The 57,671-nt window shown below is 60.5% G+C and carries 46 protein-coding genes (2 of these 46 only partly in view); 26 read left to right on the plus strand and 20 right to left on the minus strand.

What is annotated here, in order from left to right; genetic code table 11:
- From clpX to MF6394_RS18395, 4 genes are all read left to right on the plus strand, one after another.
- A protein-coding gene (clpX, locus tag MF6394_RS18380) for an ATP-dependent Clp protease ATP-binding subunit ClpX (protein ID WP_078467226.1) crosses the window boundary here: on the plus strand, positions 1-1,181 show its 3' portion. The gene continues 103 nt to the left of window position 1, outside the view; the window shows 1,181 of its 1,284 coding nt (coding positions 104-1,284); its start codon lies off the left edge, out of view; its stop codon occupies positions 1,179-1,181.
- 188 nt (positions 1,182-1,369) lie between these two features.
- The gene (gene lon / locus MF6394_RS18385) at positions 1,370-3,766 is read left to right on the plus strand and encodes an endopeptidase La (protein WP_003192252.1); all 2,397 of its coding nucleotides are present in this window, start codon (positions 1,370-1,372) and stop codon (positions 3,764-3,766) included.
- A gap of 148 nt (positions 3,767-3,914) precedes the next feature.
- Positions 3,915-4,187, plus strand: coding sequence for an HU family DNA-binding protein (locus MF6394_RS18390; RefSeq protein WP_003174819.1), 273 nt, complete (start codon positions 3,915-3,917; stop codon positions 4,185-4,187).
- Positions 4,188-4,415: 228 nt separating this feature from the next.
- Entirely contained in the window at positions 4,416-6,290 is a 1,875-nt protein-coding gene (locus tag MF6394_RS18395) for a SurA N-terminal domain-containing protein (protein WP_044274626.1), read from the plus strand.
- A gap of 81 nt (positions 6,291-6,371) precedes the next feature.
- On the opposite strand, the gene nhaA is transcribed toward MF6394_RS18395, so the two are convergent.
- Positions 6,372-7,715 (minus strand): Na+/H+ antiporter NhaA, encoded by a 1,344-nt coding sequence (gene nhaA, locus MF6394_RS18400; protein ID WP_069558216.1) that lies wholly within the window; start codon positions 7,713-7,715, stop codon positions 6,372-6,374.
- A gap of 283 nt (positions 7,716-7,998) precedes the next feature.
- Between nhaA and MF6394_RS18405 the strand changes: the two genes are divergently transcribed.
- Entirely contained in the window at positions 7,999-8,790 is a 792-nt protein-coding gene (locus MF6394_RS18405) for a DUF2242 domain-containing protein (protein ID WP_078467227.1), read from the plus strand.
- Positions 8,791-9,728: 938 nt separating this feature from the next.
- Here MF6394_RS18405 and MF6394_RS18415 read toward each other — a convergent pair.
- The gene (locus MF6394_RS18415; protein WP_078467229.1) at positions 9,729-10,763 is read right to left on the minus strand and encodes an AraC family transcriptional regulator; all 1,035 of its coding nucleotides are present in this window, start codon (positions 10,761-10,763) and stop codon (positions 9,729-9,731) included.
- Between the two features lie 4 nt (positions 10,764-10,767).
- On the minus strand, positions 10,768-11,898 hold the full coding sequence (locus tag MF6394_RS18420) for a carbon-nitrogen hydrolase family protein (RefSeq protein WP_047711200.1): 1,131 nt from the start codon (positions 11,896-11,898) through the stop codon (positions 10,768-10,770).
- A 211-nt stretch (positions 11,899-12,109) separates the two neighbouring features.
- On the opposite strand from MF6394_RS18420, the gene MF6394_RS18425 reads away from it, so the two are divergent.
- Together MF6394_RS18425 and MF6394_RS18430 are read left to right on the plus strand one after the other, a co-directional pair.
- Positions 12,110-14,149: an NADPH-dependent 2,4-dienoyl-CoA reductase gene (locus tag MF6394_RS18425; RefSeq protein WP_044274621.1), complete on the plus strand. Its 2,040-nt coding sequence runs from the start codon at positions 12,110-12,112 to the stop codon at positions 14,147-14,149.
- A gap of 56 nt (positions 14,150-14,205) precedes the next feature.
- Entirely contained in the window at positions 14,206-15,093 is an 888-nt protein-coding gene (locus MF6394_RS18430; RefSeq protein ID WP_078467230.1) for a 1-aminocyclopropane-1-carboxylate deaminase/D-cysteine desulfhydrase, read from the plus strand.
- A gap of 107 nt (positions 15,094-15,200) precedes the next feature.
- On the opposite strand, the gene MF6394_RS18435 is transcribed toward MF6394_RS18430, so the two are convergent.
- The 3 genes from MF6394_RS18435 to MF6394_RS18445 all read right to left on the minus strand — a co-directional run bounded on the left by MF6394_RS18435 (position 15,201) and on the right by MF6394_RS18445 (position 17,929).
- A complete protein-coding gene (locus tag MF6394_RS18435; protein WP_078467231.1) occupies positions 15,201-15,761 on the minus strand; it encodes a cytochrome b in 561 nt (186 codons plus the stop codon).
- Between the two features lie 114 nt (positions 15,762-15,875).
- Complete coding sequence (gene phnX / locus MF6394_RS18440; protein WP_078467232.1) at positions 15,876-16,703, minus strand: phosphonoacetaldehyde hydrolase; 828 nt, start codon at positions 16,701-16,703, stop codon at positions 15,876-15,878.
- 101 nt (positions 16,704-16,804) lie between these two features.
- Complete coding sequence (locus tag MF6394_RS18445; protein ID WP_078467233.1) at positions 16,805-17,929, minus strand: 2-aminoethylphosphonate--pyruvate transaminase; 1,125 nt, start codon at positions 17,927-17,929, stop codon at positions 16,805-16,807.
- Positions 17,930-18,041: 112 nt separating this feature from the next.
- Between MF6394_RS18445 and MF6394_RS18450 the strand changes: the two genes are divergently transcribed.
- Positions 18,042-18,896 carry a LysR substrate-binding domain-containing protein gene (locus tag MF6394_RS18450; RefSeq protein WP_047711196.1) on the plus strand — a complete coding sequence of 285 codons (855 nt, stop codon included), beginning with the start codon at positions 18,042-18,044 and terminating at the stop codon, positions 18,894-18,896.
- Here the strand turns inward: MF6394_RS18450 and MF6394_RS18455 are convergent.
- On the minus strand, positions 18,872-19,762 hold the full coding sequence (locus tag MF6394_RS18455) for a LysR substrate-binding domain-containing protein (RefSeq protein WP_032896540.1): 891 nt from the start codon (positions 19,760-19,762) through the stop codon (positions 18,872-18,874). The two genes, MF6394_RS18450 and MF6394_RS18455, sit on opposite strands and share 25 nt — an antisense overlap.
- A gap of 258 nt (positions 19,763-20,020) precedes the next feature.
- On the opposite strand from MF6394_RS18455, the gene MF6394_RS18460 reads away from it, so the two are divergent.
- Positions 20,021-21,346: an MFS transporter gene (locus tag MF6394_RS18460; protein WP_078467234.1), complete on the plus strand. Its 1,326-nt coding sequence runs from the start codon at positions 20,021-20,023 to the stop codon at positions 21,344-21,346.
- Between the two features lie 109 nt (positions 21,347-21,455).
- Positions 21,456-22,160: a YebC/PmpR family DNA-binding transcriptional regulator gene (locus MF6394_RS18465; protein ID WP_044274673.1), complete on the plus strand. Its 705-nt coding sequence runs from the start codon at positions 21,456-21,458 to the stop codon at positions 22,158-22,160.
- Positions 22,161-22,284: 124 nt separating this feature from the next.
- Here MF6394_RS18465 and MF6394_RS18470 read toward each other — a convergent pair whose 3' ends face one another.
- Together MF6394_RS18470 and zapE are read right to left on the minus strand one after the other, a co-directional pair.
- On the minus strand, positions 22,285-23,583 hold the full coding sequence (locus tag MF6394_RS18470) for a protein kinase (protein WP_078467252.1): 1,299 nt from the start codon (positions 23,581-23,583) through the stop codon (positions 22,285-22,287).
- A 38-nt stretch (positions 23,584-23,621) separates the two neighbouring features.
- Positions 23,622-24,716 (minus strand): cell division protein ZapE, encoded by a 1,095-nt coding sequence (zapE, locus tag MF6394_RS18475; protein WP_078467235.1) that lies wholly within the window; start codon positions 24,714-24,716, stop codon positions 23,622-23,624.
- A gap of 181 nt (positions 24,717-24,897) precedes the next feature.
- On the opposite strand from zapE, the gene MF6394_RS18480 reads away from it, so the two are divergent.
- The 7 genes from MF6394_RS18480 to MF6394_RS18510 all read left to right on the plus strand — a co-directional run bounded on the left by MF6394_RS18480 (position 24,898) and on the right by MF6394_RS18510 (position 31,223).
- Positions 24,898-25,398: a Csu type fimbrial protein gene (locus MF6394_RS18480; protein WP_443217264.1), complete on the plus strand. Its 501-nt coding sequence runs from the start codon at positions 24,898-24,900 to the stop codon at positions 25,396-25,398.
- On the plus strand, positions 25,392-25,937 hold the full coding sequence (locus MF6394_RS18485; protein ID WP_047711192.1) for a spore coat protein U domain-containing protein: 546 nt from the start codon (positions 25,392-25,394) through the stop codon (positions 25,935-25,937). The genes MF6394_RS18480 and MF6394_RS18485 overlap by 7 nt, the downstream gene beginning before the upstream one ends.
- Positions 25,938-25,955: 18 nt before the next feature.
- On the plus strand, positions 25,956-26,498 hold the full coding sequence (locus tag MF6394_RS18490) for a Csu type fimbrial protein (RefSeq protein WP_078467253.1): 543 nt from the start codon (positions 25,956-25,958) through the stop codon (positions 26,496-26,498).
- A gap of 2 nt (positions 26,499-26,500) precedes the next feature.
- Positions 26,501-26,989 (plus strand): Csu type fimbrial protein, encoded by a 489-nt coding sequence (locus MF6394_RS18495; protein ID WP_032896551.1) that lies wholly within the window; start codon positions 26,501-26,503, stop codon positions 26,987-26,989.
- Between the two features lie 26 nt (positions 26,990-27,015).
- Positions 27,016-27,804, plus strand: a complete 789-nt coding sequence (locus tag MF6394_RS18500) for a fimbrial biogenesis chaperone (protein ID WP_032896553.1) — start codon at positions 27,016-27,018, stop codon at positions 27,802-27,804.
- Positions 27,805-27,876: 72 nt separating this feature from the next.
- Complete coding sequence (locus MF6394_RS18505) at positions 27,877-30,225, plus strand: fimbria/pilus outer membrane usher protein (protein ID WP_078467254.1); 2,349 nt, start codon at positions 27,877-27,879, stop codon at positions 30,223-30,225.
- Positions 30,226-30,302: 77 nt separating this feature from the next.
- A complete protein-coding gene (locus MF6394_RS18510) occupies positions 30,303-31,223 on the plus strand; it encodes a Csu type fimbrial protein (RefSeq protein WP_078467237.1) in 921 nt (306 codons plus the stop codon).
- Here MF6394_RS18510 and MF6394_RS18515 read toward each other — a convergent pair.
- Positions 31,220-31,957, minus strand: coding sequence for an anti-sigma factor family protein (locus tag MF6394_RS18515; RefSeq protein ID WP_044274668.1), 738 nt, complete (start codon positions 31,955-31,957; stop codon positions 31,220-31,222). The genes MF6394_RS18510 and MF6394_RS18515 overlap by 4 nt on opposite strands.
- Positions 31,954-32,460, minus strand: coding sequence for a sigma-70 family RNA polymerase sigma factor (locus MF6394_RS18520; RefSeq protein WP_073526687.1), 507 nt, complete (start codon positions 32,458-32,460; stop codon positions 31,954-31,956). The genes MF6394_RS18515 and MF6394_RS18520 overlap by 4 nt, the downstream gene beginning before the upstream one ends.
- 196 nt (positions 32,461-32,656) lie before the next feature.
- On the opposite strand from MF6394_RS18520, the gene MF6394_RS18525 reads away from it, so the two are divergent.
- The 5 genes from MF6394_RS18525 to MF6394_RS18545 all read left to right on the plus strand — a co-directional run bounded on the left by MF6394_RS18525 (position 32,657) and on the right by MF6394_RS18545 (position 38,093).
- Positions 32,657-34,264 (plus strand): amino acid adenylation domain-containing protein, encoded by a 1,608-nt coding sequence (locus tag MF6394_RS18525; protein WP_078467238.1) that lies wholly within the window; start codon positions 32,657-32,659, stop codon positions 34,262-34,264.
- A complete protein-coding gene (locus MF6394_RS18530; protein WP_069557964.1) occupies positions 34,257-35,543 on the plus strand; it encodes a hypothetical protein in 1,287 nt (428 codons plus the stop codon). The genes MF6394_RS18525 and MF6394_RS18530 overlap by 8 nt, the downstream gene beginning before the upstream one ends.
- A 47-nt stretch (positions 35,544-35,590) precedes the next feature.
- Positions 35,591-36,355 (plus strand): enoyl-CoA hydratase-related protein, encoded by a 765-nt coding sequence (locus MF6394_RS18535; RefSeq protein WP_047711187.1) that lies wholly within the window; start codon positions 35,591-35,593, stop codon positions 36,353-36,355.
- Between the two features lie 119 nt (positions 36,356-36,474).
- Positions 36,475-37,557, plus strand: a complete 1,083-nt coding sequence (locus MF6394_RS18540; RefSeq protein ID WP_078467239.1) for a catalase family peroxidase — start codon at positions 36,475-36,477, stop codon at positions 37,555-37,557.
- Positions 37,554-38,093, plus strand: coding sequence for a cytochrome b (locus tag MF6394_RS18545; protein ID WP_032896571.1), 540 nt, complete (start codon positions 37,554-37,556; stop codon positions 38,091-38,093). Before MF6394_RS18540 ends, MF6394_RS18545 begins: the two co-directional genes overlap by 4 nt.
- A gap of 52 nt (positions 38,094-38,145) precedes the next feature.
- Here the strand turns inward: MF6394_RS18545 and MF6394_RS18550 are convergent, their stop codons facing one another.
- Complete coding sequence (locus MF6394_RS18550; RefSeq protein WP_069557963.1) at positions 38,146-39,297, minus strand: M14 family metallopeptidase; 1,152 nt, start codon at positions 39,295-39,297, stop codon at positions 38,146-38,148.
- Between the two features lie 465 nt (positions 39,298-39,762).
- Entirely contained in the window at positions 39,763-40,056 is a 294-nt protein-coding gene (locus MF6394_RS18555; protein WP_044274680.1) for a DUF6124 family protein, read from the minus strand.
- Between the two features lie 187 nt (positions 40,057-40,243).
- Here MF6394_RS18555 and MF6394_RS18560 point away from each other — a divergent pair, with 187 nt between their 5' ends.
- Positions 40,244-40,879 (plus strand): LexA family protein, encoded by a 636-nt coding sequence (locus tag MF6394_RS18560; protein ID WP_044274660.1) that lies wholly within the window; start codon positions 40,244-40,246, stop codon positions 40,877-40,879.
- Here MF6394_RS18560 and MF6394_RS18565 read toward each other — a convergent pair.
- From MF6394_RS18565 to MF6394_RS18580, 4 genes are all read right to left on the minus strand, one after another.
- Positions 40,876-42,801, minus strand: a complete 1,926-nt coding sequence (locus MF6394_RS18565; protein WP_078467240.1) for an acetyl/propionyl/methylcrotonyl-CoA carboxylase subunit alpha — start codon at positions 42,799-42,801, stop codon at positions 40,876-40,878. The genes MF6394_RS18560 and MF6394_RS18565 overlap by 4 nt on opposite strands.
- Positions 42,798-43,604, minus strand: a complete 807-nt coding sequence (locus tag MF6394_RS18570) for a gamma-carboxygeranoyl-CoA hydratase (protein WP_044274658.1) — start codon at positions 43,602-43,604, stop codon at positions 42,798-42,800. The genes MF6394_RS18565 and MF6394_RS18570 overlap by 4 nt, the downstream gene beginning before the upstream one ends.
- A 133-nt stretch (positions 43,605-43,737) precedes the next feature.
- Entirely contained in the window at positions 43,738-45,345 is a 1,608-nt protein-coding gene (locus tag MF6394_RS18575; protein ID WP_078467241.1) for a carboxyl transferase domain-containing protein, read from the minus strand.
- An 11-nt stretch (positions 45,346-45,356) separates the two neighbouring features.
- Positions 45,357-46,520 (minus strand): isovaleryl-CoA dehydrogenase, encoded by a 1,164-nt coding sequence (locus MF6394_RS18580; RefSeq protein WP_032896578.1) that lies wholly within the window; start codon positions 46,518-46,520, stop codon positions 45,357-45,359.
- A gap of 150 nt (positions 46,521-46,670) precedes the next feature.
- Between MF6394_RS18580 and MF6394_RS18585 the strand changes: the two genes are divergently transcribed.
- Together MF6394_RS18585 and MF6394_RS18590 are read left to right on the plus strand one after the other, a co-directional pair.
- Complete coding sequence (locus tag MF6394_RS18585) at positions 46,671-48,308, plus strand: AMP-binding protein (RefSeq protein WP_078467242.1); 1,638 nt, start codon at positions 46,671-46,673, stop codon at positions 48,306-48,308.
- A gap of 98 nt (positions 48,309-48,406) precedes the next feature.
- Positions 48,407-53,113, plus strand: coding sequence for an NEL-type E3 ubiquitin ligase domain-containing protein (locus tag MF6394_RS18590; RefSeq protein WP_238597303.1), 4,707 nt, complete (start codon positions 48,407-48,409; stop codon positions 53,111-53,113).
- A gap of 549 nt (positions 53,114-53,662) precedes the next feature.
- Here MF6394_RS18590 and MF6394_RS18595 read toward each other — a convergent pair.
- The 3 genes from MF6394_RS18595 to MF6394_RS18605 all read right to left on the minus strand — a co-directional run bounded on the left by MF6394_RS18595 (position 53,663) and on the right by MF6394_RS18605 (position 56,629).
- Positions 53,663-54,562, minus strand: coding sequence for a hydroxymethylglutaryl-CoA lyase (locus MF6394_RS18595; RefSeq protein ID WP_044274655.1), 900 nt, complete (start codon positions 54,560-54,562; stop codon positions 53,663-53,665).
- Between the two features lie 16 nt (positions 54,563-54,578).
- Complete coding sequence (locus MF6394_RS18600) at positions 54,579-54,971, minus strand: MerR family transcriptional regulator (protein ID WP_032896584.1); 393 nt, start codon at positions 54,969-54,971, stop codon at positions 54,579-54,581.
- Between the two features lie 722 nt (positions 54,972-55,693).
- On the minus strand, positions 55,694-56,629 hold the full coding sequence (locus tag MF6394_RS18605; protein ID WP_032896586.1) for a LysR family transcriptional regulator: 936 nt from the start codon (positions 56,627-56,629) through the stop codon (positions 55,694-55,696).
- Positions 56,630-56,780: 151 nt separating this feature from the next.
- Between MF6394_RS18605 and MF6394_RS18610 the strand changes: the two genes are divergently transcribed.
- Positions 56,781-57,671, plus strand: partial view of an acyl-CoA dehydrogenase gene (locus MF6394_RS18610; RefSeq protein ID WP_078467243.1) — the 5' portion only. The gene runs 339 nt beyond the window's last position; the window shows 891 of its 1,230 coding nt (coding positions 1-891); the start codon lies at positions 56,781-56,783; its stop codon lies off the right edge, out of view.

The following is a 57,671-nucleotide window of genomic DNA, read 5'->3' on the forward strand; positions in this document are numbered from 1 at the left end:
TGTTTATCTGCGACGAATGCGTCGACCTGTGCAATGACATCATCCGTGAGGAGGTGCAGGAAGCCCAGGCCGAGAGCAGTGCGCATAAATTACCTTCGCCTAAAGAAATCAGCGGCATCCTTGACCAATACGTCATTGGTCAAGAGCGTGCAAAAAAGGTTCTGGCCGTAGCGGTGTACAACCACTACAAGCGCCTGAACCAGCGTGACAAGAAAGGTGACGAGGTTGAACTGGGCAAGAGCAACATCTTGCTGATCGGTCCTACAGGCTCGGGTAAAACCCTGCTTGCAGAAACCCTCGCTCGCCTGCTGAACGTTCCGTTCACCATCGCCGACGCCACCACCCTCACCGAGGCTGGCTACGTGGGTGAAGATGTCGAGAACATCATTCAGAAACTGCTGCAGAAGTGCGACTACGACGTAGAGAAAGCCCAGATGGGTATTGTCTACATCGACGAGATCGACAAGATCTCGCGCAAGTCGGACAACCCGTCGATCACTCGGGACGTTTCCGGTGAAGGCGTGCAGCAGGCCCTGTTGAAACTGATCGAAGGCACGGTTGCGTCCGTACCGCCGCAAGGTGGTCGCAAGCACCCGCAGCAGGAATTCCTTCAGGTTGATACGCGCAACATCCTGTTCATTTGTGGCGGTGCGTTCTCGGGTCTCGAGAAGGTGATTCAGCAGCGTTCCACCCGTGGCGGCATTGGTTTCAGTGCGGAAGTGCGTAGCAAGGAAGAAGGCAAGAAGGTGGGCGAGTCCCTGCGTGAAGTCGAGCCTGACGATTTGGTCAAGTTCGGTCTGATCCCGGAATTCGTTGGCCGTCTGCCGGTCCTGGCCACGTTGGACGAGTTGGATGAGGCGGCTTTGATCCAGATCCTCACCGAGCCGAAAAACGCCCTGACCAAGCAATACGGCAAATTGTTCGAGATGGAAGGTGTAGACCTGGAGTTCCGTACCGACGCGCTGAAATCGGTGGCCAGGCGGGCACTGGAGCGCAAGACCGGTGCACGTGGCCTGCGTTCTATCCTCGAAGGCGTGTTGCTCGACACCATGTACGAAATCCCCTCGCAGTCCGAGGTGAGTAAAGTGGTGATCGACGAAAGCGTTATCGAAGGCAAGTCCAAGCCACTGTATATCTATGAAAACAGTGAGCCGGCTGCCAAGGCTGCACCCGACGCGTAAGCGTTCAGCAGTTGCGGTACAAGCAAGGGGCCTCTAGGGGCCCCTTGTTTTTTGGGGCGTTTTTTCGAGACGGTGGTTAAATTCGCGTGTATTCATGCGTTTAACTGCTGGCATTGAGCTTGTTTTTTTTGCATGCAACCCCCATCTTGGTTTCAAGCTTATTTTTGAACTGTCATAGAGGCGAAATCATGAAGACAACCATCGAATTGCCTCTCCTGCCGTTGCGTGATGTCGTCGTCTATCCGCACATGGTTATCCCGCTGTTCGTGGGGCGCGAGAAGTCTATCGAAGCCCTCGAGGCCGCGATGACGGGCGACAAGCAAATCCTGCTGTTGGCCCAGAAGAATCCTGCTGATGATGATCCGGGCGAAGATGCCCTGTATCGCGTCGGCACCATTGCCACTGTCCTGCAATTGCTCAAGCTGCCCGATGGCACCGTCAAGGTGCTGGTCGAAGGCGAGCAGCGCGGTGCCGTAGAGCGCTTCATGGAGGTGGACGGCCACCTGCGCGCGGAAGTGGCGCTGATCGAAGAAGTCGAAGCCCCGGAGCGTGAATCCGAGGTGTTCGTACGCAGCCTGCTGTCGCAGTTCGAGCAGTATGTGCAGTTGGGCAAGAAAGTCCCGGCTGAAGTCCTGTCGTCCCTCAACAGCATTGATGAGCCAAGCCGCCTGGTCGACACCATGGCCGCGCACATGGCGCTGAAGATCGAGCAGAAGCAAGACATCCTCGAAATCATCGACCTGTCGGCGCGTGTCGAACACGTATTGGCGATGCTGGATGGCGAAATCGACCTGTTGCAGGTTGAAAAACGCATCCGTGGCCGCGTGAAGAAGCAGATGGAGCGCAGTCAGCGCGAGTACTACCTGAATGAGCAGATGAAGGCCATTCAGAAGGAACTCGGCGACGGCGAGGAAGGCCACAACGAAATCGAAGAGCTGAAAAAGCGTATCGATGCCGCTGGCCTGCCCAAAGACGCCCTGACCAAGGCCACCGCCGAGCTGAACAAGCTCAAGCAGATGTCGCCGATGTCGGCTGAAGCCACCGTGGTGCGCTCGTATATCGACTGGCTGGTGCAAGTGCCGTGGAAGGCCCAGACCAAGGTGCGCCTGGACCTGGCTCGTGCTGAAGAGATTCTCGACGCTGACCATTACGGCCTGGAAGAGGTCAAGGAGCGCATCCTTGAGTACCTCGCTGTACAAAAACGCGTGAAGAAAATCCGCGGCCCGGTGTTGTGCCTGGTCGGGCCTCCGGGTGTGGGTAAAACCTCCCTGGCGGAATCGATTGCCAGCGCGACCAACCGCAAATTCGTGCGCATGGCCTTGGGTGGCGTGCGTGACGAAGCGGAAATTCGCGGTCATCGCCGTACCTACATCGGTTCGATGCCGGGAAGATTGATTCAAAAGATGACAAAAGTGGGTGTACGCAACCCGCTGTTCCTGCTCGATGAAATCGACAAAATGGGCAGCGACATGCGTGGCGACCCGGCGTCGGCCTTGCTCGAAGTGCTGGACCCTGAGCAGAACCATAATTTCAACGACCATTACCTGGAAGTCGACTACGACTTGTCTGACGTAATGTTCCTGTGCACCTCCAACTCCATGAACATTCCGCCAGCCTTGCTGGACCGGATGGAGGTGATTCGTCTGCCGGGCTACACCGAAGACGAGAAGATCAACATCGCGGTCAAGTACCTGGCGCCCAAGCAGATTTCGGCCAACGGCCTGAAGAAGGGCGAGATCGAGTTCGAGGTCGAGGCGATCCGCGACATCGTGCGCTACTACACTCGCGAGGCCGGTGTGCGGGGCCTTGAGCGCCAGATCGCGAAGATCTGCCGCAAAGCGGTGAAGGAACACGCGCTGGAAAAACGCTTCTCGGTGAAAGTGGTTGCCGACTCCCTGGAACACTTCCTGGGCGTGAAGAAATTCCGCTACGGCCTGGCCGAGCAACAGGACCAGGTCGGCCAGGTGACTGGTTTGGCGTGGACCCAGGTGGGTGGCGAATTGCTCACCATCGAAGCTGCGGTGATTCCGGGCAAAGGTCAATTGATCAAGACCGGCTCCCTGGGTGACGTGATGGTCGAATCCATTACCGCCGCGCAGACGGTAGTGCGCAGCCGCGCCCGCAGCCTGGGCATCCCGCTGGACTTCCACGAGAAGCACGACACCCATATCCACATGCCGGAAGGGGCGACCCCCAAAGACGGCCCTAGCGCTGGCGTAGGCATGTGCACGGCCCTGGTATCGGCCTTGACCGGCATTCCTGTGCGCGCCGATGTGGCGATGACCGGGGAAATCACCCTGCGTGGCCAGGTATTGGCGATCGGTGGTCTGAAAGAGAAATTGCTCGCCGCCCACCGGGGTGGAATCAAGACCGTGATCATTCCTGAAGAGAATGTTCGCGACTTGAAGGAAATTCCTGACAACATCAAGCAGGATCTTCAGATTAAACCGGTTAAATGGATTGACGAGGTCCTGCAAATTGCGCTGCAATACGCGCCGGAGCCCTTGCCGGATGTGGCCCCGGAGATTGTCGCGAAGGACGAAAAACGCGAGTCCGATTCCAAGGAAAGAATTAGCACGCATTAATGTGTTGGAGCCTGGGGGCTTCCTTGACAGCTTTTTAGAGCCCTTGTTATAAAGCGGCTCTTAAGTGTCTGTAGGCCATTCAGCACTGGTTTTGCTTTTTACCAAAAAACTTAGAATCATACTCAATAGATATATAAGGGGACTTAGAGTGAACAAGTCGGAACTGATTGATGCTATCGCTGCATCCGCTGATATCCCGAAAGCTGCTGCTGGCCGTGCGCTGGACGCAGTAATCGAATCCGTCACTGGCGCTCTGAAGGCCGGCGACTCCGTGGTACTGGTAGGCTTCGGTACTTTTTCTGTGACTGACCGCCCAGCTCGCACTGGCCGTAACCCACAGACCGGCAAAGCACTGCAAATCGCTGCTGCCAAGAAACCAGGTTTCAAAGCCGGTAAAGCCCTGAAAGAAGCTGTTAACTAAGCTTCGTTCAAGCCTTTGCTTACCCGGGTCGGACGCAGGTCTGGCCTGGCAGCGGAGCGGTAGCTGACCCACGTATCGGGTCGCCACGCCGGGGGTGCAGATTCGAACCCCCGTCCGCTCCGCCAGTTACGAGAAGGCGCATCCTCGGATGCGCCTTTCTTCTATCCGGACTCTACCCACGCTCCACGGTTGCCTAATTTTTGAAGTTCAACCGTTTCTGGGGGACGCATGCTGCAAAATATCAGGGACAATTCACAAGGCTGGATTGCCAAGACCATCATCGGGATCATCGTCGCTTTGATGGCGTTCACCGGTATCGAAGCCATTTTCCAGGCTTCGGGTAATAACAAGCAGGACGTGGCCAAGGTCAACGGTGAAGAAATCACCCAGACCGAGCTGAGCCAGGCTGTCGACATGCAACGGCGCCAGCTGATGCAACAGCTGGGCAAGGATTTCGACGCTTCCCTGCTGGACGAAAAGCTGCTGCGCGATGCTGCCCTCAAGGGCCTGATCGACCGTAAGCTGCTGCTGCAAGGCGCTGCTGATTCCAAGTTTGGCTTCTCGGAAGCTGCGCTGGACCAGGTGATCCTGCAGACGCCGGAATTCCAAGTAGACGGCAAGTTCAACGCCGAACGCTTTGACCAGGTGGTCCGTCAGTTGGGCTACAGCCGCATGCAATTCCGTCAGATGCTGACCCAGGAAATGCTGATCGGCCAGGTTCGCGCAGGCATCGCTGGCAGTGGTTTCGTGACTGACGCCGAGGTGCTGGCATTCGCCCGCCTGGAAAAACAGACCCGCGATTTTGCCACCGTCAACATCAAGGCTGACCCTGCGGCGGTGAAACTCACCGACGACGAGGTCAAGGCCTACTACGACCAGCACGCCAAAGAGTTCATGACCCCGGACCAGGTGGTCATCGACTATCTGGAATTGAAGAAGTCGTCCTTCTTCGACCAGGTTACGGTCAAGGACGATGAGCTGCAGGCTGCCTACGAGAAGGAAACCGCCAACCTCGCTGAACAGCGTCGTGCCGCGCACATCCTGATTGAAGTCAACGACAAGGTCACCGAGGCGCAAGCCAAGGCCAAGATCGAAGACATCCAGGCGCGCCTGGCCAAGGGTGAGAAGTTCGAAGCCCTGGCCAAGGAGTTCTCCCAGGATCCAGGTTCGGCCAACAATGGCGGCGACCTCGGTTTTGCCGGCCCTGGTGTTTACGACCCGGACTTCGAAACCGCGCTGTACGGCTTGAAGCAAGACCAGGTGTCGACGCCGGTGCGTACTACCTTCGGTTGGCACCTGATCAAGTTGCTGGGCGTTGAAGCGCCTGAGGTGCCATCGTTCGCCAGCCTGAAAGACAAGCTGACCCGCGAGCTCAAGGCCCAGCAGGTTGAACAGCGTTTTGTCGAAGCGACCAAGCAATTGGAAGATGCGGCATTCGAAGCCTCTGACCTGGCCCAGCCAGCGTCTGACTTGAAGCTGACCGTCCACACCTCCGCGCCGTTTGGCCGTGAAGGTGGCGAAGGTGTTGCGGCCAACCGTGCCGTGGTCACTGCAGCCTTCAGCCCGGAAGTGCTGGATGAAGGCGCCAACAGCAGCGCCATCGAGCTGGACCCGGAAACCATCATCGTGCTGCGTGCCAAAGAGCATCTCAAGCCGGCCCAATTGCCGCTGGAGAACGTCGCTGCGGCCATTCGCACCCAGATGACCAAGGAGCGCGCGAGCGCTGCCGCCAAAGCCCGTGCCGACGAGTTGATCGCCAGCCTGCGTGATGGCAAGACCGCGCTGGACCAGCCGGTTGACGGCCAGGCCTGGAAGGTGACTGAGGCGGCTACCCGTGGTCAGGAGTCTATCGACCCGGCCGTGCTGCAAGCCTTGTTCCGCATGCCCAAACCTGCGGCCAAGGACAAGCCGACCTTCACCACCGTGACCCTGCGCGATGGCAGCCTGATGATCGTGCGCTTGAACGGCGTGAACGAAGCGGCGGCCCCTACGGACGAAGAAAAGGCGCAATACCGCCGCTTCCTCGCTTCCCGTATTGGCCAGCAGGACTTCGCGGCCTACCGCAAGCAGCTGGAAACCCAGGCAGACATCAAGAAGTACTGATGCCGGCCTGAATAAAAAGACCCCGACCTGAAAAGGCCGGGGTCTTTTTTTGCCTTTGATAAAGTGAGTGCTGAATGCGCTTTAGGCGTTCTTACCTGCAAACTTGAGCTTGCCCCACGTCAACCCGATCACTGCCGCCAGGGTTGAAGCCGCCAATACGCTCAGCTTGGCAGCCGACAGCAGAGCAGGGTCTGAAAATGCCAGGGACGAGATAAAGATCGACATGGTGAAACCGATCCCCGCCAACAGACCGACCAGGCCAACGCCCGTCCACGTCACACCGTCCGGCAGCTTGCAGATGTTTAGCTTGACCAGCGCGAGGCTCGCCAGCATCACGCCCAGAGGCTTGCCGAGCACCAGGGCGAAGATGACGCCCATGAACACACCGTGGGCCAGCGGGTCATCCAGATTGAAACCGTCCAGGCTCACGCCGGCGTTGGCCAAGGCAAACAGCGGCATCACGCCGAAGGCTACCCAGGGGTGCAGCGCTGATTGAACCCGCTGCACCGGCGGGAGTATTTCCCGCTGGGCTTCGCGCAATTGCTTGAGGGGCGTGGCGACTTGCTGGGCTCCTTCGGCTGGCTGCGAGAACCGGTCCATCAGTTCGTTGAAGGTGCGTTCGATAGTCTCCAGCGGGCGTTCCCGGGTGGGCTTGGAATTGACCGGGGTCATCAAGCCAAGGATCACCCCGGCGAGCGTTGGGTGCACGCCGGTCTTGAGCAGGCCAAACCATACGATAGCGCCAGGCAGCAGGTAGATCGCCGCCTTGCTGATACCCATGCGTTGGAACACCAGCACCAGGGCCAGCCCGCCTGCAGCAATCACCAAGCCCATGTAGTCGAGGCTGGCGGTGAAAAAGATCGCGATGATCAGGATCGCCACAATGTCATCGATGATCGCCAGGGCCAGCAGCAGGATACGCACGCCACTGGGGATCGACTTGCCCAGCAGCGCGAGCACGCCCACGGCAAAGGCAATGTCGGTCGCGGTGGGCACCGCCCAGCCACTCGCGGCGGCGGTACCGTGGTTGAGCAGGGTGTAGATGAGTGCCGGCATCAGCACGCCGCCCAACGCCGCGCCTAACGGCAGCGTGGCCAGCTTCAGGTTGGCGAGGGCACCGTCTTTGATTTCCTGGCGGATCTCGGCACCGACCACCAGGAAGAAGATGGTCATCAGCCCGTCATTGACCAGAAAATGCAGGGAGCGCGACACGCTGTAGTCGCCCAGCCCGAGGGTGATGGGCGTGTTCCAGAAATGCTCGTAGGTCGCGGCGGCGGGGCTGTTGGCCCACACCAGCGCGACGATGGCGGCCAGCAGCAGCACGATACCGCTGACGGCTTCGATATGTGAAAAGCGCTCGAGGGCGGACAGCGCGCCCTCAGTCAAACGCTGGGGGCGGGGGATGGCGGGGTGTTTATCAGGCACGACAACTCTCCATTGGCGGCCCGACCAATGCTTGGCTTTTAACCTGCGCCGTACTTTATGCAGCAACGCACCCAGGGGCGATGATAGAAAGGTGAGGAATAAGTTGTAAACAAACTTGTCATAGAACCGCGCACATTACGGCTCTTTATCGATCCTATGTGCGCCAGGCTTTTTCCTACTGACGCTGCTGTCTTAGCCTGAGATGTTTTACCGACAGGAATCGCGCTTCAGTGTCGTGTTCTGTTGCACAATACCGTCCGGACCGTTTTCTTCAGGATTTTCAATGTCGACATCATTTCACTTGCGCACTCTCGGGTTGGCGCTGGTGCTGGCGGGCGCTGCGGGCTGCTCGTCACCCAAGACCGCTATCTACGAACATGAGAATTTCGACGACTCCGGTACGTTTTCCCGCGATTACCCGGTCAGCGATGTGGCGGCCTGTGAAGCGGCGCGCCGTGCCCTGCTGAGTCAGGGCTACATCATTACCAGTAGCGATCCGAAGTTGGTGGCCGGCAACAAGAGCTTCCAGCAGACCGGCGAGACTCACCTGCAGATCAGTTTCAATGTGGTGTGCGCCGCTGATGGCAAGGGCAGCAATCACTCGACGATGTTTGCCAACGCCTTGCAGGACCGCTATGCGCTGAAGAAGGTCAACAACTCCGCGAGCCTCGGCGTGGGCGTGCTGGGCTCGGTGTCGATGCCGATTGGCTCCACCGACGACTCGATGGTGAAAGTGGCCAGCGAGACCGTCTCGGCACCCAAGTTCTACGAGCGTTACTTCGCGCTGGTGGACGTGTTCTTGCCGCAGGAAGTGAAGCAGGCCGAGCATATCCCCGAGCAGCCCAAGGCCGACCTGGGCGTGCCCGAGCCCAAGGCCGCTCCGGCAGCCGAGAAGGTCGAGGCGCCGAAGGAGGTGCCTGTTGCGCCCGCCGCTGCAGAGCCGCTCGCGCCACCACCTGAGGCAGCACCGATTGCACCGGTGACAGAGCCTGCTCCGGTGGCGCCGACGCGGACTGATCCGGCCTTGCCTGCGCCGACAGAAGCGATTCCACCGCTGCCGATGCCTGCGCAATAACGCAATGCTCGAATGTGGGAGCAGGGTGTCAGGTAGAGAAGCGTCGGCTGACAGGGCGCTATCGCAGCATAGGTATCTACACAGCTCTGTAGCGCTCAACGGTAACCACGATGCGAAGCGAGCCGCTCTTGATCTTGATCTGAAGCGCCCCGTTAAACCACGCTGGCCGGAATTCGACAGGGATTTGGGGGGTAAACCGGCAGGGATGCCGGTTTAGCCGCCCCGCGCCATGGATGGCGCGTGGCGGCGGCCCCCCAAATCACTGGCGGATTACGGGCACACCGAGCCTAGGCGAGGTGCCGAGTGGTGGGGCAAGAGCGTTTTGCTTACTTTTGCGCTTCTCAAAAGTGAGCCGCCGTCAGGGCGGAACCCTAGGTGGCCGTTACCGCAGCAATGGATATGTACCCAATCCAACTATGTGGACTGTCAGGCTGCCTTCGCGAGCAAGCCCGCTCCCACAGTTGGGTCGCGGGGTGTCAGGTAGGTAGGGGTCGGCTGGCAGGCCGCCATCGCAGGCAAGCCAGCTCCCACAGTTGGATCGTTAGGGTGTCAGGTAGGTAGGTGTCGGCCGGCAGGCCGCCATCGCAGGCAAGCCAGCTCACACAGTTGTATCGTGGGGTGTCAGGTAGATAGGCGTAGGCTGACAGGCCGTCTTCGCAGGCAAGCCCGCTCCCACATGTTGACCGAGGTTGCGGTTAAGTTAAATCCAGTGATCGCCGCTACGTTTAATCCTGAAGAGCAGGAATGTCACGACGTCGACTTTTTTTCGTCATGACGGCACTTTAGGCTGGGTTCGCAGGTCATTAATCTGCAACCGCTTTCAACATGAAGAAGGAGTCCACCATGGACGATTACCAGGAAGAACTGCTGGAGTACCAGGCATTCGAGCTAGACCCACTGGACCCAGCCGACGATGCTACCGAGCTGTAACACCGACTTCAGGCGGAGTGTCGCTGACTGCGGCGAAATTCCCCTGGGGTCTGGTTGTTCCAGCGCCTGAAGGCCCTTTGGAAGGCTTGGGCCGAAGCAAAACCGAGCAAGTAGGCGATCTCGCCGAACGCCAGTTCCGTGTCGCGAATGTAGGTCATGGCCAGGTCGCGACGGGTGTCATTGAGAATCGCGCGAAACTGCGTGCCTTCCTCGGCCAGTTTGCGCCGCAATGTCCAGGTGGGCAGCTTCAAGCGTGCCGCCACTTCTTCCAGGTCGGGTTCCCGGCCGCCATTGAGCATCGGCCCGAGCAAACGGGTAATGCGCTCGCGCAGGCTGCGGGTGCGGGTCAACTGCTCTAATTCCCTTTCACACAGCTGTAGCAACAGGTGCCAGGTGCTTGGGCAGTGCTGTGGGTTGCGCAGCGCCAGGGTGGGTTGGTTGAGGCGCAGTTGATTGACCTCGGCGCCGAAGTGCACCACGCCCTCTCCCAGTACCCTGTAGTGATCGTGGTAGTCCGGCGCGTCGAATTCGATTTCAATTCGTTGTGCCTGCACCGGCTGTTGCGCCAGGCCCGAGAGTTGCTGCAGCCAGCCGGCGATGATCGAATCCACCACAAAGCGGTTGTAGGCGTTATAGGGGCTGATGGAATAAAACCGCAGCCACGCGCCTTCGGCGTCTTCATGAAAGCTTGATTGCCCGCGATAGTTGGAACCGTACAGCGCTTCAAAGCGTGTGAGCGTCCTTGCGGCTTCGCGCACCGTGGGCGCTTGGGCGGCGGTGACGCCGGCAAGGCCGGCTTGGCTCAAGCGGCTGAGCTGGCCCATGCGCAGGCCCAGGCCAGGGTTGCCGGTCAGTTGGATGGCCGCGTGGCCCAGGCGCATGTAGCGCGGGATCGACAGGCGTGCGCCGGCTTCAGCCAGGCGCGCCGGGTCGAGGCCGTATTGCAGCAGTAGGGGCTGTGGGTCCAGGCCGTTGCTGTGGATGGCGTCGGCCAGGGTGTGCACGAAGCCCACCGACAGATCCCCCAGGCGCACCGGCTTCAAGGCGCTACAGCCAGATATTCAGCAGGCGCGCACCACGGGCGTCGCCATCGGCGAAGACTTGCCCATTGCGGCTGAGGAAACTCTGGCCGGCGCTGCCCAGGTCCCAGAACTGCCCGCGCAGAAAGACGCTCATGCCTGCGGTGGCTTGGCTGACGGGTGGCTGGCTGATCAGCGTGAGGCGACGCCAGGCTGCGCCCTCGCTGGTTTCTTCAGGCTTGAGGCTCACTTCTGACGGCGTGGATACGCTCTTGAAGCCACGCCACGGACGCTCCCAGGTGTCGCGGCCGGTGACAAAAGCCGGCACCGCGATCAATTGCGCGCCTTGCTCGTTGAGCTTGCGGTAGTTGTCCGGGTACCAGCTGTCACTGCCCACCAGGATGCCCAGGCGCCCGGCGGGAGTATCGACAACGTTGACGACATGCTCATCACCCGGCTCGATAAAGCCCCGCTCATCGTAGATCGGGTAAAGCTGGCGCTGCGGCTGGCCCAGCGGCAAACCGTCGGCGGCAAACACCACGCTGGCGTTGTACAGCGCGCCGTGGCCGATCTCCAGTTGCCCCTGAATCACGCTTGGGTTGGGCAAGGCAATGGAACCGGCCACCAGGGTCACGCCAAATTCTTTGGCGAGGCCGCCAAACAACACTTGATAGTCGCGGGCCATGGCCGGGGCTTTCATGCGCAGGTACGCATCATCCATGCGGTTGTCGCCGGTGGCGCTGATCCAGGCTTTGGCAAATTGCAGCGGGTTGCTGATCGACAGCCAGTTCATGGCGTCCTTGAGATGAGCGGCCTGGTACAGCTCATTCTTTTCGCCGCCGAGCATCAGCCAGGTGCCGATATGCTCCGGCAGCACCACCACGGTTTTGGCGTTGATCAGCCCCAGGTCCCGAGCGTTTTGCAGGTAGGCCGACAGCTTCAGGTGCAGGCGTTCCAGGCTCTGGTAATCGGCAGGGAACAGCTCCGGCTGGATGCCCAGCAGGTTGCCCCGGTCGGCCGGTTCGCCCTCATTGACGGCGAGGGTGATGCGCAGGTCGGACAGGTAATGCGCCACGGGGCGCTCCTGGGTCCAGACCAGATACGCGGCGAGGGAGGCAACCAGGGCCATGATGACGGTGAACGCTAGAAGTTTACGCATGGGGCAACAGACAACAGACCAGGTGCAGGGTTCGCGACTAGGGTAGGGCCCATGGCGTGGCTTGCCAAGGGGCGCTGTGCATTTGGATCAATAACTTGTCAGTTTCAGTCATTGAGCCGTGGTCCACCGCCTCTTAGTCTGTGGGACATAAACCGATGGCACGCCGTTCGAGTGCGCCACGTCCCGTGATGATCCGTTGTGGAGCTGTACCATGACCGCTGCTGCCTACCCGCACCTGCTGGCCCCGTTGGACCTGGGTTTTACCACCTTGCGCAACCGTACCCTGATGGGCTCGATGCACACTGGCCTGGAAGAAAAGCCCGGCGGTTTCGAGCGCATGGCCGCTTACTTTGCCGAGCGCGCCCGTGGCGGCGTGGGCCTGATGGTCACCGGCGGCATTGGCCCCAATGATGAAGGCGGCGTGTATGCCGGTGCGGCCAAGCTGACCACCGAAGAAGAGGCGCGCAAGCACAAGATCGTCACCCAGGCCGTGCACGACGCGGGTGGCAAGATCTGCATGCAGATCCTTCACGCCGGGCGTTACGCCTACAGCCCCAAGCAGGTGGCGCCGAGCGCTATCCAGGCACCGATCAACCCGTTCAAGCCCAAGGAATTGGATGAAGAGGGCATCGAAAAGCAGATCCAGGATTTTGTCACCTGCTCGCTGCTGGCCCAGGTCGCCGAATACGACGGCGTCGAAATCATGGGTTCCGAAGGCTACTTCATCAACCAGTTCCTCGCCGCCCATACCAACCATCGCACCGACCGTTGGGGCGGCAGCTTTGAAAATCGCATGCGCCTGGCGGTGGAAATCGTGCGCCGTGTACGCGAAGCCGTAGGCCCGAACTTCATTATCATCTTCCGCCTGTCGATGCTCGACCTGGTGGAAGGCGGCAGTGTCTGGGAAGAGATCGTGCAGTTGGCCAAGGCCATCGAACAGGCCGGCGCGACGATCATCAACACCGGTATCGGCTGGCATGAAGCCCGTATCCCGACCATCGCCACCAAAGTGCCCCGTGGTGCGTTCAGTAAAGTCACGGCCAAATTGCGCGGCTCGGTACAGATTCCGCTGATCACCACCAACCGTATCAACACCCCGGAAATCGCCGAGCAGATCCTGGCTGAAGGCGACGCCGATATGGTCTCGATGGCGCGGCCGTTTCTCGCCGACCCCGAGTTCGTCAACAAGGCCGCCGCCGGGCGCGCCGATGAGATCAATACCTGCATTGGCTGCAACCAGGCCTGCCTGGACCACACCTTTGGCGGCAAGCTGACCACCTGCCTGGTCAACCCTCGGGCGTGCTACGAAACCGAACTCAATTACCTGCCGGTCAAGCAGATCAAAAAGGTCGCGGTGGTCGGCGCTGGCCCTGCGGGTCTGGCCGCTGCTACCGTGGCCGCCGAGCGCGGGCATCAGGTGACTTTGTTCGACTCCGCCAGCGAGATCGGCGGCCAGTTCAATATCGCCAAGCGCGTGCCGGGCAAGGAAGAGTTCTTCGAGACCCTGCGTTATTTCAAGCGCAAATTGCAGACCACCCACGTCGAGCTGTGCCTCAACACCCGTGTAGACGTTGCGCAACTGGTAGCGGGTGGTTATGACGAGGTGATCCTGGCCACCGGCATCGCACCGCGTACCCCGGCGATTCCGGGTGTCGACAACGCCAAGGTGTTGAGTTACCTGGATGTGATCCTTGAGCGCAAGCCGGTGGGCAAGCGCGTGGCGGTGATCGGCGCCGGAGGCATCGGCTTTGACGTGTCTGAATTCCTCGTGCACCAAGGCGTCTCCACCAGCCTGGATCGCGAGGCGTTCTGGAAAGAGTGGGGCATCGACACTCAGCTACAAGCCCGTGGTGGCGTGGCCGGGATCAAACCCGAGCGCCATGCGCCGGCCCGTGAAGTGTTCCTGCTGCAACGCAAGGCTTCCAAGGTGGGCGATGGCCTGGGCAAGACCACGGGCTGGATCCACCGCACCGGCTTGAAGAACAAGCAGGTGCAGATGCTCAACAGTGTCGAGTACCTGAAGATCGACGATGAAGGCTTGCATATCCGCATCGGCGCCGAGGGCGAGCCGCAAGTCCTGGCGGTGGACAATATCGTCATCTGCGCCGGCCAGGACCCGCTGCGCGAATTGCACGACGGCCTGGTGGCTGCCGGCCAGAACGTGCACCTGATCGGCGGCGCCGATGTGGCGGCCGAACTGGACGCCAAGCGCGCCATCAACCAGGGCTCACGCCTGGCTGCAGAGCTGTAAGGCACCAAGCGGGGCGGTGCTAGACTACCGCCCCTTTTTCATTCCGATACCTGCCGATGGGCCCTTTTGACTGGCTTCCTCATGCGCCCCTTGAACCCTTGCAGCTGGACTGGCTGAACGGGGTCGGGTTGGCCGTGCTGCGCCTGGACCGTATCGACCCGCTGATCAGCGGCAACAAGTGGTTCAAGCTCACCGAACACCTGGCCCAGGCCCGACGCGCTGGGGCCACCGGTGTGATCAGTCTCGGCGGCGCTTACTCCAACCATTTGCATGCACTGGCGGCGGCGGGCAAGCGCTTTGGTTTTCCCACGGTCGGCCTGCTGCGCGGCCATCCTCAAGACACCCCCACGGTTTTCGACCTCAAAGCACTTGGCATGCAACTGCATTGGCTCGGTTATGGCGGTTATCGGGCGCGGCATGAAGCGGGTTTCTGGCTGCCTTGGCGCGAGCAGTATCCTGGCTTTCATCCGATACCCGAAGGCGGCGGGGGGCTGGCTGGTGCTCGGGGCTGTGGCGTGTTGGTCGAGCAGGCGCGGGCGCAGTTGGGTAACCTCGGTTGGAGCGATTACGACGACTGGTGGCTGGCGGCAGGTACCGGCACGACGGTGGCGGGGCTGGCGCTGGCGGAGGCGGGTGGGCATTGGGTGTATGGCGCTATGGCGGTGCCGGATGACCACGGTGTGGCGCAGAACGTGAATGCCATCGTGCAGGACGGTTATGCATTGCTGGACGCCAGCCGCGGTGGCTTTGCCAAGGTCGATCCGCTGTTGCTGGACTTCATTGAGCGCACCGAACAAGCGTGCGGCCTACCGCTGGAGCCGCTCTACACCGGCAAGGCGCTGTTGGCGTTGAAACAGCAGGTCGAGGCCGGACGCTTCACCCCCGGCACGCGCCTGATCTTCATCCACACCGGCGGCCTGCAAGGCCGCCGAGGCTTCCTGTAGGAGCGAGCTTGCTCGCGAAGAACCTGAACGATAACGCGTGCATTCTGGATGATCGCGTTGCCTGGGAGTTCTTCGCGAGCAAGCTCGCTCCTACAGGGTAGCGGTTATCAGATGATGCGTTTTTGCCTACCCGGGATCATGCGCAGCGCCGTGTTATCGCGCATCACGTAGTGATGAAAGATCCCCGCCAACGCGTGCAGCCCAATCAGCCAGTAACCGACCTGGGCGAACAGCACATGCCAGCCTTCAATCTCTTTGGCCAGTGCCTTGTTCTCAGCGATCAATGGCGGCAATTCCATCCCATAAAACATCACCGAATGCCCTTTGGCACTGACGATCAACCAACCAGCAATCGGCAACCCGATCATCAACGCATACAGCGCCCAGTGCATCAGCTTCGCCAGCAGGCTCTGCCATTGCGGCGGTGCCGGCACGATCTTCGGCGCCACCCCCAGGCTGCGGGCAAACAGGCGCAGCCACACCAGCACAAACACGGTAAGGCCGAGCATAAAGTGCATTTCAACAATCAAGGTGCGCGCACCGCTGCCTTTGGGGAATTGGCCGCGCAGTTCAATGCAGGCGTAAACCACCGCCAGCAGCACCACCATCAACCAGTGCAACGCAATCGACATGGTGCTGTAGCGCGTATCGGAATTTTTCCACGGCATCGCTGTGTTCCTCACTCATCAGGGCATACCTCCATTCTTTAGCGATGGAGTGCATTAACTCTATGCCTGTTTTGAGCGCTGCGCTTGTTGCCAATGCCGTTATCTTGACCTCGGTCAGTAGGCCTGCGGCATTTCCCCGCGGGCCAGGCGCTGGTTGATGTCGCTGATGACCCGCGGCAGGTCGGTAATGGTGTCGATCAGATAATGCGGGCGCGACCCTTCGAACATCGCTTCGATGCGCTGGCGCTCGCTGGCCAGTGTGTCGCTGTCCAGGACGCGGAACTGCTCGTAGGTAAGGCCCAGCGCGTTGCCCGAGCAGGTCAGGGCCACCGTCCACATGCCGGCACGTCGGCCTTCGAGAATGCCCGGTACGGTGTCATCGACCTTCACGCAGGCCGCCACATCCTCGATGCCCAGGGCGATCACGTTGGCCAGCGCCTGGGCCGGCCATGGTCGGCCGTTGGGCACTTCGTCAGTGGCCACGACGTGGTCGGCGACGTAGCCGTTGGTGGCAGCCAGGGCCACGACCTTGTCCATCACCTGCTTGGGGTAGCCGGAGCAGGAACCGATCTTGATACCTTTGCCGCGCAGGGCGGCGATGGTGTCGAGGGCACCGGGGATCAGGGCCGAGTGTTCGGCGATCTTCTCGATCTGCAGCGGCATGAAGCGCTGGTAGATGGCGGTCACGTCGTCGTCGGTGGGCGTGCGGCCGAACGCCTGGCGGTAGCGTTCGGCAACCTGCGGCTGGTCGCAGAGGGTGCGGATATGGTCCCACTTGCCCATGCCCATCGGGCCACGGGCCTCCTCGATAGACACCTGCACGTCGAACTCGGCGAAGGCCTCGACAAAGATCTGCGTAGGGGCGAAGGAGCCGAAATCGACCACCGTGCCGGCCCAGTCGAGGATAACGGCCTGGAGGGTGTTGGGGTTTTGATAGTTCATGGTTCAGATCCTGTGGGGTAATAACATTCATCTATGTAGGAGCGAGCTTGCTCGCGAAAAACATCCAGGCACCGCGTTGACTCAGGATGCCCGCGCTATCGTTAACGTGCTTCGCGAGCAAGCTCGCTCCTACACATTTCTTGCAGCACCTCGGCGATGGCCTTGACCGCTGCGCGCATGCCATCGGCGTCGACATGGCCGATGCAGCCCACGCGGAAGGTTTCCACCTGGGTCAATTTGCCCGGGTACAGAATGAAACCCTTGGCCTTGACCCGTTCGTAGAACGCGTTGAACTGGTAGCGCGGGTCGTCGGGGGCGTGGAAGGTGGCGATGATCGGCGCCTGGATCGCCGCCGGTAGAAAGCTGCGCAGGCCCAATTCGGCCATGCCGTCCAGCAATGCCTGGCAGTTATGCGCATAGCGCCGGTGACGGGCGGGCAGGCCGCCTTCCTCGGCGTATTGCAACAGTGCTTCATGCAGGGCGGCGACCACGTGGGTAGGCGGGGTGAAGCGCCATTGTCCGGTCTTGGCCATATAGCTGTGCTGGTCGAACAGGTCCATCGCCAGGGAATGGCAGTTGCCCTGGGCGGCGGCCAGCGCGGCTTTTTCGGCAAAGACAAAGCCCATGCCCGGTACGCCTTCCAGGCATTTGCCCGAGGCGGCGATCAGCGCGTCGAAGGGGACTTCGCGGGCATCAATCGGCAGCGCGCCGAAGGAACTCATGGCGTCGATGATCAGGCGCTTGCCGTGGCGTTTGACCACCTCGGCAATCTGCGCCAACGGGTTGAGAATACCGGTGCTGGTTTCGCAATGAATCAGCGCGACGTGGGTGATGGCGCTGTCGGCGTGTAACAGGCGATCCACATCGGCGGCAGTGGTGGGCTCGTCTTCGGCGGTTTCAAAGGTGCTGAATTCGCGGCCAAGCACCTCACAGATTTTCGCCAGGCGCTTGCCGTAGGCGCCGTTGATCAACACCAGCACCTTGCCATTGCGGGGGACCAAGGTGCCGATCGCAGCTTCGACGGCGAAGGTGCCGCTGCCTTGCAACGGCACGCAGTGGTGGCTGTCGGCGCCGTTGAGGATTGCCAGCAACTGCGTGCACACACTGGCGGTGAGCTGGTTGAAGCGGTCGTCCCATGAGCCCCAATCCACCATCATCGCCTGGCGGGTACGGTTTGATGTGGTGAGGGGGCCGGGGGTTAACAGGATCGGCGCGGCAGGGGTCATGTCAAATCCTCGCAAGGTTTCGGGGGACAAGCTACGGCGCCTAAATTGCAGTTTGGCTTGTCATCAATCAAATTGTTTGTTGTTATGCGAGCTATCAGTGAGGCCGATAGCTATGAACCTGTTTCAACTGCGCGCATTCGATGCCGTGGCCCGTGAGGGCAGTTTTACCCGTGCGGCGGCTCGGCTGTTTATCAGCCAGCCGGCGGTGACCGGGCATATCAAGGCGCTTGAGGAGCACTACCAGATCCCGCTGTTGCGTCGCACCGCACGCCGGGTGGAGTTGACCGAGGAAGGTGCGCGCCTGGCGGCCATCACCCGCGCTATCTTCGGCTTGGTCGACGAGGCGCAAACCATGTTGGAGGCCAACCGCCAGTTGCTCACCGGGCGCCTGGAAGTGGCGGCGGATGGCCCTCACTTGGTCATGCCGATGATCGCCAGCCTGCGCGCACGCTACCCCGGCATTACCGTGAATCTGCGTTTGGGTAATGCTCAGGAAACTCTGGCGGCGCTGCTGTCCGAACATGCGGATGTGGCGGTGCTCACCGAGGTGGAACCGCGCAATGGCCTGCACTTGCAACCCTTGGACGAGTCACGGATTTGCGCCTTGGTGCCGGCCGCGCACCCGTGGGCCAAGCAGCGCAAGGGTATTGAACTGGCGCAGTTGCATGAGGTGATCATGGTGCTGCGCGAGCCCAGTTCCATCACCCGCCGTACCTTTGATGACGCGTGCCTGGCGGCGAATGTGCAACCCAAAGTGCTGTTGGAACTCGACAGTCGTGAAGCCGTGACCGAAGCGGTGGCGGCAGAGTTGGGGGTGGGTGTGGTGTCGTCGATGGAGGTCAGCCCGGACCCGCGTGTACAGGCGGTGCCGATCCTCGGCGATGGCCTGCTGAACCAGCACATGCTCGGCTGCATGGAGCGCCGCCGCTCGCTGCGCTTGATTCAGGCGTTTTTCGAGTTGGCGTGAAGGCTTTCACGTACGATCTCCAGGAAGGTCGCGACCACGCGGCGTGAACTCTGTTCTTTCAGGCACACCAGGGTTTCTTTCATGCGTTGGGTGCAATCGCGGATGGGCATGGCGTACACCCGCGCGTCGGCGCCGAACTCTGCCGCCGACACCACGCCGACGCCAATCCCGACCACCACCGCTTCGCGGGCGGCCTCGCGGCCTTCCACCTGGATGGCCGGGCGAATGCGCAGGCCGGCCTGGCGCATTTCCTGCTCCAGGGTCTGGCGGGTGACCGAGCCGGTTTCCCGCAGTACCAGCGGGGTGTCATCCAGGTCGGCCAGGCAGATTGATTCGCGCCCGGCCCAGGCATGATCCCGTGCGACAAAAGCCAACAGTTGGTCGTCGGGCAGCGGCACTGACAACAGGCGCGCATCATCGACATCGCGCCCCAACAGCGCCAGGTCGGCCTGATAGTTGTAAAGACGCGACAGCGACTCGTCGGTATTGCCGGTTTCGATTTTCACGCTGATCCCAGGGTAGCGTTGGCAGAAGCGCGCGATCTGCGGCAATACGTGCACGGGCGCATCCACCGCCAGGGTGAGAGTTCCGGTGAGCAGGGCACGCGAATCCTGCAGCAATTCTTCGGCTTCGGCCTCGATCACAAACAGGCGTTGGGTAATGGCCAGCAGGCGTTCACCCAGATCGGTCAGGCGCACCGAACGCTTGTTGCGGTGAAACAGCAATACGCCGAAGCGCTCTTCCAGTTTGCGCACCTGGTCGGAAATCGCAGGTTGGGTCAGGAACAGGCGTTCGGCGGCCCCGGTAAAACTGCCGTGAATGGCCACCGCATGGAAGGCTTTGAGCTGGGCATGGGAAACCGACATGGCACATCCTCTTAAAAGCTGAACTTATATTTGAAATACGATAAATCGATTTTACCTATGAGTCAGCCATTGCTTTGATGCTCCTCAGTCGCCGTAGGTTGAGTCCTACAACCACGGCGATCATGGGCGCAGGCACACCGCACCCATCTGACCAATGCCGCGCTATTCAAGGCCCGGTATTGCAGTGCTCAACCATAAAAACAACAGGCGTTTTCTTTCGATTCTGCCGGCACACTCACACCTGAGGTCAGAACCACCATGAATATCCCTATGGGTAGCATCAAGCGTTGGCGCGTGCAGATTTTCGCGATTACCTGGCTGGCGTACGCCGCTTTCTATTTCACCCGCAAAGCCTTTTCGGTGGCAAAGCTGGGGATTGGCGACGACCCGAGTTTTACCCTCGACAAAATGACGATGGCCAACCTGGATGGCCTCTACCTCGCCGCGTATGCCGTGGGCCAGTTCACCTGGGGCATGCTTGCCGACCGCTTCGGGCCACGGGTGGTGGTGCTCGGTGGCTTGCTGATTTCTGCGGCTGCGGCGCTGGTGATGGGCACCTTTGCCACGTTGCCGATCTTTGTCACCTGCATGTTGATACAGGGCTTGGCCCAGTCCACTGGCTGGTCGGGGCTGTGCAAGAACCTCGGCAGTTTCTTCCCGGCCCAGCAGCGGGGACGGGTGCTGGGGCTGTGGAGTTCGTGTTATGCGTTTGGCGGGTTGGTTGCGTCACCGTTTGCCGGTTTGTGGGCTTATACGCTGATCGGCAGTTGGCATGCGGCATTTATTTCCAGTGCCGCAGTGGTGGCCGTGGTGGCCGTGCTGTTCTTTATGTTCCAGCGCAATACTCCACAGGATGTGGGTTTGCCGGCAGTCGAACCCGAGCCGGTGTTGAGTGCCGAGCAGTTGGCCGCCGAGCAGCGCGTCAGCGTACTCGAACCCCTGCGCGCGATCCTGCGCAATCGCACGGTATTGACCCTGGGACTGGCGTACTTCCTGCTCAAGCCGGCGCGCTATGCGATTCTGTTGTGGGGCCCGGTGATCGTCTACGAGCAGATGCCGTCGGTGGGCAAGGTCGGGGCCGCCATCGTGCCCACCGCGTTTGAGTTGGCCGGTTTGCTCGGGCCGGTGTTGATCGGCCTGGCCTCCGACAAGCTGTTCGGCGCGCGGCGCATGCCCGCCTGTGTGCTGAGCCTGTTGGCGCTGACGGTTGCCCTGGCGTTGTTTATGGGCGCGCTGCACACCGGCAGTGTAGCGCTGGTGATGACCTTGCTGTTTGTCATGGGGCTGACGCTGTATGGGCCGGACTCGATGATCAGCAGCACGGCGGCCATCGACTTCGGCACCGCCAAGGCCGGCGCTACCGCTGCGGGCTTTGTCAACGGCTGCGGTTCGGTGGGGGCGATCCTGGGTGGTTTGCTGCCAGGCTATTTCGATACCGTCACGGTTTTTATCGTGTTTGCCGGTGCGGCACTGTTTTCGTCGCTGGTGCTGATGCCCTACTGGAATGCCAGGCCCGCCGTACTGGCCCAGGCCGGGGATTTTGTGCCGGACCGCAATGCGGTGATCAAACCCCTGCGCACCTGAGTACCCTGGCCGGTTTTTTGGTGGAACGAAGCGTTCTCGCGCTATAAACTCTGCCCCCAAAGCGCCGGCCAGTAGACGTTTGGGCGCGATGGAAATAAGAGAGTGAGTCATGGGCGCACAGTGGAAAGTCAAACATAAAGAAGCGGCAGCCAATGCCAAGGGCAAGATTTTCGGCAAGCTGGTGAAAGAAATCACCATCGCCGCCCGCAACGGCGCCGATACCTCCACCAACGCGCACCTGCGCCTGGTGGTGGAACAGGCCAAAAAGGCCTCGATGCCCAAGGAAACCCTGGACCGCGCGATCAAGAAGGGCGCCGGTTTGCTCGGTGAAACCGTGCAATACCACCGCGTGACCTACGAAGGTTTCGCGCCGCACCAGGTGCCGTTGATCGTCGAGTGCGTGACTGACAACATCAACCGCACCGTGGCGGAAATCCGCGTGGCCTTCCGCAAGGGCCAACTGGGCGCTTCCGGTTCGGTGGCGTGGGATTTCAACCATGTCGGCCTGATCGAAGCATCGCCGGACACCCCGGACGCCGATCCGGAAATGGCCGCCATCGAAGCAGGCGCCCAGGACTTTGAAGAGGGTGAAGAAGGCGCCACCTTGTTCATCACCGAAACCACCGACCTGGATGCCGTGCAGAAGGCCTTGCCGGAGCAGGGCTTCACCGTGCTGTCGGCCAAGCTGGGTTATATCTCCAAGAACCCGGTCAGCGGTTTGACCGATGAGCAGATGGCAGAAGTCGAGGCGTTCCTGGAAGGCCTGGACAACCATGATGATGTGCAGGATATGTTTGTCGGCCTGGCGGGCTGATGTTTATCTGAGTACACGCGGTCAACCTGTGGGAGCGGGCTTGCTCGCGAATGCGGTGTGACAGTCAACAGATGTATTGGCTGTGTTCCACCGCATTCGCGAGCAAGCCCGCTCCCACATTGGTTTAGTGGTGTTGCATAGATTCGAGCAAGACCTCAATTTCTTCAAAGCACGGCCGCGCCAGCACATCCGGCTGGCAGCAGCGTTGTTGCAGTGCCTGCAAGCTTTCGTCACTGGCCTCAGCCCGCTCCAACAATTCCCCCAGCAACACCCCGAACGCGCGCACTTCAATACGCTGCAGCGCACGGGTTTCCAACGTGTCCGCCGTGGCATGGAAGGACGCCGCGCCAAAGTCTCCCAGCAAGCAATCACCCTCTGCGTTCCACAAAATATTGTGGCCATACAGGTCACCATGGGTAATGCCTTGGCGATGCAGGTGCGCCGCCACCGAAGCGATGCCCCGTGCCATGCGCAGTGCCACGTCCAGGCTGAAACGGGTGGTGGGTGCGTAGACATCCCGCGTGCACGACGCCAGGCTTGGCAGGGCCGCGAGGTTGCGGTAACTCGGGTCGATCAGGTCCATCACCAGGGCGGCCTGGTTGTCGGGGTGGCCGATGACGCGTCCTTCAACCTTGATCAGGTTGGGGTGCAGCCCGGCGGCGATGCAGGCTTGCATTTCATGCAGCGGTGAACCGTCGCTGGTGATGGTGCCCTTGTACAGCTTGACCGCAACCGGCAACGCCCGGGGTTTCCACAGCGCCTTGCGAATGATCCCCGAGGCACCTTCGCCCAGGACTTCGCCCATTTCCAGTTCCTGCCAGGCAATGTTCGGCGTCGCCTCATCACTGCTTACCTGCACGGCCATTTCCACCGGGTTGCCGGCGTAGGCCAGCCAGGTCAGGCTCGGCAGGGACAGCAGCCATTGCGGCAGTTGGGTGAGGCGGTTGGAGGCGATGCGGATCAACTCCAGGTTTTGGCATTTGGCCAGGCTTGGCGGCAGGTCGGTCAACTGGTTACCGGCCAGCATCAACTTTTGCAGCAAGGGACGTTGGCCCAGCTCATCGGGCAACTGGCTGATGCAGTTATCGGTGAGGATCAGCCAGCGCAACAGCGGCGGCAGGGCGGCGGCGGGTACTTGACTGATCTGGTTGGCCTTGAAGCCGATCATGCTCAGCTTGGCGCACTGGCCCAGGCATTGCGGCAGTTCGGTAAAGGCGTTGTCCGAACAGAACAGCACGCGCAGGTGCGTCAGGCGGTGCAGGTCGTCGGGCAGGCTGCTCAGGGCGTTGCCGGTGAGGTTGAGGATTTCCAGCGAGTCGGCCAGATCGAAAATTTCCCGGGGGAACTCGGTCAGCCCGCAGGCCAGGTCCAGGCGCGTAGCGCCGGCCAATTGGCCAGCCTTGAGTTGGGCGAGGGTATTCATGCAGGGCGCGGTGCTCGGAAAGGGGGCGTAAAAGGCGCTCATGATAGCGGCTCGGGTGCGGTTTGCGGGCACAGGGTGTGCAATTGGCGCAAGCGACTGGCGGTGCGGGCGAGGTCGATGGCCTGGCCTTCCAGGCATGTATCCAGGGGCTGGTGGCCGATCAGCGTCAGTTGCTTGTCCTGGTCGTAGAGCACGTCCACCAGGTTGATAAAGCGCTGTTGCACGGCGATGGGGCATTCGGCCAGCTGCGGCAGGCCGTCGATGATCCAGTGGTCGAAGTCCTGGCACAGCAACAGGTAGTCCATGACCGCCGTGAGTTGTTCGCACAGGTCGTTGAAGGTGAACGCGATGGTTCGCGCCTGATGGCCTCGGCACTTTAACTGCCGAGTGCCGACCTTCAGGGTGTGCGCCGGGCAATCTGTGGCAGGCAGGCCCAGGCTTTCACGCTGGCCAGCCGTACCTGGCCAGACGTACTGGCCGCCCGTGAAGCGCTGTTGCGCGTGGGCCTGGGCCAGGCTGCGAAAGTCCTGGGGCGCACTGACTTCCTGCACCTCCATGCGCGCGGCGATCAGTTCTATCACCGGTTTGAAGCGCTCGTGGTACAGCGGGTTGGGCAGCAATCCTTCCGGCGGGTAGTTGGAAGTCACCAGCACCAGCACGCCGCGCTGGAACAGGGCCTTGAACAAACGGCTGATGAGCATCGCATCGCCGATATCGTGCACATGGAATTCGTCGAAACACAGCACTCGGCAGCCGACCAGCAGCTCGTCCAGCGTGACGCCCAGGGCATCGTCATGCCCGCGGTGCAGGAACATGCCCTGGTGCAGCCGGGCGAAGAAGGTGTGGAAATGCACGCGCTGCTTCTCGGCGATGGGCAGCGCCTGGAAAAACCCGTCCAGCAGCCAGCTTTTGCCACGCCCCACCGGGCCATGCAGGTACAGGCTGCGCGTGGCCTGGCCGTTGAGCAGGTGCTGGGCCTCGCGATTCAGGGCGCTAATCGCCCGGATTTGCCCGTCACTGAGGGTATAACCCTGTTGTTCGGCCTTTTGTTGAAAATATGCCGGGATAGGCGAGGCGTCCGAGGCGTCGGTTTTTTTACCCAGCAGGCGCTGGAGCAGGGCAAGCACGGCCAAGAATAAACACTCTGTATTGCGGTGGTCGCTCACTGTAAGACGCTCGATGCCATTTGACCAATAGCGAACGGCCCCAAGCCTTGCAAACTGGCACTTTCGGGTTAACTGGCTAACCTCATACACAGTTGTCACCCCTGTATAAGGAATTGGGGCTGTGAAGGGACCGGCGGTATTGGCAGTCATGGGCACGATGCTCTGCAACGCGGCGATTGCTGCGCAACTCCAGGTGCAGGTGCGTATCGACGTGCAACGGGGTTGCCAGTTGGTGGGCACCACCCGTAGTGCGGGCATCGAGCAACTTGGCGTATTGGATTTCGGCAGTGGCCCGCGTCTGGATGACCCGGCCGGCCCCCTGAGTGCGGCCCTGATCAGCCAGCGCCAGCCGCGCCTGGAATGCAACCCCGACACGCCTTACCAGGTGCGCGTTGACGGCGGCCTGCATGGCGGCGTCGGCGAAGTGCGTTATCTCGCCAATCCGGCACCCTCCAGCCGGCCCATCCCCTATCGCATCTATGCCGACGCCGCGCGGCTGATCCCCTTGCCGGTGGACGTGCCCGTCAGTGGCCGCGTGCCGGACACCGGCTCTGTGGAGCTGCCGTTGTATGGGCGCATCGAACCGCTCAAGGACATCCCCGCCGTCGGCCGTTATTCCGACCTGCTCAAGGTCACGGTCACATGGTAAGCCGCTACCTGGCCGTGACGGCCCTGGGCGGCCTGCTGTTGCTGGCGGATGACGCGCAGGCGGCGGTGGTCAACGGCCAGGTCCACGCACGGTTGGTGATCACCGCCAGTTGCGAAGTGAGCAAGGGCGTGGAAACCGCGCCGGTCACCCCCGAAGGCGGCACCGCGCTGTTGGACTTTGGCAGCCAGGGGCCGACCTGGAACGAGACCTTGGACGCGGCGATTTCCGATGGCGACAAGGCGCCGCTGTCGGTGTCCTGCAACCCCTCGGTGGTCAGCAGTTTCACGGTGACCATCGACGGCGGCGCCAACGGCGACGGCACCACACGGCGCCTGAGCAATGGCCGCCAGACCATTCCCTATCGACTCTCGGCTGACCCCCAGGGGCGCAGTGCCTACCGCATCGGCCAGCAACGCAATTTCGTCGTGACCCAGGGCACCCAAGTACCAATCCCGGTATTCGGCTCCGTGGTGGCGAATACCAGGGCCCTACCGGCCGGCATCTACACAGACACCCTGACGGTGACTCTGGATTGGTAAACCATGAGGATGGATATCATGCATGTACTTGTATCGCGAATCGGCCTCTGCGCCCTGGGCCTGGGGCTGGCGTCCAGCCTGAACGCGGCGACCACGGTGGCCGGGCAGATCAGCTCCAGCCTGACTTTGATCGCCAGTTGCCAGGTCAACGGCTCTGGCGCGGCCACCGGGCTGAATTTCGGTAGCTTGAATTTCGGCACCACCAACAGCCTGTTTACCAATGCCGACGCCCAGTTGCTCGGCGGCACCGGTACCGGCGGGGCGTTGTCGATCCTGTGTTCGGCTGGCACCGCGCCAACGATCAAGGTGCGTGCCGGCGCCCACGATGGTGCTTCCCCCGGTGGCACCCGAGCGTTGGCCGATGGCGTGGGTAACTTCGTGCCCTACGATTTTTACACCGACAGTGGGCGTTCCGCGCTGTTGGCAATTGACGGCGTGGTGACACTTGCCACCAGTACCGGCGTGGCACAGACCGTCAACCTTTACGGCCGGGCGGTGGGCAAAGCGGGGCTGCCAGCGGGCACCTACACCGACACGGTGGCCGTGGAACTGACGTTCTAACGATGTGGCCCAGGGTGTTGCTCGCCGTCGGCCTGGCGATGCCGTTGCCACTGTCGGCGGTGGTCAACCAGAGCTTCCAGGTGAGCGCGACCATCACGCCAGGTTGCCTGATCGTGGGCGGCGGCTCCAACTACGGCACGTTGGCCTACGGCAGCTATTCGGCCCTGGCCACCAGCACGGTGACGGCGGCCCTCACTGGCGGTGTAACCCTGCAATGCACGCCGGGCGTGGCCCTGAGCATGAGCGTCGATGGCGGCCTGCACAGCAGCACTGGGCGCAACTTGCAGCTCAACAGTGGCAGCGCGCGAGTGGCATACCAATTGTTTCGCGATGCGGCGTTCAGCCAGAGCCTGGGTATCAGCCAGAGCGTCAGCGTGACGTACAGCGATGCGAGCAACATCAGCCTGCCGATTTACGGGCGGGTGGTTTTACCGGGCAATCAGCCTGGGGGGACGTACAGCGACACGCTGCAGGTGCAGCTGACGTGGTAGGGCTAACGGTTTTAAGGAGGGGTGTTATGGGGTGTGCTTTGCGACGGTTATGGACCGCGGGTTTCGCCTTGGGGGCGTTGTGTACGGCGGGGTTTGGACAGGCGGCCAGTTCGGTGCTGATCTGGCCCATCGACCCGGTGCTGGAGGCTGACCAACAGGCCAGCGCGCTGTGGCTGGAGAACCGTGGCACCGAGACCGCCAACCTGCAGATCCGCGTGTTTGCCTGGAGCCAGAATGGCTTTGACGAGCAGTACCAGAACCAGCGCGATGTGATCGGCAGCCCGCCGGTGGCCAAGATCGAGCCGGGCCAGAAGCAACTGGTGCGCCTGACCCGCACCCGGGAAGTGCCGCCGGGGCAGGAGTTGGCCTATCGCATCATCATTGACGAAATCCCCTCGGCGCTGCAGGTGCCCACGCCGCCGGAGGGCAAGAACACAGCGGCGGCGATTCGCTTCCAGATGCGTTATTCGGTGCCGTTGTTTGCCTACGGCGCCGGCTTGTGGAGCAAGGACGACGCTACCCGCCAGCGCGACCCCAAGGGCGCGGGCAAGCCGCAGTTGAGCTGGCAAAAGGTCAACGTGGCAGGGCGCAACTACATCGAGGTGCGCAACCAGGGCGCCGTGCATGCGCGGCTCACCGATGCGTCATTCAAACAGGGCGGGCAGACGCGGCCGTTGGTGGACGGTTTGCTCGGCTATGTGCTGCCGGGCGCGAGCATGCGCTGGCCGGTGCCGGATGCCGTATCGGCCGACCAGCCGTTGCAGGTACGCGTCAACGGCGCGCCGCAACTGGAGAGCCTGGCGCCCAAGCGATAGCCGTTATGTAGCGCAACGGGCACGCGCCCGGGTTTTAACAGGATGGAGATGTCCATTGAAGGACACAACGCCATGGTGAGTCGTGGTTGGGCTCGGGTTTTATGGCCGTCGGTGGCAGTAGCAAGCGGGCTGTGGGGCGCAGCGATGGCAGGCGACTTGCCGCCGCCGCCCGGCAGCATGGAGGCAGTTGCCAATGCACAGCTGTTTCTGGAACTGGTGGTCAACCAGATGGACACCGGCCGCGTCATTGCGGTCGAGCAGCGCGCTGGCCAGTTGTTTGTGCCGGCCAGCGCGTTGCAGGACGTGGGCATGAAACTGCCCGGTGAGCCGGTCGGCAGCGTAGCCCTGGACCAAGTGCCGGGCCTGCACAGCGACTACGACAGCAACGGCCAGCGCCTGTTGCTGGATGTGCCGCCCTCGTGGTTGCAGGAACAGTTCATCGGCAACCGCAATACCTATCCGCGCACCCAGGCCATGAGCAGCTTCGGCGCCTTGCTCAACTATGACGTGTATTTCAATGATACCGACGACGGCGGCAGTTACCTCGCGGCGTGGAACGAAGTGCGGCTGTTCGACACCTGGGGCACCTTGTCCACCACCGGGCAACTGCGCCAGACCCTGTCCGATGGAATCAGCGGCAGCACCCTCAACAATGGTTACCGACGTTACGACACCACCTGGCGTTTTTCCGATGATGAGCGCCTGCTGACCTACGAGGCCGGCGACGTGATCAGCGGTGCGCTGCCCTGGAGCAGTTCGGTGCGCCTGGGCGGGGTGCAACTGTCTCGGGATTTTGCCGTGCGCCCCGACCTAGTCACGTACCCCTTACCGCAATTCGCCGGTGAGGCGGCGGTGCCGTCGTCGGTGGACCTGTTTATCAACGGCTACAAATCAGACACCGCGCAACTGCAACCCGGCCCCTACACCTTGACCAACATCCCGTTCATCAACGGTGCCGGCGAGGCCGTGGTGGTCACCACCGATGCCCTGGGCCGCCAGGTGTCGACCACGGTACCGTTCTACGTCACCAGCACCTTGCTGCAACAAGGCTTGACGGATTTTTTGCTGGCCGCCGGTACCTTGCGCCGTGACTACACCCTGCGGGATTTCGGCTACGGCCCAGGCGTAGCCAGTGGCACATTCCGTTATGGCTATTCCGATAACCTGACCCTGGAGAGCCACGCCGAAGCCTCCAGCGACCTGACCCTCGGCGGGCTCGGCGGTAACCTGCGCCTGGGCAACTTCGGCGTGCTCAATACCGCCCTCAGCCAGAGCCAGTTCGACAGCCGCACGGGCCAGCAACTGAGCCTCGGTTACCAGTACAACAGCACGCGCTACAGCTTTATGTACCAGCGGGTGGAGCGCCGCGACGACTATGCCGACCTGACCCTGGTCGATACCCCTTACGCCAGCCTCAGCAAGCGCAGCGAGCAGGTGACCCTGAGCCTCAATCTCCAACGTTTCGGCAGCCTGGGCTTGGGCTATTTCGACGTGCAGGCCGCGGACGACTCGCGCACGCGCCTGCTCAACCTGAGCTGGAGCAAACCGTTGTGGCGCAACACCAGCTTTTATCTGTCGGCCAATCGCGAAATCGGTGACAGCAACTGGGCCATGCAGGCGCAACTGGTCATCCCGTTCGACCTCAACGCCAGCCTGGCCTTGAGCACCGAGCGCAGCAAGGATGGCGCCAGTCGCCAGCGCATCAACTACAGCCGCGCGGTGCCCAGCGAAGGCGGGGTGGGCTACAACCTCGGCTATGCCCAGGGCGATGCCCCCAGCTATCGGCAGGCCGACCTGACCTGGCGCTTGCAGTCGGTGCAGTTGCAGGCTGGTGTGTACGGCAGCAGCGAGGCCATGACGCGTTGGGCGGACGCCAGCGGCTCGCTGGTATGGATGGGCGGCGAAACCTTTGCCGCCAACCGTATCAATGACGCGTTTGTGGTGGTGAGCACCCAGGGTTTCGCCGGCATTCCGGTGCGCTACGAAAACCAGCTGGTGGGCCAGACCGACCGCAACGGCCATTTGCTGGTGCCGTGGAGCAGTGCCTATTACCGCGGCAAATACGAGATCGACCCGTTGAACCTGCCGGCGAATGTGCAAAGCCCCAATGTGGAACAGCGCGTGTCGGTACGCCGGGGCAGTGGTTACTTGCTGGAATTCCCCCTGCGCCGGGTGCTCGCCGCAAGCATCACCCTGGTGGACCGCCAGCACCAGGAATTGGCGCTGGGCAGTCTGGTAATGCACGAGCAAAGCAACACTCAGGCGGTGGTCGGCTGGGATGGCCTGGTGTATCTGGAAAACCTCAGCGCCCACAACACCTTGCAGGTCACTTTGGGAGAGGGCCGCACTTGCCAGGTAACCTTCGATATTGATGAGCAGCAACAGGACGTGCCCTTGATCGGGCCGTTAATGTGCCAATGAGGGATTGAACAGGGAGTGTTCAGGTGAGGGGCAGCGTAGGGTTGTATGGCGTAGGTTTGTTGCTTTGCGGGCAGGCCATGGCGGCGTGTTCGGTGGTGTCCACCGTGCCGGCCAGTTTTGGCTCGATCAGTTCGATGACGGTGCGTACCGCCGCGCAAACCAGCTCTACGACAAACTCGGGCTTGAGTTGCACCCCGGCATTGATTTCGTTGCTGGTACCCACTGACCACTTTTACGCCACGATCACCTCCACCCAAAGCGGCATGGTCGGGCCGACCGGTGATGTGATCGGCTACACGATTTACGGCAACAACAGCACCAGTTATCCCATCACCCGTGGTGCGCAGTTCGATTTCGGCGGCGCTGGCGGCATCGCCCAGAGCATTGGCCTGGTCACTGGGCCCGGCGCGAAAACCGTGCCGCTGTACCTGAGCAGCATCACCGGCAGCAACGTCGCTGCCGGGGTGTACACCGAGACATTGAGCATCGCGTGGAACTGGAACTATTGCTCGGGAGTCGGCATTGGCGGCGCCTGCCTGGGACGTGACACTGGCAGCGGCACGGCGTCCCTGACCGTCAGCATGACCGTGACCAACGACTGCCAGATCACCGCCCCGAATATCAGCTTTGGCAGCGCGCCGGTGGTCAGTGGGTTTACTGCGGTGACCGGGCAGACCATCAACATCGCCTGCACCAAGGGCAGCGCCTATACCGTGGGCTTGAGCGATGGCCAGAACCCGGTGAGTGTCGGTGGTCGGCGGCGCATGATTTCCGGCAGCAACTACCTGGCCTATGACATTTTCCAAAGCGCCGGCACCACGCGTTGGGGCAGTGTCGGCGCGGCGCGGCGGGCCAGTTCCACGGCCGAGGTCAACCCTGGCAACGGCTTGGGCGTCGGTAGCCAGGTGTACAACTACAACGCCAAGGTTTACACCGACCAGCCCACGCCACCGGCCGGCACCTACCTGGACAATGTGGTGCTGGACGTCGGTTTCTAGAATGGCGTCTGCAGCGCGGCGGCCTGATCCACCGGGCTGACCATCGCATAGTTGTAGCCGCCGCCCGACCAGTAGTCGGCCTGCAAGCCATCGGCACTGCGGCTGCCGCGAGGCAGGAAACCGTTGTTCGGGCCCGGCGGGCGGATATAGAAGCTGATGCGCCGGCCTTGGGCGTCCTGGTACAGCACCATGGCTGCCGCGCCTTGGTCGGTGGTGAGCAGGCGCCCGCTGACCGGCTTGAAGCCGGCTTGGCTGAGGTCAGGCAGGCGATGGGCCTGGTTGAAATAGCGGTCGAGCCAGGCCTGCATGGTGCTGCGGTCCTGGGCGTTGTAGTCGGCGGGCATGATGCCGTCCTGGGCAAACAGGCGGTAGGCCTGCATGGCGTCGGTCATCGGCAGCAGCGGCGGCTGGGTGGCTTCGCGGGCGTGCCAACCGCCAAACCCGCCGAGGCTCACGGCGATCAGCAACAACGCCGCCGTGGCCAAGTGCCGACGGGACTGTTTCTTGATGCGCTGGCGAATCAGCGCCGGGTCCAATGCCGGGTTGTGCGGCTGTTGCAGGGCGCCGCTCAGCGACGCACGCAGCAACTGTGCATCCTGTTGCCAGGCCTGTACCTGGGCCGCCACTTCGGGGTGGCTGGCCAGCCAGGTTTCAAGCACACGGCGATCACTGTCCAGCAATTGGTGATCGACGTAGGCGTGTAAATCGCGTTCGCTGGGGGGCAGGCTGATCATTTGAGTCTCCGCAGGGAAGGGCCGGTCATTTCGCCATCGCTGAGTTGACGCAACGCTTGGCGCGCGCGGGACAGGCGTGACATCACGGTACCGATGGGCACCTTGAGGATCTCGGCCACCTCCTTGTAGCTCAAGCCTTCGACAGACACCCACAGCAGCAGGGCGCGCTGTTCGGTGTTCAGTTGGTCGAAGGCTTGCAGGGTGGATTGGGCCAGCACCGTGCGTTCCACCGAAGGTTGCACGTCATCTCGACCGGTGAAAAATTCGAGCATGCGCGCATAGCGACGGCTGCGGCGGTGGGCGTCGAGGAACTGGCGGTACAGGATCGAAAACAGCCACGCGCGCAGGTCGCCCTCGATACGTTTATCGGCCCAGGCGACGATGGCGCGCTCCAGGGTCGATTGCACCAGGTCATCGGCGCTACTGCTGTTGCGCGTCAGGGACACGGCAAAACGCCGCAACCTGGGGATGAGTTCACGTAACTGTTCGTCGAGTTCATGCATGGGATGAGTCTACTCACTTGTGTTGAGGTAGACGTCGGTCTGTGTAGGTTATTCCATGAACTGTGCAAAGAAACTTCCCCAGGTATGAGTGGGAAGCTTCTGCATAGCTTGAGAGTCTGTAATCTCGTGCGGCGTCCTCTATCCACCCTTGTATCTGTCGGTATTCAGCCGGCAGGCCAACAGAGAGAGGGTGCTCATGACGTATTCACCGAGCGTTAAACAGTTTTTTTCCAACGCCTCGCTGGCTCATTTGCCTGCCGCGCAGCGAGTTCTATTTGAGCAATGGGGATGCGGCCCTTCAGCGCTGGCCGCCTACGCCAACGTACACCACGCCATCGAAGCACAAGCGAAGTTGGCGCCCCACGCCACAGCGGCGGTGTGCGCGGGCCAACGTATCAGCTATGAACAGCTTAACCGACAAGCCAACCGTTTGGCTGTGTACCTGCTTGCAAAGGGTGTGAAGCGGGGTGACACGGTGGGGTTGTTCGTCGAACGTTCGATTCCAATGCTGGTCGGGCTTCTGGCGGTGTTGAAGGTGGGGGCCGCGTATGTGCCACAGGACGCCAGAATCGTGCCTACCCTGCAGTTGGGTATGGTTCTGGAGTCGTTGTCCAGTCCGGTCATTCTGACGTTGTCGAACGTGCTGGAGCACATTCCGGCAGACGCGGCCTCCCGCTGCTTGTGTCTGGACACGTTCATTGCGCAAACCCCTTGGGTGGCTGAGAACAATGATGGCGTGTCCGCCGAGGTCAATCCCGATGGCCTGTGTTTTGTGCTGTTTACTTCCGGAACCACTGGGCGTCCCAACGGCGTGTGTGTCAGCCACCGCAACGTGTGCAACATTCTGTTGACCCAACCTGGGCAGATGGGAATGGCGCCGGGGCGCACTGTTGGGCAGATTCTCAATATCGGCTTTGATATGGCCGCCTGGGAAATACTCGGTTGCCTGGCGCATGGCGCGACCTTACTGATTCGCGGCAAAGATATCGCGCAGACAGCGGCCCAGTGCAACGTGTTGATCGCAACGCCATCGATACTGGCCACCCTGGACCCTTTGCAATGTCCCGACCTCAAGTACGTTGCGGTGGCCGGAGAGGCCTGTTCCCAAGCGCTTGCAGACCGTTGGGCCGAACACTGTACGTTCTACAACGGGTGCGGGCCCACCGAAACCACCATCGTTAACACCTTGCACCTGCACGTACCAGGCACGCCGTTGACTATCGGCAGGCCAACACCGAACAACACCGTCTATGTGCTCGATTACCAGGGGCGTGCCTGCGCGATAGGCGAGATGGGTGAGATGTGGGCCGGTGGTACGGGGGTAACGGCGGGCTATCTGAACAACAAGGCATTGACGTTGGACCGGTACCGACCGGATCCCTTTCGCGGCGGCGATGCGGTGATGTTTCGTACGCGAGACCTTGGGCGCTGGGTAGCTGACGGCCGACTCGAACATTTAGGTCGTGTGGATGACCAGGTGAAGGTTCGCGGTTTTCGCGTAGAGCTGGACGCGGTGTCGGCAGCTTTGGAGGCCGGTGCGAACTGCATGCGCGCGGTCACGTTGAAGCTGGACAATCGTACGTTGGTGGCCTTTGTCTCCCCAGCCAACGCTGACATAGAGGCTTGCCGGTTGGCCTGTCAACAGCGCCTGGCCTACTACTGCGTGCCGCAGTTCATCTACGCGGTGGAGGATTTTCCCCTGACCGCCAGGGGCAAGATCGACAAGGCACTGTTGCTGCAAGTGGCCCGAGAGTCGCAGGTGGCGGCGCAAGCGGTTTTGACCCAGGAGCCTGGTCATGATTGATGCGCTGACCCGTACCGTTGTGCCGCCCAAGCCAGCGCTTTGGCGACGCTGGGCTTCACTGCCGATGTTTTCTTATTACCACCGCCTGGCTTCAGGGGTTTTGATTGGCAACGCTGTGTTTGTGCTGTTGGCTCTGGACCTGCAAGCCATTGCGGTGCAGACGCTGTCGGACATGGTGCTGATTAACCTGTCGATCGCCATCCTGATTCGCCAGCAATACCTGATCAATGGCCTGTTTTGGCTGGCGACGCGGATACCGCGTACATGGCCGCTCGGTGTGCGGCGAAGCGCAGCCAAGGTGTACCACTTCGGCGGGCTGCACAGCGGCGCAGCCTTGGCGGCCACGGGATGGTTTGCGGGCTTGGTCGGTGTGCAGGTCACGCAGTATCTGCAGCAACCGGACAGTGTTTCGGCAGGTTCGCTCGGGGTCAGCGTGTTGCTGCTCAGCGTGTTGCTGTTCATGGTGGTTATGGCTCAACCACGTATTCGAAGCCGCTTTCACAACGGGTTTGAACGGGTTCATCGGTTTGCCGGTTGGAGCGCGTTGCTGTTGTTCTGGTGGCAAACGTTATCGACCACATCGAACCTGTTGCACAGCCTTTCGTTCTGGATGCTGGTCCTGCTGACCCTGAGCATCCTGCTGCCCTGGTTGCGGCTGCGCAAGGTTGCCGTTGAACACACGCGGCCTTCCACACATGCCGTGATTACGCGCTTGAGCCACACCTCGCCATTCGCCGGTTCATCCAGCGCAATCAGCCGCAGCCCGCTGTTGGAATGGCACTCCTTTGCCAATATTTGCGCGCCAGGCGAGGCGGGGTTTCGCCTGATCATTTCCCGCGCAGGCGATTGGACCGGGGAGTTTATCGAGGACTTGCCCCGCTATGTATGGGTCAAGGGCATTACCACCGCCGGCGTTGCCAATGTAGAAACCCTGTTCAGGTCTGTGGTGTACATCGCCACAGGCAGCGGGATTGGGCCTGTCATGCCGCATTTGCTCGCAGCGAAGGTACCTATTCAATTGATCTGGTCCACGCGTAGCCCGAGGAAGACCTACGGCGATGAACTGGTGGAGGAGATTCTGCGGGCCCAGCCACATGCAGTGATCTGGGACACCGATGAGCGCGGTAAGCCTGACCTGGTGCAGTTGGCCTATGGCGCGGTGCAAGCGTGCGGTGCCGAAGCGGTGATTTGTATTGCCAACCAGGCGTTGACTCAACGCGTGGTGCAAGAGTTGGAAGCGCGCGGAATACCCGCCCAGGGTGCCATCTGGGATTCCTGAGACAGCCTGAAGTGTGAGCGATATCAATCAAATCGTTGGAGATGCCTATGAATGTTTTAATGGAACGTCATGACCGCGTGGTCCTGATCAAGCTCAACCGCCCTGAAGCCAAGAATGCGCTGAGTTCGGCGATGATGAAGGCGTTGATCGGCCATTTGGCTGCAGTGGACCAAGACCTTGGGGTCGGGTGTGTGGTGATTACGGGAACCCGCGAGTTTTTTGCGGCAGGGGCCGATATCAAAGAAATGAGCGGCAAATCCTATCTGGACATGCTCAACGAAGACTACTTCGCCGGCTGGGAAGGTTTCACCCGTTTGCGCACCCCCACGATTGCCGCAGTGACAGGCTATGCGTATGGCGGCGGCTGCGAACTGGCGATGATGTGCGACATGATTTTCGCCGCTGATACCGCCACTTTTGCCCAACCAGAAATCAAGCTGGGGGTTATTCCGGGGATGGGGGCGACCCAACGTTTGACAGGGTTGATTGGCAAGGCCAAGACGATGGACCTGGTATTGACGGGGCGGCCAATGACCGCCCAGGAAGCCGAGCAGGCGGGGTTGGTGTCTCGCGTTTACCCGGCCGCGAACTTACTGGATGAAGTACTGGCAGTGGCGGCACAAATTGCCTCCTTTTCTCGAACGGCCACCCGCGCAGCACGACAGGCGGTGGAGCAATCCCTGGAGGTCGGCTTGCACGAAGGTGTGCGTCAGGAGCGTAGGTTGTTTCATGGCCTGTTCGCCACGCCTGATCAGCAAGAAGGCATGCAGGCGTTTCTTCGCAAACGACAGCCATTGTTTAACCAGCGCTAGAACGGAGTGGATCTACCAGCGCGTCTACTACAAAAAAACTACAGTGAACGGGGAATAAGCCTACGTGAGATTCGTCTCATAACACTTTTCCCCTGCGGCCACTGGCCCTGGAGTTTTTTATGGTTGATCACTCTTTACCGCCGCGTCCGCCTCTTAGTACCGCCAGCCTGCTGGTCAGGCTGGCGTGTATTGGGGGCGTAGTGGCGGTGGTGGTAGGGGCATTTGCCTACGTCAATGGCACGCTCGACCCACAACGTCTGCGGCCAAAGACCTTGGTCAATGCCCTGGAAACCAATAACGGCGTGCATCCGGGCTTTCGCCGTAACCATGCCAAGGGCGTGTGCGTGGCGGGGTATTTCCAGAGCAGTACCGAGGCCCGTGCGTATTCCAGTGCCCAGGTGTTCAGCGAGGCCAAGACCCCGATCATTGGCCGCTTTGCCTTGCCCAGCGGCAACCCCTACGCGCCGGACAGCAGTGTGCCGATTCGCAGCTTTGCCGTGCAATTCAGCCAGGCCAACGGCCAGCAATGGCGTACAGGGATGAACAGCATGCCGGTGTTCCCGGTGGGCACGCCCGAGGCGTTCTACCAGTTGCTCAAGGCCGGTGCGCCAGACCCGGCCACGGGCAAGCCGAACCCCTCGAGCATGCCGGCGTTTTTTGCCGCACACTCCGAGACCGCGCCGTTCCTGGCCTGGGTCAAGACCGCCAAGCCATCGGCCAGTTACGCGACTGAAACCTATAACGGCATCAACGCGTTTTACCTGGTGGCTGCCGATGGCACACGCCAGGCCGTGCGTTGGGAGGTGATGCCCGAGAGCCAGGACGCGGTGGGTGATACCGCCCCGGCTGGCAGTGACTTCCTGGAGCAGGATTTGGTACGACGCCTGGCTGCCGGGCCGTTGCGTTGGCAGTTGAACATGACCCTGGCCAACCCAGGCGACCCATTGGATGACGCGAGCAAAACCTGGAGCGGCGCACACAAGGTGCTCAACGCTGGCACCCTTGTGCTGCAAAGCAGCCAGCCCCAGGCAGACGGCGATTGCCGAGATATCAACTTTGACCCGCTGATTCTGCCCAGTGGTATCCAAGCCTCCAACGACCCCTTGCTGGCCGCACGTTCGGCCGCGTATGCCAGTTCGTACCTGCGCCGGGCCGGTGAAGTCAGCCCGTTGCACAGCGCCCCTCAGGAGTCGAAGCCATGAATGCTCAACCACGGTTCTTTGCGCCCCTGGCGCGCGTGCTGCACTGGCTGATGGCGTTGATGATCATCGCCATGCTGTTTATCGGTGCGGGCTTGGCGGCGTCAGTGTCGGAGCGTCATGAGTGGCTGATCCACCTGCACAAGCCGCTGGGCATTGCGATTCTGGCGCTGGTGATCGTGCGCCTGGCGGTACGTTTCTCGACGCGCCAGCCGCCGTTGCCAGCGGATTTGCCGGTGTGGCAAAGGCTGGCAGCCAAGGCTTCCCATGTGCTGTTGTACGCCTTGATGCTGGTGTTGCCGCTGCTGGGTTGGGCGATGATTTCAGCGGCCGGTGACCCGGTGATGCTCAGCAGTAACCTGCAACTGCCCGCGCTGGTGGGGGCGAATGCGCCGTTGTTTGCGTTGTTGCGCAAGGCTCACGGTTATTTAGCCTATCTACTGTTTCTCACTGTGCTGGTGCATCTGGCGGCCGCGTTGTTCCACGGTCTGATCCGCCGCGACGGCGTCTTGCAAAGCATGACCGGCAGTAAGGATTGACCGCTCTTTGTGGCGAGCGAGCTCGTTCGCCACAAAGAGCTTGTCACAGGGGTTAGCGCAAACGCTCGACGATATCAGCGACGCTGCTCAACACGTCCTTGCCCAACTGTTTCGAACGATCGCCTGACCAGCCAGTTCGCAGGTTGGGGGCGTCGTCGTTGTCCTTGAAGGGCATTTCCAGGGTCAGGGACAGGCAGTCGTACTTTTCTCCCACCGCGTTGCAGGCCAGGGTCATGTTGGCTTGGCCGGGCAGGTCGCGGGTGTAGCCGTGGGTGGTCTGGAAGTCCCGGGTCAGGTGGCTCAAATGGCTGCGGAAGTGTTTTTCCAAAGCTTCGATACGCGGGGTGTAGCCCGGGTTGCCTTCGCAGCCGGCGGTGAACACGTAGGGGATTTCTTCATCGCCGTGGATGTCGAGGAACATATCCACGCCGTATTTTTCCATCTGTTGCTGGACGAACAGGACTTCGGGGCTGAGTTCCTGGCTGGCGCTTTGCCAGGCGCGGTTGAGGTCCTGGCCCATGGCATTGGTGCGCAGGTGGCCATGGAAGGCGCCGTCCGGGTTCATGTTCGGAACCAGATACAGATCAGCGACGGCCAGCAGTTTTTTCAGTTCGTCGTCGCCGTCCTTTTGCAGGCGCTCAATCACGCCCTCCATAAACCATTCGGCCATGTGTTCGCCGGGGTGCTGCTGGGCGATGATCCACACCTTGCGCCGGCCTTCGATCCCTTTGCCACGGCGCAGCAGTTGGATATCGCGGCCTTCAGCGCTCTTGCCGGTGGCCAGCAGGGTGACCCCGGCGTACTTCAGAGCTTGCTCGATCAACCAGTCATGGCGTTCACGGCTGTAGGGTTCGAAGTAGGCAAACCAGACGTACTTTTGCCGGGTCTGGAGGGTGATGTGTAGGATCTCGCCATCAAAGCGCGTCGGTACCCGGAACCAGTTGATATGGTCGTAGGACGCCACGGCGTTGTAACCGCTCCAGGCATTTTTGTAAGACGAGCGCCCGGCGTTGCTCAAGCGAAAGGTATGGGTGTGCCCCACATGCATGCCTTCGGCCTTGAAGTGGAACCATTGGTAGTGATCGCTGCGGGTGTCGGGTTTGATTGCCAGCAACAACTGATAGGCGTCACTGGCATCCAGGACCTGGATGTTGCCGCTGTCGAAGTCGGTGCTGATCTTGATGGAGGTCAAGGCCACGGTCATAGTCTGGTTGCCTGAATATGAGTGATGTGGCGGCTATCTTACACAGGGGTTCGATAAAACCTGGATGCAAAAATTGTTGCAGGGGGAGGGGGCGTCATCCGTGACGCCGCGGCAGCTTAGAGTCTATGAGATTGATTCTCAAGCGCTAATTCGCAGATATACGGGCTAGAGCGTTCGGACGACTTTCTTTGAGTGATAGTCTTTTGCTACCATGCGCGCCATCAAGCAACACACAGTCTTCATTAGCCTGAAGCCACGCCAGGGAAACTGGCAAAAAAAAGACCCGGCCAAAGAGCCGGGTCAAAAACCGTGATTAGCCTGATGAGGAGATATTCCAAGAGTCCGACCTAAGGTCTCTTGGTCTATCGACTGATCTCGCGATCAGCTGAGCCCAATAATAATCATTATCATTTGCAAGTCAAATGTTTTTATCCATGGGATAGAAATATTTTTCTTTCGTGCCTGCTACGCGTTTGCCGCCGCCCCTGGCGCCTGCAACGACCGCTCCACCATCGCTTTCGCCATATCGATCAAATACACCACCGAAAACGCCAGATCACGCTGGTTGCCTTGATGGCTGCACGCCGATTCGTAGGCGGTAGCCGCTGCACTGCGCAACAAGTCCGAGGCGTGTATCAGGGCTTCCTCCTGGCTCACTTCGGGTTTGATCGCGAACATGGCCCCGTCCGAGGCCGGCGTCGACCGATTTTCTTTCAAGTAGTAGTCCAGTGCGCGCTGGGCCGCGCCACTGCTGCACATGTCGTTTACTTCAGTCAGTTCGGATGTTTCGGGCGTTGGGTGCGTGCGGGTCGTCATAAGCGGCAGTACTCCGGTGGGTGTCGAAATCCTTGGGCTTGATGATAGTACGTATCGTATTCCTGTCGTTTTATGGATTACTACAAACTGTTTATTGCCCGCAAAAATGGGCGCCGTATTGTGATGCGCCATGGATAACTGGATAGCGTTGGTCAAAGCCAACATGAAAGACCGCAAGGTCACGCAGGATGAACTGGCGCAGCGCCTGGGCATGTCCCAGGGCGGCATCGGCCATTGGCTCAATAAACGCCGTGTGCCGAGCCTGGCGGACATGAACCGCGTACTGGCCGAACTGGGGTTGGGGTATTTGGAGGTGGCGCTGGAGATTCGTGAACGGGCCACGCAAGCGCCTGAACTGCAAGCGCACTACAACCCGTATTTCCGCTACCCGGTCAGCGACTGGAAGCAGGCCTGCGAGCTGCGTGAAGAGCGGGCACCTTATAGAACCGAGCGCTACGAATTGACCGATTACCACGCTCAAGGTGAGGCATTCTGGTTGCCGGTGACAGGGGACGCCATGACTGCGCCCACGGGCATGAGCATTGCGGCTGGCATGATGATCCTGGTTGACCCGGCCATACCGCCCGAGCCCGGCAAACTGGTGGTGGCCCAATGGGCCGGTAACCCCCACGCCACCTTTCGCCAATTGCAGGAAGAGAGCGGCCAGCACTACCTGGTGCCGCTCAATCCCACTTACCCCAAGGTGTTGCTTACCGACGGCTGTCGCCTCCTGGGTGTGGTGGTGCAGGCCACGGCGAAGTTCTAGTCGGCCGTTTCAAGCTCCACCAACGCGCTGCCTTCGGCCACCATTTCACCTTCCTGACAGAACAGCGCCTTGACCACACCGGCGTGGGGCGCACGGATGCTGTGTTCCATCTTCATGGCTTCGAGCACCACCAGTTGAGTACCAGCCTCAACGGTTTGACCCACTTCTACGAGTACTCGCACAATGCTGCCGTTCATGGGGGCAGTGAGGCCGCCCTGATGAGATTGATTAGCCTCGACCGCCGCAATCGGGTCGAACAGGCTGACGGCATGCATCTCACCGTCCCAACGCAGGTACAGGCTGCCTTCATTGCGCACCGCCAGATGGGCACGGCGCACGCCCTGGTGTTCAGTCAGCAATTGTTCGCCGCATAACTGCGCTGAGTGGCCGGCCAGTGTCATCAGCCGATCCTGTCCATTGCAGCTCAGGTGCAGCGACACCTCGGCAGGCAAGCCCGCACGAAAGCCCTGGTTATTTGCCCAAGGCCCATCACCCACCGGCAAGCTCTGCATAAACGCCGCGCCCGCCGCCTGCCAGAACTCATCGTTCAAGGCCCCTGGCGTCGGCAACAGCTCATCCTGATAGCGCGGAATAAACCCGGTGTCCAACTCGGCCGCGGCAAACGCAGGGTGCCCGATGATGCGGCGCAAAAAGCCCAGGTTGGTCTTGAGCCCGCCGACTGCAAACTCATCCAGCATGCTCAATAAGCGCAGGCGCGCCTGTTCGCGGTCTTCGCCCCAGGCAATCAACTTGCCGAGCATCGGGTCGTAGAAGGGCGACACGCTGTCGCCTTGCTCGACGCCGCTGTCCACGCGGCGCCCAGCGCCAGGGCGGCACTCGCGGTACAGCGCCAGGTGCCCGGTGGCCGGCAGAAAGTCATTGGCCGGGTCTTCGGCATACAGCCGCACTTCAATCGCATGACCGTTCAACGCGACCTGCTCTTGCGTGATCGGCAGCGCCTCGCCCTGGGCCACCCGAATCTGCCAGGCCACCAGGTCGAGGCCGGTAATCGCTTCGGTCACCGGGTGCTCGACTTGCAGCCGCGTGTTCATCTCCATGAAGAAAAACTCGCCACGGGCATCCAGCAAAAACTCCACCGTGCCCGCGCCGACATATCCGATGGCCTGGGCAGCGCGCACGGCTGCTTCGCCCATGGCCTTGCGCTGCTCCACACTCAAGCCGGGCGCCGGGGCTTCTTCCACGACCTTTTGATGGCGCCGCTGGATCGAGCAGTCGCGTTCATTGAGATACAGGCAATGACCCTGCTGGTCGGCAAACACCTGGATCTCCACATGCCGCGGCTTGAGCAGGTATTTCTCCACCAGCATCTGCCCGTTGCCGAAGGACGACAACGCCTCACGCTGGGCGGAAGCCAGGGCTTCGGCCAATTGGCTGACATCCTCGACCACCTTCATGCCCTTGCCACCGCCGCCCGCCGTGGCCTTGAGCAGCACCGGGTAGCCGATACGGTCACAGGCGGCGCGGAAGGTCTCCAGGTCCTGGGCCTCGCCGTGATAACCCGGCACAAGGGGTACGCCAGCCGTTTCCATCAGGGCCTTGGCCGCGGATTTGCTGCCCATGGCGTCGATGGCCGAGGCGGGCGGGCCGAGGAAGATCAGGCCTGCCGCCTCGATGGCCCGGGCAAAGCCGGCGTTTTCTGAAAGGAAGCCGTAGCCGGGGTGAATCGCCTGGGCGCCGCTGGCGTGGGCGGCGGCAATCAGTTTGTCGATTTGCAGGTAACTGTCGGTGGCTTTGCTGCCGCCCAGGTCGACGCGGATATCGGCTTCACGGCTATGGCGGGCATCGCGGTCGATGGCGCTGTGCACGGCTACGGTGGTCAACCCCATGGCCTTGGCGGTGCGCATGACCCGGCAGGCGATCTCGCCACGGTTGGCCACCAGAACGGTGGTGAGTGTGCTCATGAACGCGGCTCCTGGTCTTGCCAACTTGGCGCACGCTTTTGCAGAAACGCGCGCAAACCTTCCTGGCCCTCGGCGCTCACCCGAATGCGCGCAATGGCGTTTTCGCAATAGCGGCGCAGCGCGGGGGTGAGGGCACCGTTGCCCACTTCACGCAATAAATCCTTACTGGCACGCATGGCCGCCGGGCTGTTTTGCAGCAGGTTGGCGACCCACTGGTCCACCTGTTGATCCAGAGTCTCGGCCGGATAACTTTCCGCCAGCAAGCCGATCTCCCGTGCGCGTTGGCCGCCGAACCGCTCGGCCGTCAGTGCATAGCGACGGGCAGCGCGTTCGCCGATGGCCTGCACCACGAACGGGCTGATCACCGCCGGTGCCAGGCCGATACGCACTTCCGACAGGCAGAACTGCGCATCATCGGCGCCGATGGCCATGTCACAGCAACTGATCAGGCCCAGCGCGCCACCGTAGGCGGCGCCTTGTACCACCGCCAGGGTGGGGATTTTCAGCTTGGACAGGTTGTACATCAGCTCTGCCAGTTCCCGGGCGTCGTCCAGGTTGGTGTGGTAGTCCAGCTCGGCCGATTGCTGCATCCAGGCCAGGTCGGCACCGGCGCTGAAGTGCTTGCCACGCCCGCGCAGTACCAGGAAACGCAGGGACGGGTCGCCTTGTACGCGGTCAAGGGCCAGGATCAGCTCGCGGATCATCTGGGCGTTGAACGCGTTGTTCTTGGCTTCACGGCTGAGCCACAGCGTGGCAAAGCCACGGCGGTCGGTGATCAGTTCGAGGGTGTTGAAGTCGCTCATGCAAGGAGCTCCATGATAATGAGAGGCCTCCTGTAGGAGCGAGCTTGCTCGCGAAGATCGTCAACGATAACGCGGGGCTTGAGAATGACCGCGTTGCCCTCAGGTTCTTCGCGAGCAAGCTCGCTCCTACAGGTTACATGCGGAACACGCCAAAGCGGCTCGGCTCGATGGGGGCGTTCAGTGCGGCGGACAAGGCCAGGGCCAGCACGTCGCGGGTCTGCAGCGGGTCGATCACGCCGTCATCCCACAAGCGCGCGCTGGAGTAGTAGGGGTGACCCTGGGTTTCATACTGGTCGAGGATCGGCTGCTTGATCGCGGCTTCCTCCTCGGCACTGAAACCGTTGCCGGCGCGCTCAGCCTGTTCGCGCTTGACCTGCACCAGCACCCCGGCGGCCTGTTCGGCCCCCATCACGCCAATGCGTGCGTTGGGCCACATCCACAAAAAGCGCGGGTCGTAGGCGCGGCCACACATCCCATAGTTACCCGCACCAAAGCTGCCACCGATGATCACGGTGAATTTCGGCACCTTGGCGCACGCCACGGCGGTGACCAGCTTGGCGCCATGCTTGGCAATGCCGCCGGCCTCGTACTTCTGGCCGACCATGAAACCAGTGATGTTTTGCAGGAACAGCAGGGGAATTCCGCGTTGGCAGGCCAGTTCGATAAAGTGCGCGCCTTTTTGCGCGGCTTCGGCGAACAGGATGCCGTTGTTGGCCAGGATCGCAATCGGGTAGCCATGCAAATGCGCAAAGCCACACACCAAGGTGGTACCGAACAAGGCCTTGAATTCATCGAACACCGAGCCGTCCACCAGCCGTGCGATGACTTCGCGCACATCAAAGGGTTGCTTGGCATCCGCCGGGATCAGGCCGTACAGCTCGTCGCTGCTGTACAACGGCGCCACCGGTGGGCGTTGCAGCAGCTCACCTTGCTTGCGCCAATTGAGGTTGGCCACGCTGCGCCGCGCCAGGGCCAGGGCGTGTTCATCGCTGTCGGCATAGTGGTCGGCCACGCCGGAGACCTTGCAATGCACATCGGCACCGCCCAGGTCTTCGGCGCTCACCACTTCACCGGTGGCGGCCTTCACCAGTGGCGGGCCGGCGAGGAAGATGGTGGCTTGCTGGCGCACCATGATCGCTTCGTCGGCCATGGCCGGCACGTAGGCGCCGCCGGCGGTGCACGAGCCCATCACCACGGCGATTTGTGGAATACCCTGGGCGCTCATGTTGGCCTGGTTGAAGAAGATCCGCCCGAAGTGCTCGCGGTCGGGGAATACCTCGTCCTGGCGCGGCAGGTTGGCACCACCGGAGTCCACCAGGTAGATACACGGCAGGCGGTTCTGCTCGGCGATGGTCTGGGCTCGCAGGTGTTTTTTAACGGTCAGCGGGTAATAGGAGCCGCCTTTGACCGTGGCATCGTTGGCCACGATCATGCATTCGACGCCTTCCACCCGGCCGATGCCGGCAATCACTCCGGCCGCCGGGACGTCTTCGCCATACACTTGGTGAGCGGCCAGTTGGCTCAGCTCCAGAAACGGCGAGCCCGGGTCGAGCAGACGGTTGATGCGCTCGCGGGGCAACAGCTTGCCGCGAGAGGTGTGGCGCTCCTGGGCCTTGGCGCCGCCACCTTGGTGGACGTGGGCGAGCAGGCTGTGCAGGGCGTCGACCTGTTCAAGCATCGCCGCTCGGTTAGCGGCGAATTCCGCCGAGCGCGGGTTGAGCTGGGTGTGCAGGGTGGCCATGGTGCACTCCTTCAGCGGGTTTCGTTGAACAGTTCGCGACCGATCAACATCCGCCGAATCTCACTGGTGCCCGCACCAATTTCGTAGAGCTTGGCGTCACGCAGCAGGCGCCCGGCGGGGAATTCATTGATATAGCCATTGCCGCCCAGAATCTGGATCGCATCCAGGGCCATTTGCGTGGCGCGCTCGGCGCTGTAAAGAATCACGCCCGCGGCGTCCTTGCGTGTGGTCTCGCCGCGCTCGCATGCCTGGGCCACCGCGTAGAGGTAGGCACGGCTGGCGTTGAGTTGGGTGTACATATCGGCGACCTTGCCCTGGATCAGCTGGAACTCGCCGATGCTCTGGCCGAACTGCTTGCGGTCGTGGATGTAGGGCACGATCAAGTCCATGCATGCCTGCATGATCCCGGTAGGCCCACCGGAGAGCACCACGCGTTCGTAATCCAGGCCGCTCATCAACACTTTCACGCCGCCATTGAGCACGCCGAGGATGTTTTCTTCGGGTACCTCGACATCGTCGAAAAACAGCTCGCAGGTGTTGGAGCCGCGCATGCCCAACTTGTCGAATTTGTTGCTGCGGCTGAAGCCTTTCCAGTCGCGCTCGACAATGAAGGCGGTGATGCCGTGGGGGCCTTTTTCCAGGTCGGTCTTGGCGTAGATCACGTAAGTATTGGCGTCCGGGCCGTTGGTGATCCAGGTCTTGCTGCCATTGAGTACGTAGTGGTCGCCGCGCTTGTCGGCGCGCAGTTTCATCGACACCACGTCAGAACCGGCATTCGGCTCGCTCATGGCCAGGGCGCCGATGTGCTCGCCGCTGATCAGCTTGGGCAGGTACTTGAGTTTTTGTGCGTGGTTGCCGTTGCGGTTGATCTGGTTGACGCACAGGTTGGAGTGCGCGCCGTAGGACAACGCCACCGAAGCCGAGCCACGGCTGATTTCTTCCATGCTCACCACATGGGCCAGGTAACCCAGGCCGGCACCGCCGTACTCCTCGGGCACGGTGATGCCCAGCAGGCCCATGTCGCCGAACTTGCGCCACAGGTCAGCGGGGAACAGGTTGTCGATGTCGATCTGGGCCGCGCGCGGTGCGATCTCCTTGGCCACGAAGGACTGCACCTGGTCGCGCAGCATGTCGATGGTCTCGCCGAGGGCGAAGTTCAGGGACGGGTAACTCATGGACAGGCACCTTAATGTGAGCTTTGTTGTTGTGTGGGCGGGGCGCGGGAGGAGGGCGCTCACCTTTACGTTAACGTAAGCTTGCGTTACGACGCTGTCAATCGTAGTTTACGTATACGTCAACCTACAAAAAAGATAACAGGGGTCGTTATGGATCAACCGCACCCGAGCTACAGCCGTGGCTCCCAGGACAAGACTTTGCTGGCCATGACCATTGGCCAGGCATTCGATCACACCGTCGCGCAGCATCCACAGGGCGAAGCCTTGGTGGTGCGCCACCAGCAGCGGCGCTACACCTGGCGGCAACTGGCCGAGACGGTTGAGCTGCACGCCCGCGCATTCCTCGCCCTGGGTATGCAAACCGGTGACCGCCTGGGTATCTGGGCGCCTAACTGTGCCGAGTGGCTGATCTGCCAGGTGGCGAGCGCCAAGCTCGGGGTGATCCTGGTCAATATCAACCCGGCCTATCGCAGCAGCGAGTTGGACTACGTGCTCAAGCAGTCCGGCTGCCAATGGCTGGTGTGCGCCGGTTCGTTCAAGACCTCCGATTACCACGCCATGCTCCAGGCTCTGGAGCCCCAGCTGCGCGGCCTCATCAGCCTCGACCCCAGCCCGCCGCCGGAATTCATGCCCTGGTCGCAGTTGGCGGCCCTTGGCGCCGGCGTGTCGCCCGAGCAACTGCACAGCCGCCAGGCCAGCCTGCATTTCGATCAGCCTGTGAATATCCAGTACACCTCCGGCACCACCGGCTTCCCCAAGGGCGCCACCCTCAGTCACCACAACATCCTCAATAACGGTTACATGGTCGGTGAAAGCCTGGGCCTGACGGCAGGGGATCGCCTGGTGATCCCGGTGCCGCTGTATCACTGCTTCGGCATGGTCATGGGCAACCTCGGTTGCATCACCCACGGCACTACCATGATCTACCCCAATGACGGTTTCGACCCGCTGCTGACGCTGAGCGCCGTCGCCGAAGAAAAAGCCACCGGCTTATACGGCGTGCCGACCATGTTCATCGCGCTGCTCGATCACCCGCGCCGGGCCGAGTTCGACCTGTCCAGTCTGCGCACCGGCATCATGGCTGGGGCGACATGTCCGATCGAGGTGATGCGTCGGGTCATTCATGAGCTGCACATGAGTGAAGTGCAGATCGCCTACGGCATGACCGAAACCAGCCCGGTGTCGCTGCAGACCGGCGCGGATGACGATATCGAACGGCGTGTCACCACCGTGGGCCGCACCCAACCGCAACTGGAAACCAAGATTGTCGACGAGGCTGGTAACACTGTGGCGCGCGGCATGATCGGTGAGCTGTGCACCCGGGGTTACAGTGTGATGCTCGGTTACTGGAACAACCCTGAGGGCACCCGTGAAGCCATCGACGACGCCGGCTGGATGCACACTGGCGATCTGGCGACCATGGATGATCAGGGTTACGTGTGCATCGCCGGGCGTAACAAAGACATGATTATTCGCGGGGGGGAGAACGTTTACCCCCGGGAGCTGGAAGAATTTTTCTTTACTCATCCGGCCGTAGCGGACGTGCAGATCATCGGTGTTCCAGATGAGCGTTACGGCGAAGAGATTGTTGCCTGGATCAAGTTCCATCCCGGGCAGGTGGCCAACGAGCTGGAGCTATTGAGCTGGTGCAAGGACCGTATCGCCCATTTCAAGACGCCCAGGCATTTCAAATTCGTGGATGAGTTTCCGATGACGGTAACGGGCAAGATCCAGAAATTTCGCATGCGGGAGATCAGCATAGAGGAATTGGCGTCTACTCGTGGCTGAGGGAGGGTTTAATCGCGGTGTGGGGTATGTGGATACCCCTCTTTGATGGAGCAATGATCGGATATTGATTGTTTGTTCTGTCAAATGGAATTCGGTAAATGAGCGATCTTGATCAACGCGATAGCAGTCAGTCGGGGGCGGCGCAGAGTGTGCACGCGAATGTCATACTGGATCGGGTGCCATCTTGGTATGACGGCGCTACTGCCAAGCACAAAAAGGCATTCGCTGAAACACAGTTAGTCGTGCCGCAGTGGTATACAAATTTATCGCCGCAGAGAAAGTTGGTCGTGACGACGGCCTATACGCGTAGTTTTAGAGCACTGAACAAGCTGGATGCAAAGTTCAGTAAAATGCAAGGTGCTGTGACGTTCTGCGAGCCTCTTCTAGTGGCGGCAATGAAAGAGGAGTTTGGTGAGGATTATGATGTCAGGCGGCTGTTTTTTGCGCGCAAGGTATTTGTGCCTGCTGATCGCTCAAAAGTTTTTGGTCTGGAGGCCACTGGATATTGCCGCTATGAAGGCGTCAGTTTAATCGAGGCCGCGTTAAATAACTTCGCGACCGAAGAGACGCTTGAAGTGGCTGACAAGGATGCCAGTATCATCACACGGTATGATTTTCACGAGCGGTCTCTTGCATTTAATGAGGCCGAGGTCCTCGCTCGTAAAACTCCGATAAAACCCTCCTTGTTTGCAAGTCTGTGCAGAACGTTGGATTTAGGCGCGCAATACTTGAGGCATGTTGAGTCGTTTGTCAGCCCCGTCGATACACCCAACTTAGCTGCGGGTACCTCGGCAAGAGCCCTTCGTCACTTGATGATTGGCGCGACCATGCAGCAGTTGACGTTCGCCGCCGAAGTGGCGCTTGAGCGCCGGCACATCAAGAAAGAGGCCTACCAACTGATACAACAGTTGGTGTGGCATCAGAAGGAACTGACGTGGCTGGGAAAAACAGTCAGTTGTTCATGTTTGAACGTGTTGGGGCAGCCGTTGGCGAAAATTATTGTTATCGGTCATTTGAATATTTACCCCGTGCACGGTGTATTTGTGTACAAGCGCGAACCCTGTTTAGTATTCATTCCGGGAGATCCTGTTTGCATGCTAAAGGAGTACGAAGGCTTAAATGACTTCAAAGTCGATTTGGTGGAGCGATTGTGCCAAGCGGATTACCGGCTCTTTTTCAGTCAGTTCGTTCCGCACGCGAGCCGGTCACAATTTTTTACCAAACTGAAGCGGCACCTTGATCCCACTGACCAATTTTCTGAACTTAAAAATTTTGATGCCAACAAGAAAGACATAAAAACATTCACCATGGGTTACGGGCTGCGTCTTTCGTTGTTGTGGCAAGACTATGCTCGGCAAAACGTCGATCTCATGCTCAATAACGCCCAGGCGATCGCCGTTTCCACCGATGCGGCAGAGGTGCGTGCGCGTAACGCGTGGCTGCTTAAGTTAGGCAGCACGGCTCTGAATGTTTTGAACGTGGCAGTCCTTGTCTTTCCAGAACTGGCGCCCGTCATGTTGCTGGTTGGCGCGGTGCAAATGCTGCATGAGGTCGGCTCAGGTATAGAGGCGTGGGAAGAGGGGGATAAAAAAGCCGCATGGGCCCACGTTTCAGCCATCGTCTTCAATGCGGCAACAACGTATGTGGGCGCCAAGTTGTTACCGCTTGTCAAGACAGCATTTGTCGAGAGCCTGGCCCACGTGCGTTGCCCTGACGGCAATATCCGGCTGTATTCTCCTGACCTCAAACCCTACCAGCGACAGGTCACACTGCCCGATGGGCTCTCAGCCAATGAGCATGGCTTATATGAACATGAAGACGGCTTATACCTGCGGGAAAACCATACGTATTACCGGGTGGAGAGGGTAGGGACCAGCAATGACTATAAAATCCTGCACCCGGACAACGCGGCAGCTTACACCCCAAAGGTAAGCCGTACGAGCGCTGGCGCTTGGGCCCATGAGCATGAAAGCCCGCTGACACTGACCGATTCGCAGTTGATGCAGCGGCTTGGCCCGACAGCAGAGCGTTTTGCAAATGAACCCCTCAAGCTTGAACGCATTGTGCAAATGTCTGAAACCAATATGGACGCTCTGCGCAAAATGCATGTAGATCAGTCACCACTGCCTGCCCTCCTGGCCGATACCTTGAAGCGATTGGAAATGGACAGTGCAGTGGCGCAGGAACCCAACACGGTCAGCGCCTCAAAGAGGGCGGCGCACCTGTCTGAGCTTTTCGCTCAACGCTATGCCGCTGCCGAGAGCGCAGGCAGCGAGGCCGCAAGGTTGATCAAGCGTGTGTTTCCCTCGCTTCCCCAATCCGTTATTGAAGAACTGTTGAACGCTGCCAACTCCGCAGAAATGAGGAGTCTCACCGAACACAATCGCGTGCCGTTGCGCCTGGCGGAAGAGGCTCGCCATTATCAACAGCAAGTGCGTTTGGCGCGGGCTTACGAAGGGCTGTACCGCAAGACCCTGGGTAATGACGATACACAACGCATGGTGCTGCACAGCCTGAGTAAGCTGCCTGGTTGGCCCAGCGACCTGCGCATCGATATCGTCGAGCGGCTGCCCGTAGGGGAGCGTCTGCTGGATTCATTGGGACCTGCGCATGCGGCCGTCAAGCGTCGCTTTATCAAGTTTGGCTCCCAAAATCTTTATGAAGTCCAAGACGATAAGTTTGCGATATTGAGTTCGCAGGCGGATATCTATAGGGCTGTCCAGTCGGCGGTTTCGCCCGAAGATTGGAGGGCGATGAAATTGACCGCTCATGATCGTGGCGCGAGCCTGAAACAGGCGTTGGAGCACATGTCGCTGATGCCGCGCGATGAACTGCGCAGGCTGTTAGGGATGCAGCCTGTCAAACCACGCTACAAACCGCCAATGCGTCTTGCCGATGGGCGCATGGGTTACCCGTTGAGTCCGGTAGTTGGCGCGGGGCGTCGGCCTTATGCGTGTGAAAGGGCAGCGATAGATCTTTATCCGTCACAGTCCATTGAGGAGGTGGAGCAAATGTTGGGGTTGCAAGGCGTCAGCGATATTGAGTTCCTGGCAAAAATGGAAGCACTCAATCGCGAGTTTACGCAACTCAAGACCGACCTGGACGCTTGGCGCGACGCAGGAGAGCAGCAACAACGCAGGGCCCGAGGTCGGGTCGCCAATACACTCAAAGACGCATGGCAGCGTAGGTCATCGCAACAAGCCCAGGCTTCCGAGCAGGAGGGGATGAAATACATCCTGCGCTTGGCCGATGAGCAAATTGGTGAGTTACCTCCGATTACGGCGAACATGGATCATGTGGACTGTCTTGATTTATCGAGAATGTATCTTTCGGATGCATCCTTGCCCTTTTTGAATGGGTTTGGCGGTTTGCGCTGGTTGGATATCAGCTACAGCAACTTCACGCGTTTGCCGGAGTTCGCCAAGGGTGGCGCGGGTCTGACCACGCTCAATTTGAGCGACAATGACATACGGCTGACGGGGCAAAGCCAGGCGCGCCTCCAGGGCATGCGGAGTTTGACCACACTGAATCTCTCCCACAACCGTCATTTGGGATGGGCCGCCGACCTGAGCAACATGCATGATTTGAACCGGCTCAATCTGGCGAATACCGGAACGACAACGTTCCCCAGAGGCGTCGAACATCTGAATAACTTGGCCTGGATCGATCTGCATACAAACGCGATGACTGAATTGCCTCAGTACGCCCTCGATCATCCAAGTCGAATCAGTGTGCATGATAATCCTATATCGCAAGAGCGCTTTCCCGATGACCACGTCACCCTCGTCGAGGGGCGCAGGTTATGGCTGCACGATTCTCCCGCAGACATGCAAACCAGTCGCGGCGATATGTGGGACCAGCTCAGCTCCAGTCCTCAGGCTGAGGCGTTTTTCGCCGTGGTGTCGGACACGACACGTTGCGCAGAGTATGTATCCGGCGCCACTCGACCGCAGTTGGCCGAGCGCGTCTGGGACATGATTAAAGCGGTCTATGAGAATCAAAAGACCCGTGACGTATTGTTTAAGTCCGCTGATGGCCGCGCTACCTGTGGTGACGGAAGCGTACTTGAGTTCATGAAGCTGGAAACTGATCTGTTAGTAGAACAGTCGCGTGAGAGGGTTGGGGAGCATGAAGTAGAAGCGACCTTTATCAGCACTGGCGAGCGGCTTTTTCGCCTGAGGTTGGTGGATATCATCGCTCAGCGTGATGTCGAGGCGCGAGGGCCCGACTTTGCGGAGGAGACCGAAGTTGTTCTTGCGTATCGCACCGGCTTGGCACAGCGGCTGAATTTGCCGATCAAAACCTTCGAAATGCTCTATCGCCAAACCGCGGGTGTGAGCTCAGAGACACTTGATGCTGCTTATCTAAAAGTGCTTGAGGACGAAAAAAACATGAGCGAAAAGAGTCGTTTTTTTGTAGACATGGCGTTTTGGAGGAAGCAGCTTCGCGCCCAATATACACAGGAACTCAACGCCCTGACGGCCACCGATTTTGAGTTGATAACTGAAACGCGAGAGGCATTGGAAGAGGTGACTGAACTGCAAAAAAGCCAGGGTCGCCCTGTAGATCAAGAGGCAAAGCGGGTGTGGCAGCGGGACTACGACGAAGCGATTGACAGCGTTGCTAACCTGCTGGGTAAGAACCGGGATGAGATTCTGACCGACGGTTCCATGACCGATGCTTTTTATAACCAGCAAATGAGACAACTGGGGGCGCAGCGACAAGCCAAGGAGACAGCGGCGATGCTGGCCCTGACGGTCACAGTGCTTAACAATTTCTCAGCGAAGAAGGTGGCATCCGCGTAAGTCAAAAAGTGCGAGCAGCACAAAGGGGACCCGAAGGTCCCCTTTAATTTGTCGTTGCGTGCTCTTTTTTTATTATTGAGGGGCGGCCTGTTGTTGTTTTTGGTAGCCGTGGCCCGTACCGCTTTTTTTGGCGACCCCCATCCGGGGTCAAGAGCAAACGTATTTTTTTGAACGCTGACCTGCTTCTTCGTAAACGATCCAACCAGTGGGTAGCTACCTGAGGTAGTTTTATTTTTCTCTATCCGGTTGCGGGTTGCGGCATGCCGTACCCTGGGAAGCACATCTTCTCCAAAAAAATCTGTTAGCTGCGTCTCTGCCGTGTTGTTTTTGTTATGTCAGAGTCGTTTCGTCTTATTTTTATTAGGTTTGGCGCTTTTTATTCTTGTTATGCCATAGAGATAGCAGAAGGCGTGCCAACTTTTTAAAAGCCTTTTAAATCAATGAGTTAGTTTTTTGGTCGGCGTTTTCGTTCAGTCGGTGCGGCCGATTTTGTTCCCGCGTTACCCGTTATGCCGGGGGGGCGGTAACACATTGTCACAGCTATGCTACTCACCCGGCGTTACGCACCTTCGCCACGCGGGACCCGGTTGGCCGTCCCAGCACCTGGCTGATCTGTTGGCCGGCGCCAATCAGGCGTTCCAGGTCGATACCCGTGTCGATACCCAGGCCGTTGAGCAGGTACAGCACGTCCTCAGTGGCGACGTTACCGCTGGCGCCTTTGGCGTAAGGGCAGCCGCCCAGGCCGGCGATAGAGCTGTCGAACACCGTGATGCCTTCCAGCAGGCTGGCATAGATGTTGGCGATGGCCTGGCCGTAGGTGTCGTGGAAATGCCCGGCCAGCTTGTCCCGTGGCACGTGCGCGCCGACCACTTCGAACAGGCGTCGGGTAGCGCCCGCGGTGCCAGTGCCGATGGTGTCGCCCAGGGACACTTCATAGCAGCCCATGGCATACAACTCGCGGGCGACCGCCGCCACTTGCTCCGGGGCGATCTCGCCTTCATAGGGGCAACCCAGCACACAGGACACGTAACCGCGTACGCTCACGCCGTGCTGCTTGGCCGAGGCCATGATCGGCGCGAAGCGCTCCAGGCTTTCGCTGATCGAGCAATTGATATTGCGCTGGGAAAACGCCTCGGAGGCCGCCGCAAACACCGCGACTTCCTTGACCCCGGCCGCCAGCGCATCCTCGAAGCCGCGCAGGTTCGGTGCCAGGGCGCCATAGGTCACACCAGGCTTGCGCTGGATCTGTGCAAAGACTTCGGCGGAGCCGGCCATTTGCGGCACCCACTTGGGTGAGACAAAACTGCCGACTTCGATGTAGCTCAAACCGGCGGCGCTCAAGGCGTCTACCAGTTGGACCTTATCCGCCACGCTAATGGGCTGGGCTTCGTTCTGCAAACCGTCGCGCGGGCCGACTTCAACCAGGCGTACGTGGGAGGGGAGAGACATGGCAGTTACCTTCTGGTCAATGGCCGGCTTGGCTGATGGTCTGCGCCAGGGCCTGGGTGCAACGCTCTTCAGCGGTGTCCAGTTCCAGCTTCATCTGTTCGATATCCAGCAGTTGCTGTTCCAACTGCTCACGGCGTTCGGCAATCTTGGCCAGCATGCTGTTAAGTTGGATCTGATTGCCGCCGGTGGGGTCGTAGAGTTCGATCAACTCGCGGCATTCTGCCAGGGAGAAGCCGATGCGCTTGCCACGCAGGATCAGCTTGAGGCTGACCTTGTCGCGCCCCGAGTAAATGCGCTCCTGGCCCCGACGCTCCGGGGCCAGCAAGCCTTGTTCTTCATAGAAACGAATGGCGCGGGTGGTGATGTCGAGTTCGCGGGCGAGGTCGGAGATGCTGTAGGTGGTGCTCATGGCAGTGCTCAAGAAAGTCTTGGCGCTAAGCTAATTACAGGTTGACGTAAACGTCAAGGGCCGCTGCGCAGCCTATCGGAAGCAAGCCCTCTCCCACAGACATAGGTATCTACACAACTTCTGGGCTGTAGCAGCAGACGGTAACCACGATGCGAAGCGAGCCGCTCTTGATCTTGATCTGCTTGTGATCTTGATCTCAGGCGCCCCGTTAAACCACGCTGGCCGGAATTCGACAGGGATTTGGGGGGTAAACCGGCAGGGATGCCGGTTTAGCCGCCCCGCGCCATGGATGGCGCGTGGCGGCGGCCCCCCAAATCACTGGCGGATTACGGGCACACCGAGCCCAAGCGAGGTGCCGAGTGGTGGGGCAAGAGCGTTTTGCTTACTTTTGCGCTTTTCAAAAGTGAGCCGCTGTCAGAGCGGAACCCTAAGTGGCCGTTACCTAAATAACGGATATGTACCCAATCCAACTATGTGGACTGTCAGGCCGCCTTCGCGAGCAAGCCCGCTCCCACAGTTGGATCTTGCGGTGTCAGCTAGATTGGCGTCGGCTGGCAGGCCGTTATCGCAGGCAAGCCAGCTCCCACATTTGGATCACGGTGCTTCAGCTAGATCAGCGTCGGCTGGCAGGCCGTCACGGGAGCAAGCTCCCTCGCCACAGGTTCGGCGTCATACCGAAGTTGTGTAGATACCTATGCGCTCACAGGTGTAGCCCTTCAACTTCAAGCCTGTTGTTTATCCAACTTCTTTTCCTGGGCCGTCACCTGCTGGCACAACTCGATCATCTGTTCACGCATCCAGCGGTTCGCCGGGTCCTGGTCGGTGCTTTCGTGCCAGTACAAATGGGTTTCCACCGGCGGCACGTTGTTGACCGGCAGATGGAACCAGTGCAGTTCATGACGGCGGGCGAAACGCTCGGGCACGGTCATCACCATGTCAGTCTGTTGCAGCACCTGGGAGGCCATCAGGTAATGCTGGGAACGCAGGGCAATCTTGCGCTGGATGCCCATCTTGCCCAGGGCCAGGTCCACATAACCCAAGCCGTTGCGACGGCTGGAGATATGGATATGGGTCAGCGACAGGTAATCATCCAGCGTGAATTTGTCCTTGCCCGCCATCGGATGGCCCTTGCGCATGGCACACACGTAGCGGTCTTCCATCAGCTTGACGTGACGCACCTGCGGGTCGGTGTTGAGCGGCGCATCCACGGCAAAATCCAGGCGTCCGGCCGCGAGTTCCTTGGTGGTTTCGCGGCGTTTGGACAGGAAGCTCTCGATCACCACCGTCGGCGCCAGCCGACGCAGGCGCTGGAACAGCAGCGGCAGGATCACGGCTTCGGTCAGGTCGGTCATGCTGATGCGGTAGGTCTTGGCCGCCTGCTGCGGGTTGAAGATGCGGCTTTCCTGCACCGACACGCGCAGCAACGACAACGCATTGCGTACCGGGCCGATGATGTTCTGCGCCATCGGCGTAGGCACCATGCCTTGGGCAGTACGCACGAACAGCGGGTCGTTGAAGGTCTCGCGCAACCGCGCCAGGGCGTTGGACACCGCTGGCTGGGTGATACCGACAATCTGCCCGGCGCGGGTCAGGTTGGCTTCGGTGTAGATCGCATCGAAGACGATGAAGAGGTTGAGATCGACCTTGCTCAGATTCATTTCGTTGCGCTCTTATTGTTAGGTGCTCATACGCCGATCATATATCGGTGATGAATGTTAATACACGCCGAGAATAGGCTAGGTAAATTATCAGCGCTGTTCTAGCATCGAATGCATGACCTAAACAACCTCTCAGAGAAGGGAGCTGCTCATGGATTTCGCCTATTCGCCCAAGGTTCAGGAACTGCGTGAACGCGTCACTGCGTTCATGGACGCTTATGTCTATCCGGCCGAACCGGTGTTCGAACGCCAGGTCAGCGAAGGTGATCGCTGGCAGCCCACGGCGATCATGGAAGAACTCAAGGCCAAGGCGAAGGCCGAGGGTTTGTGGAACCTGTTCCTGCCGGAATCCGAGTTGGGTGCCGGCCTGAGCAACCTTGAATACGCACCGTTGGCGGAAATCATGGGCCGCTCGTTGCTGGGCCCGGAGCCATTCAACTGCTCCGCCCCGGACACCGGCAATATGGAAGTGCTGGTGCGCTACGCCAACGAAGAGCAGAAGCAGCGCTGGCTCGAACCCCTGCTGCGCGGCGAGATCCGCTCGGCCTTTGCCATGACCGAACCGGATGTGGCGTCCTCGGACGCCACCAACATGGCCGCCCGCGCCGAACGCCAGGGCGACGAGTGGGTGATCAACGGCAAGAAGTGGTGGACCTCCGGCGCCTGCGACCCGCGTTGCAAGATCCTGATCTTCATGGGCCTGAGCAACCCCGATGCACCGCGCCATCAGCAGCACTCGATGATCCTGGTGCCGGTCGATACCCCCGGCGTGAAAATCCTGCGGCCGCTGCCGGTATTCGGCTACGACGATGCGCCCCATGGCCATGCCGAAGTGCTGTTCGACAATGTGCGCGTACCCTATGAAAACGTGTTGCTGGGCGAGGGTCGTGGTTTCGAGATCGCCCAGGGCCGCCTTGGTCCAGGCCGCATCCACCACTGCATGCGTTCGATCGGCATGGCCGAACGCGCATTGGAGTTGATGTGCAAACGCTCGGTCAGCCGCACCGCGTTCGGCAAGCCCTTGGCGCGGTTGGGCGGCAAT

Source organism: Pseudomonas sp. MF6394 (assembly GCF_002018845.1).
Lineage (GTDB): Bacteria > Pseudomonadota > Gammaproteobacteria > Pseudomonadales > Pseudomonadaceae > Aquipseudomonas > Aquipseudomonas lactis.

Excerpts from the sequence above, each read along its gene's own strand:
- MF6394_RS18445 (WP_078467233.1), bottom strand. The coding sequence starts at position 17,929 with ATGACCCCTGCCGCGCCGATCCTGTTAACCCCCGGCCCCCTCACCACA.
- MF6394_RS18435 (WP_078467231.1), bottom strand. The coding sequence starts at position 15,761 with ATGCCGTGGAAAAATTCCGATACGCGCTACAGCACCATGTCGATTGCG.
- MF6394_RS18605 (WP_032896586.1), bottom strand. The coding sequence starts at position 56,629 with ATGAATCTGAGCAAGGTCGATCTCAACCTCTTCATCGTCTTCGATGCG.
- phnX (WP_078467232.1), bottom strand. The coding sequence starts at position 16,703 with ATGAACTATCAAAACCCCAACACCCTCCAGGCCGTTATCCTCGACTGG.
- MF6394_RS18515 (WP_044274668.1), bottom strand. The coding sequence starts at position 31,957 with ATGATCAGCCTGCCCCCCAGCGAACGCGATTTACACGCCTACGTCGAT.
- MF6394_RS18585 (WP_078467242.1), top strand. The coding sequence starts at position 46,671 with ATGGATCAACCGCACCCGAGCTACAGCCGTGGCTCCCAGGACAAGACT.
- MF6394_RS18490 (WP_078467253.1), top strand. The coding sequence starts at position 25,956 with ATGCATGTACTTGTATCGCGAATCGGCCTCTGCGCCCTGGGCCTGGGG.
- MF6394_RS18470 (WP_078467252.1), bottom strand. The coding sequence starts at position 23,583 with ATGAATACCCTCGCCCAACTCAAGGCTGGCCAATTGGCCGGCGCTACG.
- MF6394_RS18460 (WP_078467234.1), top strand. The coding sequence starts at position 20,021 with ATGAATATCCCTATGGGTAGCATCAAGCGTTGGCGCGTGCAGATTTTC.
- MF6394_RS18520 (WP_073526687.1), bottom strand. The coding sequence starts at position 32,460 with ATGCATGAACTCGACGAACAGTTACGTGAACTCATCCCCAGGTTGCGG.
- MF6394_RS18425 (WP_044274621.1), top strand. The coding sequence starts at position 12,110 with ATGACCGCTGCTGCCTACCCGCACCTGCTGGCCCCGTTGGACCTGGGT.
- MF6394_RS18545 (WP_032896571.1), top strand. The coding sequence starts at position 37,554 with ATGAATGCTCAACCACGGTTCTTTGCGCCCCTGGCGCGCGTGCTGCAC.
- MF6394_RS18540 (WP_078467239.1), top strand. The coding sequence starts at position 36,475 with ATGGTTGATCACTCTTTACCGCCGCGTCCGCCTCTTAGTACCGCCAGC.
- MF6394_RS18530 (WP_069557964.1), top strand. The coding sequence starts at position 34,257 with ATGATTGATGCGCTGACCCGTACCGTTGTGCCGCCCAAGCCAGCGCTT.
- MF6394_RS18570 (WP_044274658.1), bottom strand. The coding sequence starts at position 43,604 with ATGAGCGACTTCAACACCCTCGAACTGATCACCGACCGCCGTGGCTTT.
- MF6394_RS18395 (WP_044274626.1), top strand. The coding sequence starts at position 4,416 with ATGCTGCAAAATATCAGGGACAATTCACAAGGCTGGATTGCCAAGACC.
- MF6394_RS18480 (WP_443217264.1), top strand. The coding sequence starts at position 24,898 with ATGGGCACGATGCTCTGCAACGCGGCGATTGCTGCGCAACTCCAGGTG.
- MF6394_RS18550 (WP_069557963.1), bottom strand. The coding sequence starts at position 39,297 with ATGACCGTGGCCTTGACCTCCATCAAGATCAGCACCGACTTCGACAGC.
- MF6394_RS18465 (WP_044274673.1), top strand. The coding sequence starts at position 21,456 with ATGGGCGCACAGTGGAAAGTCAAACATAAAGAAGCGGCAGCCAATGCC.
- MF6394_RS18495 (WP_032896551.1), top strand. The coding sequence starts at position 26,501 with ATGTGGCCCAGGGTGTTGCTCGCCGTCGGCCTGGCGATGCCGTTGCCA.
- MF6394_RS18590 (WP_238597303.1), top strand. The coding sequence starts at position 48,407 with ATGAGCGATCTTGATCAACGCGATAGCAGTCAGTCGGGGGCGGCGCAG.
- MF6394_RS18600 (WP_032896584.1), bottom strand. The coding sequence starts at position 54,971 with ATGAGCACCACCTACAGCATCTCCGACCTCGCCCGCGAACTCGACATC.
- MF6394_RS18450 (WP_047711196.1), top strand. The coding sequence starts at position 18,042 with ATGAACCTGTTTCAACTGCGCGCATTCGATGCCGTGGCCCGTGAGGGC.
- MF6394_RS18430 (WP_078467230.1), top strand. The coding sequence starts at position 14,206 with ATGGGCCCTTTTGACTGGCTTCCTCATGCGCCCCTTGAACCCTTGCAG.
- MF6394_RS18555 (WP_044274680.1), bottom strand. The coding sequence starts at position 40,056 with ATGTGCAGCAGTGGCGCGGCCCAGCGCGCACTGGACTACTACTTGAAA.
- MF6394_RS18455 (WP_032896540.1), bottom strand. The coding sequence starts at position 19,762 with ATGTCGGTTTCCCATGCCCAGCTCAAAGCCTTCCATGCGGTGGCCATT.
- MF6394_RS18575 (WP_078467241.1), bottom strand. The coding sequence starts at position 45,345 with ATGGCCACCCTGCACACCCAGCTCAACCCGCGCTCGGCGGAATTCGCC.
- MF6394_RS18560 (WP_044274660.1), top strand. The coding sequence starts at position 40,244 with ATGGATAACTGGATAGCGTTGGTCAAAGCCAACATGAAAGACCGCAAG.
- lon (WP_003192252.1), top strand. The coding sequence starts at position 1,370 with ATGAAGACAACCATCGAATTGCCTCTCCTGCCGTTGCGTGATGTCGTC.
- MF6394_RS18505 (WP_078467254.1), top strand. The coding sequence starts at position 27,877 with ATGGTGAGTCGTGGTTGGGCTCGGGTTTTATGGCCGTCGGTGGCAGTA.
- MF6394_RS18405 (WP_078467227.1), top strand. The coding sequence starts at position 7,999 with ATGTCGACATCATTTCACTTGCGCACTCTCGGGTTGGCGCTGGTGCTG.
- MF6394_RS18535 (WP_047711187.1), top strand. The coding sequence starts at position 35,591 with ATGAATGTTTTAATGGAACGTCATGACCGCGTGGTCCTGATCAAGCTC.
- MF6394_RS18420 (WP_047711200.1), bottom strand. The coding sequence starts at position 11,898 with ATGCGTAAACTTCTAGCGTTCACCGTCATCATGGCCCTGGTTGCCTCC.
- MF6394_RS18565 (WP_078467240.1), bottom strand. The coding sequence starts at position 42,801 with ATGAGCACACTCACCACCGTTCTGGTGGCCAACCGTGGCGAGATCGCC.
- MF6394_RS18510 (WP_078467237.1), top strand. The coding sequence starts at position 30,303 with ATGGCGGCGTGTTCGGTGGTGTCCACCGTGCCGGCCAGTTTTGGCTCG.
- MF6394_RS18485 (WP_047711192.1), top strand. The coding sequence starts at position 25,392 with ATGGTAAGCCGCTACCTGGCCGTGACGGCCCTGGGCGGCCTGCTGTTG.
- MF6394_RS18595 (WP_044274655.1), bottom strand. The coding sequence starts at position 54,562 with ATGTCTCTCCCCTCCCACGTACGCCTGGTTGAAGTCGGCCCGCGCGAC.
- MF6394_RS18580 (WP_032896578.1), bottom strand. The coding sequence starts at position 46,520 with ATGAGTTACCCGTCCCTGAACTTCGCCCTCGGCGAGACCATCGACATG.
- MF6394_RS18525 (WP_078467238.1), top strand. The coding sequence starts at position 32,657 with ATGACGTATTCACCGAGCGTTAAACAGTTTTTTTCCAACGCCTCGCTG.
- MF6394_RS18500 (WP_032896553.1), top strand. The coding sequence starts at position 27,016 with ATGGGGTGTGCTTTGCGACGGTTATGGACCGCGGGTTTCGCCTTGGGG.